Source organism: Escherichia sp. 93.1518 (assembly GCF_013368915.2).
In the GTDB taxonomy this organism is placed as follows: domain Bacteria; phylum Pseudomonadota; class Gammaproteobacteria; order Enterobacterales; family Enterobacteriaceae; genus Escherichia; species Escherichia ruysiae.
Window position 1 is genome coordinate 56053 of the sequence record NZ_JABWMT020000014.1, and the last position, 54990, is coordinate 111042.

Here is a 54990-nt window from a genome sequence, read left to right on the forward strand (position 1 = left end):
ATTCCAGAGGAGGGCGATGAGCAGTAATATTTAGCGCGCTAATAATTTTTCATGGTAATGCAAATGAGAAATATACGCATTCATATTTAACGTGTAAACCAAAGAGAAAGTGTGTTTTCGGTTCATTCGCAGGCATAAAGGGGAATAATGGCGATGTATGCGGCAGTAAAACGGTTTTTGCTTAATAAATCGTGGGTTAAGGTTGAAAGAGCGGGTTTAACTCGACCATACTCTATACTCGCAGTGTGGCGCGGCGTAGCATGGCGCAACGCATGACTATTTGAAAAAGGAAAATGTCGTGGCAGAAGAAACTATTTTCAGCAAAATTATTCGTCGTGAGATCCCCTCCGATATCGTCTACCAGGATGATCTGGTAACGGCGTTTCGCGATATTTCGCCGCAAGCGCCAACGCATATTTTAATCATTCCTAATATCCTGATTCCTACCGTAAACGACGTCTCTGCCGAGCATGAGCAGGCGCTGGGACGCATGATCACTGTAGCGGCAAAAATTGCTGAGCAAGAAGGCATTGCCGAAGATGGCTATCGTCTGATCATGAACACCAACCGCCATGGCGGGCAAGAGGTGTACCACATCCATATGCACTTGCTGGGTGGCCGTCCTCTGGGCCCAATGCTGGCGCATAAAGGTCTGTAACGATGAGAAAAGGATGCTTTGGGCTGGTGTCTCTGGCGCTGTTATTGCTGGTGGGGTGTCGTTCACATCCGGAGATTCCGGTGAATGAAGAACAATCTCTGGTGATTGAGTCATCTCTTCTGGCTGCGGGCATCAGTGCAGAAAAGCCCGTTCTTTCAATGTCTGATATTCAGCCTTCTGCATCCTCGACGCTTTATAACGAAAGGCAAGAACCCGTTACCGTTCATTATCGTTTTTACTGGTATGACGCCAGAGGGCTGGAGATGCATCCTCTGGAAACGCCCCGCAGCGTTACCATTCCCGCACGTTCGGCGGTAACTCTGTACGGCAGCGCCAATTATCTGGGGGCGCACAAAGTCAGACTTTATCTATATTTGTAAGGGGTGAATCTTGATGACAAAAATGAGTCGCTACGCCTTAATCACCGCGCTGGCGATGTTTCTCGCCGGGTGTGTGGGGCAACGAGAACCTGCACCGGTAGAAGAGGTGAAACCTGCGCCGGAGCAACCTGCCGAGCCGCAACAGCCTGTACCAACCGTGCCATCGGTGCCGACGATCCCGCAGCAGCCAGGGCCAATTGAGCACGAAGATCAAACCGCACCGCCTGCGCCGCATATTCGTCATTATGACTGGAACGGTGCAATGCAGCCGATGGTCAGTAAAATGCTTGGGGCTGATGGTGTGACCGCAGGCAGCGTTCTGCTGGTTGATAGCGTTAACAACCGTACTAACGGCTCGCTGAATGCCGGAGAAGCGACCGAAACGCTACGTAATGCGCTGGCCAATAACGGTAAATTTACACTCGTTTCTGCCCAACAGCTTTCAATGGCCAAGCAGCAGTTAGGTTTGTCGCCGCAGGACAGTTTAGGCACTCGCAGTAAAGCGATTGGCATTGCCCGTAACGTCGGCGCTCATTATGTGCTGTACTCCAGTGCCTCTGGTAACGTCAACGCACCGACCCTGCAAATGCAACTCATGTTGGTGCAGACGGGTGAAATTATCTGGTCAGGTAAAGGTGCCGTTCAGCAACAATAATCCCATCACGCGCGACGAATTATTGTCGCGCTATTTCCCGCAGTACCATCCCGTCGCGACGTTTAATCATGGACTTAGCGGCGGGAGTTTTCTCATTGAACATCAGGATCTGCGTTTCGTTGTGCGTCAGACTCACGATCCTGATGCACCGCAGTCCGTGTTCCTGCGCCAGTATCGGGCGTTATCACGATTACCGGCATACCTTGCACCGAAGCCACATCTCTATCTCCGTGGCTGGATGGTGGTTGACTATTTGCCCGGCGAGGTAAAAACGCAATTGCCGGATACCGACGAACTGGCAGGCTTGCTGTATTATCTGCATCAACAACCGCGCTTTGGCTGGCGAATAACCCTGCTGCCGTTACTGGAAAGGTACTGGCAGCGAAGCGATCCTGCGCGACGGACAGCGGGTTGGCTGCGACTATTAAAACGTCTGCGCAAAATACGGGAACCACAGCCATTACGCTTAAGCCCATTGCATATGGATGTTCATGCCGGAAACTTAGTGCATAGTGCTTCTGGGTTAAAACTCATTGACTGGGAGTATGCTGGTGATGGCGATATCGCGCTGGAACTGGCGGCGGTGTGGGTGGAAAATACTGAGCAGCACCGGCAATTGGTCAATGACTATGCCGCGCGGGCGAAGATTAATCCGGCGCAATTATGGCGTCAGGTCAGGCGCTGGTTTCCCTGGTTGCTGATGCTCAAAGCAGGGTGGTTTGAGTACCGCTGGCAACAAAGCGGCGATCAACAATTTATCAGGCTTGCCGATGACACCTGGCGGCAGCTATCAATAAAACAATAAGGAGAGCAGTGTGGGTCCAGTAATGTTGGATGTTGAAGGTTACGAACTGGACGCGGAAGAGCGTGAAATACTGGCGCATCCGCTGGTGGGTGGGCTGATTCTCTTTACGCGTAACTATCATGATCCTGCCCAGTTACGCGAACTGGTGCGCCAAATTCGCACAGCTTCGCGCAATCATCTGGTGGTGGCGGTGGATCAGGAAGGTGGGCGCGTGCAGCGTTTTCGTGAAGGTTTTACCCGCTTGCCTGCGGCGCAATCATTCGCTGCGCTGTTGGGAATGGAAGAAGGCGGCAAACTGGCACAAGAGGCAGGCTGGTTGATGGCCAGTGAAATGATCGCCATGGATATTGATATCAGCTTTGCACCCGTGCTGGATGTAGGGCACATTAGCGCGGCGATTGGCGAGCGTTCTTACCATGCCGATCCCGAAAAAGCCCTCGCAATTGCCAGCCGGTTTATTGATGGTATGCATGAAGCCGGAATGAAAACCACCGGTAAACACTTTCCAGGCCACGGTGCAGTAACGGCTGACTCACACAAAGAGACGCCGTGCGACCCACGTCCGCAAGCGGAAATTCGCGCCAAAGATATGTCGGTATTCAGCACCTTAATCCGTGAAAATAAACTCGATGCCATTATGCCTGCACATGTGATCTACAGCGATGTTGATCCGCGTCCGGCGAGCGGTTCTCCCTACTGGCTGAAAACAGTTTTACGCCAGGAACTGGGGTTTGACGGCGTGATTTTCTCAGACGATTTATCGATGGAAGGTGCCGCGATTATGGGCAGTTATGCCGAACGTGGGCAGGCATCACTGGATGCGGGTTGCGATATGATCCTGGTCTGCAATAATCGTAAGGGAGCCGTCAGCGTGTTAGATAATCTGTCACCGATCAAGGCAGAGCGTGTTACACGTTTGTATCATAAAGGTTCATTTTCGCGACAGGAGCTGATGGACTCGACTCGCTGGAAAGAGATCAGCGCCCGTCTGAATCAGTTACATGAACGCTGGCAGGAAGAGAAAGCAGGTCACTAACCCTGGCTTATGTGAGGAAGCGATGATTATCTATTTACACGGTTTTGACTCTAACAGTCCGGGTAACCACGAGAAAGTTTTACAATTGCAGTTTATTGACCCGGATGTACGCTTGATAAGCTACAGCACTCTGCATCCGAAACACGATATGCAGCATCTGCTCAAAGAAGTAGACAAAATGCTGCAACTGAATGTTGACGAGCGCCCGCTAATTTGCGGTGTCGGGCTGGGCGGTTACTGGGCAGAACGGATTGGTTTTCTCTGCGATATCCGCCAGGTGATCTTCAACCCCAATTTGTTCCCTTACGAGAACATGGAAGGGAAGATTGATCGCCCGGAAGAGTACACCGATATCGCGACTAAATGTGTGACCAATTTCCGTGAGAAGAATCGCGATCGTTGTCTGGTGATTTTGTCGCGTAACGATGAGGCGCTTAACAGTCAGCGGACATCTGAAGAGTTGCATCATTATTACGAGATTGTCTGGGACGAAGAGCAGACGCACAAATTCAAAAATATCTCCCCGCATTTGCAGCGCATTAAGGCGTTCAAAACCCTCGGTTAAAAGCTATCGTCGGTCGCATCAGGTAACCTTGCTGGTATCTGATGCGCCCCGGATTCTGTAGGTTGGATGAAGCGTCCACGCCACAGCCGACAGCCGTGCACCAATGCCTGATGCGATGCTGCGCATTGTATCTGGCCTACCAAATGCCCTCCATATACGCCTCACTCTCCCGATCCAGCTTAAATAATAAACAATAATCTCTGTTTTTTGATCTCACCCGGTAAATCCGCCTATCTTTTCAGCAACAAAACTTGATTCATATCAATTTTGGTATGACCAATGCACCATTCATGTTATTCTCAATAGCGAAGAGCATTTTCATCACTGTAACCTGCTGTTAATTAAGGGCTATGCATATAACCATTAATTAACAATTGGTTAATAAATTTAAGGGGGTCACGTTGACTACGCCATTGAAAAAGATTGTGATTGTCGGCGGCGGTGCTGGTGGGCTGGAAATGGCGACACAGCTTGGACATAAGCTGGGACGTAAGAAAAAAGCCAAAATTACGCTGGTAGATCGCAATCACAGCCACCTGTGGAAACCGCTGCTGCACGAAGTAGCGACTGGCTCGCTCGATGAAGGCGTCGATGCACTGAGTTACCTGGCTCATGCGCGTAATCATGGTTTTCAGTTCCAGTTGGGTTCTGTGGTTGATATCGATAGAGAAGCGAAAACAATCACCATTGCTGAACTGCGCGACGAAAAAGGCGAACTGCTGGTGCCGGAACGCAAAATCGCTTATGACACGCTGGTGATGGCGCTGGGCAGCACCTCTAACGATTTCAATACGCCGGGTGTAAAAGAGAACTGTATTTTCCTCGATAACCCGCATCAGGCGCGTCGTTTCCATCAGGAGATGCTGAATCTGTTTCTGAAATACTCCGCCAACCTTGGCGCGAATGGCAAAGTGAATATTGCGATTGTTGGCGGCGGCGCGACTGGCGTAGAACTCTCCGCTGAATTGCACAACGCCGTCAAGCAACTGCACAGCTACGGTTACAAAGGCCTGACCAACGAAGCGTTGAACGTAACGCTGGTAGAAGCGGGCGAGCGTATTTTGCCTGCGCTGCCGCCACGTATCTCTGCTGCCGCTCACAATGAGTTGACGAAACTGGGCGTTCGCGTGCTGACGCAAACTATGGTCACCAGTGCTGATGAAGGTGGTCTGCACACTAAAGATGGCGAATATATTGAGGCTGATCTGATGGTGTGGGCAGCCGGGATCAAAGCGCCAGATTTCCTGAAGGATATTGGTGGGCTGGAGACCAACCGTATCAACCAGCTGGTGGTGGAACCGACGCTGCAAACCACACGCGATCCAGACATTTACGCTATTGGCGACTGTGCGTCATGCCCGCGTCCGGAAGGGGGTTTTGTCCCGCCGCGCGCTCAGGCCGCACACCAGATGGCTACCTGCGCAATGAACAATATTCTGGCGCAGATGAATGGCAAACCGCTGAAAAATTATCAGTATAAAGATCACGGTTCGCTGGTATCGCTGTCGAACTTCTCCACCGTCGGTAGCCTGATGGGTAACCTGACGCGCGGCTCAATGATGATTGAAGGGCGTATTGCGCGCTTTGTGTATATCTCGCTGTATCGGATGCATCAGATTGCGCTGCATGGCTACTTCAAAACTGGACTAATGATGTTGGTAGGTAGTATCAACCGCGTTATCCGTCCGCGTTTGAAACTGCATTAATCAACTTGTACTGGCGGATGCGGCGTAAACGCCTTATCCGCCCAGGATAAATGGTACGAGCGGCAGGCCTGATAAGACGCGTTAAGCGTCGCATCAGGCATTCCCTCAGACTCCTCCGAATCCTTAAGTATTTCCTGCTATTCCTGCGCTTTTCATCTTCTGTCTGATGGTTGTTTCACCCCTTCGATTGCATGATTGACATAACTGCAAAGAAGGAGGTGTTCCCGTGAATAAATCAATGTTGGCGGGTATCGGGATTGGTGTCGCGGCTGCGCTGGGCGTAGCGGCAGTGGCCAGCCTGAACGTGTTTGAACGTGGCCCGCAATACGCTCAGGTTGTTTCTGCAATCCCAATCAAGGAAACAGTTAAAACACCGCGCCAGGAGTGCCGCAATGTCACAGTGACCCATCGCCGGCCGGTGCAGGATGAAAATCGCATCGCGGGTTCAGTTCTGGGCGCTGTGGCTGGTGGGGTGATAGGGCATCAGTTTGGCGGTGGTCGCGGTAAGGATGTTGCTACAGTCGTCGGGGCGCTTGGTGGTGGATATGCTGGTAACCAGATCCAGGGCTCTCTCCAGGAACGTGATACTTACACCACCACCCAACAGCGTTGTAAAACGGTGTATGACAAGTCAGAAAAAATGCTCGGTTATGATGTGACCTATAAGATTGGCGATCAGCAGGGCAAAATCCGCATGGATCGCGATCCGGGTACACAAATCCAATTAGATAACAACGGGCAACTGATTCTGAATAACAAAGTATAACAAGGCTGTACTCTGCAATTTAGCCCCTCATTCGCTCAGGCTGAGGGGCTTTTTTTGCGTTTTATTTCACCAGTTCGGGCCATAAACGCAAAGTGGTTTGGGCAATCTGCATCAGTTTTTCCAGCGATGCGCCTTCGCGGGCGCTGATCGACATCCCCTGAATAATACAATTAAGGAATTCCGCCAGATGCGTCACGTCACAGTGGGTCGGGATTTCCCCGCGCGCCTGTCGTTGACATAAAAACTGCTGCAAAGTGCGCTCTTGCATCGCATGGCGTGATTTCAACGTATTGGCGATATCTCCTGAATCCGGGGAGAGCGTGGTGCAGTTGTTGATCATAAAGCAGCCAGCAGGGGTATCTTTGCTGGTAAAGCAGTTGGCGATGGCAGCGAAATAGTCAGTCAGCGCAGACACCACGCTTTTCTCTTCACAAAACAGTTGTGCTTCGTGCTTTGCGGCAAAACGGTCGATATAGCGATCCAGTACGGCGCGGAACAATCCCTCTTTATTGGTGAACTCCGCGTATAGCGTTGGCGCTTTGGCTCCGGTCGCTTCGACGAGATCGGCAAGAGAAGTTGCTTCATAACCGTGCTGCCAGAACAACTTCATGGCCTTATCAAGCGCGGCTTCCCTGTCGAACACTTTTGGGCGACCACGGCTTTTTTTTACACAATGTGTTGAGTCAGTTGCCATGATGCCGTTGTACCTTTTAGCTGTGAATGAATGGTTATTATAAAAATAATCACTTCTGTTCACCAGTCCAGAAGCCAGAAAAATAACTTCCATCTATTTAACTGAAATTTAAAGAATTTTAATTTAATTAATGAATGTTATAAAAAACATCTTGTATGTGATCCAGATCACATCTATCATTTAGTTATCGATCGTTAAGTAATTGCTTGCGACGCCATTCATCTGCATAAGGTCACTATTATGAAAAACGTGAAAACCCTCATCGCTGCTGCGATTTTAAGCTCCATATCATTTGCCAGCTTTGCGGCTGTTGAAGTTCAGGCAACACCGGAAGGTCAACAAAAAGTGGGTACTATCAGTGCTAACGCGGGGACAAATCTGGGATCGCTGGAAGAACAACTGGCACAAAAAGCGGATGAGATGGGTGCTAAATCTTTCCGTATTACTTCAGTAACCGGTCCGAATACCCTCCACGGAACGGCAGTAATTTATAAATAAGCATTAACCCTCATTAATGCCTGTTATTGCTGCTTTTTCCCCGCAACACCCTGTGCTGCGGGGATTTTTTTGCTCGCGATTTACAGCGTCTGTTGATTCACTTGATGACGGCGCACATCAACCGGCATTCCGGAACGCACGTCCATTACGCGCTGCATCACTTCGGCGTCAGTTTGCGCAGCATTTTTAAATGCCTGCATCGTACTGTTGAGCGTAATCGGCAACAATTGCGGATCGTCATCTATCTTCTCTGACAGCGGCTGATGCACTTCCACCAGACGTGCGCCGTTTGGTTCGGCGGAGACTTTAATCGGCGTGTTGATAATATTCACTTTGGTGCCGGGGCTGACCTGGCTGAAAAGTGTTTTGATATCGTCATCTCGCAAACGGATGCAGCCAGAACTTACCCGCATACCAATACCGAAATCGGCGTTTGTACCGTGAAGCAAATAGACACCGCCATAGGCCGCCAGACGAATCGCATGATGGCCCATCGGGTTATCCGGTCCTGCCGGAACGACTGGTGGAAGCTCAATCCCCTGGGCTTTATAACGGGCGCGGATGTTTGCAGTCGGCGTCCAGGTTGGGTTTGCACGTTTGTCTGAAACGGTGGTCACCATTGTCGGCGTCAGCGTATCACCCCCCAACTGACCAATGCCGATGGGGTACACGGTCACTGAATTTTTGCCCGGTGGGTAGTAATAGAGACGCAACTCCGCAATGTTGATCACAATGCCTTCACGCGGCGCGTCTGGCAGTAAAGTTTGCAATGGAATGGTTAACACACTGCCTGCGCGCGGTACATACGGATCAATACCGGGATTAGCCTGTAACAGAGCGAGGAAGCCGACGTTATATTTTTTCGCGATAGCTTCCAGCGAACCACCATCGTTTTCCACCACATGAAATTTGTTTTCGCCAACCAGACGACTACCCGCTGGCGGTAGCGGCCAGGTGTTGGCTTTTGCCGGTAGCGCCAGAGCCACGGCAGCGGCGAACGTAAAAAACGTTAGCCAGCGAGAAAAACGCGTTTTGATCATCACCAAAAATCCATAATAAATATAAGGTTATTGTAATAAAAAGATAAGTCTGAATTATGGATGGTGGCAGTGTCGGATAGTGCAGGGAAGTGCAAAGAATTTGTAAATGTTGGGGATGGGGGCGCAGAAACGCCCCCGATTTGCCATTATGCGATCGCGTTCTCTTCCAGTTCACGCATAAACTGGCGCACCCATTCGATACGTTTTTTCCGTTCGCCCAAATCCTGAATAAACTTCAGGCGCGTCGGGCCATCGAGACGATAGTGCTGTGGTTGCTTTTGCAGCAAACCAATCAGCCAGGCAGGATTCACGTGATTCTTCTCGGCAAATTCGATCACGCCGCCTTTCTCATTCCCTTCCAGCTTCCTGATCCCCAGCTTCTGCGCTTGCTGGCGCAGACGGGCAATATCCAGCAGGGTTCGCGCCGGATCTGGCAGCAGACCGAAGCGATCGATAAGTTCGACTTTGATCTCTTCCAGTTCGCTTTCCGTTTTGGCGCTGGCAATACGTTTATAGAACGACAGACGGGTATTTACATCAGGAATGAAGTCATCCGGCAACAGCGACGGCATCCGCAGTTCGACTTCCGTTTGCTGGCTGGTGAGATCTTCCAGCGACGGCTCGCGTCCGGCTTTCAGTGCATCGACGGCGTTTTCCAGCAACTCCATATACAGCGAGAAACCGATAGTTTCCATCGAACCACTTTGTTCTTCGCCGAGCAGTTCACCGGCGCCGCGAATCTCCAGATCGTGCGTTGCCAGCGCAAATCCCGCGCCAAGGTCTTCCAGAGACGCAATCGCTTCTAGACGTTTTTGCGCATCGGTAGTCATCGCTTTCGGATGCGGCGTCAGCAGCCATGCATATGCCTGGTGATGCGAACGTCCGACGCGGCCACGCAACTGGTGTAGTTGCGCCAGACCGAAGTGATCTGCTCGTTCAATAATAATGGTGTTGGCGGTAGGGATGTCGATCCCGGTTTCGATAATCGTGGTACAAACCAGCACGTTAAAACGCTGATGATGGAAATCATTCATCACCCGTTCCAGTTCGCGTTCGCGCATCTGCCCGTGACCGATGGCAATCCGCGCTTCTGGCACCAGTTCCGCCAGCCGTTCGGCGGCTTTCTGGATGTTTTCCACATCATTGTAGAGATAATAAACCTGTCCCCCGCGCAGAATTTCACGCAGGACAGCCTCTCTGACCACCAGACTGTCATACTCACGGACAAAGGTTTTAACTGCCAGACGACGGGCGGGTGGCGTGGCAATAATCGACAGATCGCGCATTCCGCTCATCGCCATGTTCAGCGTACGTGGGATCGGCGTTGCGGTAAGCGTCAGAATATCAACGTTCGCGCGCATCGCTTTAATGCGCTCTTTATGACGCACCCCGAAGCGGTGCTCTTCATCGACAATCAGCAGGCCTAAATCTTTAAACTTGACGTCACTTTGCAGCAGTTTGTGCGTACCGATCAGAATATCGATTTTCCCTTCCGCCACTTCCGTAAGGATTTGCGTCTGCTCTTTGGCGCTGCGGAAACGGGAGATCATTTCGATGCGTACCGGCCAGTTGGCGAAACGGTCGCGGAAATTGTCGTAATGCTGCTGTGCGAGAAGAGTCGTTGGCACCAGTACCGCCACCTGCTTGTGGTTCTCTACTGCCAGGAAAGCGGCGCGCATCGCCACTTCTGTTTTACCAAAGCCAACATCGCCGCACACCAGACGATCCATTGCCAGCGGCTGACACATGTCGCTAAGCACCGCATTAATCGCCTGCGCCTGATCCGGCGTGGTTTCGAACGGGAAGCTGTCGCAGAACAATTGGTATTGCTCGCGATCGTGTTTAAACGCGAAGCCCTCTTTGGCGGCGCGTTGCGCGTAGATATCCAGCAATTCCGCTGCCACATCACGCACTTTTTCCGCCGCTTTCTGCCGCGCCCGCGACCAGGCATCGCCGCCAAGTTTATGCAGCGGGGCATTTTCTTCCGCGCCACCGGCGTAACGGCTAATCAGATGCAGCGACGACACCGGGACATACAGTTTGGCGTCGTTGGCGTAAGTGAGCATCAGGTACTCGCCGGTAATGCCGCCAGCCTCCAGGGTGGTCATTCCGGCATAGCGCCCGACGCCGTGCTCCAGATGCACCACCGGCTGACCAATGTGCAGCTCCGCGAGGTTGCGGATCAGCGTGTCAGGGTTGATGGTGCGGCGTGAGTCCTGACGACGACGGGCAACGCGTTCACCGAGCAGATCGCTTTCGCAAATCAGCGCCAGATTACGTACCGTATCAACAAAACCATGTTCGGCAGCGCCAATCATCAGATAACGCCCACGGTCGCTGGCTTCATCGAGACGCATAATACGTTGTGGAGCTATTTTAATACGGGCGAGCAGTTCACCGAGTGCTTCACGGCGACCTTCACTTTCTACCGAGAACACCACCGGGCCGTCGAAAGATTCAAGAAATTTACGCAGCGCATCCAGCGGGGCTTTTTGCTGCGCCTGAACGGCAAGGTCTGGCAGTTTCTGAAAGCCTAAATTGGCATTCGCTGCTTTTGTCGGTAAATGTTCATTTTTTAGCTGTACACGCGGCCAGTTTTTCAGCTCTGAGAACAGTTCATCGACCCGCAGCCAGAGCGATTGTGGCGGCAGCAGTGGACGCATCGGATCGACGCCGCGATTCTCAAAACGCGCCAGCGTGTCAGCCTGGAAACGTTCGGCACTGTTTTCCAGATCGCCAGTATTCACCAGCAATGTATTGGCAGGGAAATAACTGAACAGTGGCGGCAACGGTTCGCTGAAGAATAGCGGTTGCCAGTACTCGATCCCGGCAGGCAATGTGCCTTTGCTCACTTGTTGATAAATATGTTCTGGATCGCGTTTTACTTCGAAAGAATCACGCCACTGACTGCGGAACAGTTCAATTGCCGCTTTATCGGTCGGAAATTCGTGTGCGGGCAGCAGGTTGATAGCTTCAACTTCCTCCAGCGTGCGTTGGCTATCGACATCAAATACTCGCAGGCTGTCGATTTCATCATCAAAGAAATCAAGACGATAAGGTAGCTCACTACCCATCGGGAAGAGATCCAGCAATGCGCCGCGCGTGGCGTATTCACCGTGCTCCATCACCTGATCAACATGGCGATAACCGGCGCTGTCCAGTTGGGTACGCAATGCATCTCGTGACAGGCGCTGACCTTTTTTCATCACCAGCGCATGACCGTGGAGAAAACTGTGCGGGCAAACGCGCTGCATAAGCGTATTCACCGGAACAATCAGTACGCCACGTTGCATCGTTGGTAACTGGTAAAGGGTGGAAAGACGCGAGGAGATAATATCCTGATGAGGCGAAAAACTGTCGTAAGGGAGGGTTTCCCAGTCCGCCAGATTCATCACCATCTGGTCGGTGAACTGGCTGATTTCATCATGCAAACGTAGAGCATTTTGCATATCTGGTGCAATGAGCACCACCGGTCCGGTGTGACGTTCGGCAATTTCCGCTACCAGCGTCGCGCAGGCAGCGCCGGTTAACTCGCCCAGCAGACGCTGTTCACCCGCTTTGACGGGCAGCGTATAACGATATTGTTCAGGCATAACGGTTGTCAGATTCTCGTTAGGATATGCCTCAACATATGGGGACATATCTCTGATAAGCAATGCTGTTCATTATCCGGAATCGACATGGTTTAGCAAATTGAATCGCCCCGGCTGGGGCGATGGCTTAGCGAGAATAACTGGTTGCAGGCAGAGAAGGCGGGGAGAACAACAGGTCGCTGAATGCGCGTTGTGAAAATTTTCGTACCAGCAAGCCAGCCAGTGTACAAATCAACAAACTGACAAAGGGATAAACCAGCAGGAGCGCCAGTTCGAGTTGCGGCGACCAGCGCGCCGCGTTCATTTGCGGAATCAGACTTAAGCTGAATATCTCTACCAGAATGCGATGGGTGGTGTAGATGGCAATGGTGTTGGAACCAATCACATTCAGCAGGCTGGAGGAGCGCATACCGAAACGCTGCTCGTACTGATAAAACAGCTTCATGATCACCACAATCGACACCAGCGACAACAGCAACGAAATATTAAACAACCAGGCACTGACCGCCAGAACGGCCAGCAGCGAAGACATCAGCAGATGGCGGCGCAACGGTACTTCTTTAACACAGGTCATTAATGTTGCGCCAAACCATGCGCCAAGGCTGTAATAAGGCAAATTGCGGATCACACTGTTCATTCCCCACCACGGCGTGGGAACGAAATTAACAGCCACACTCATCAGTACAAACAGGGCGAATAACGGCAGAGCCTGGCGATTAAAAATTTTACATATCACGAAATAGACAATTAAAGCGTACAGATACCACAAGCTGGTGCTGGCGGTGAGCATCCCGTGCAGGAATTCACCGGTGGAATCGGCATAAGCGGCATTGGAGGCATTGCTTAAATCGCGCTCAGGTGCCAGCCACTGATTCAGTGCGCTTAGCGCCAGCCACTGCACCACGCCCCAAAGCGCCAGCACCCAGAAGATGCTCCAGATGCGTTTATCGAGACAATTTCCCCACGGCACACTGTCGATATAGCGGCGAATCAAATAGCCGGAGATAAAGAAAAAAACCGGCATACGGAAGGGCGCAAGGTAAAGATTGAAATAGATCCAGCATTTACTCAGTACTTCCGATAACGGATGCTGAAAAGTGGTCAGATGCGGGTAAAAGGTGATTACCGAGTGATAAACCACCACCAGACAGATGCATAACCCTTTGATCTGGTTAATCCATAGTTCTTTTTGTTTCATCAGAACAACACGCTCTTTTATTTAACATGCTGTTGATCCTGCGGGGCGAATCGCGTGGTGTAATGCGTATCTGTCTGTATTTGGTTATTTTTCAGATAAAGATCAGGCCACAAGGCCGATGAGAAAATGAGACCCTTTAGCCGATTGATTTACTGATGCTTTTCAGATTAGCCCTGATGATCACTTACAGTTCAGGCGTTTACCCATCCTGCTTTCGCTTATATACTCGTGTCTTTGCTAACAGCAACCAGACGGATTTCATGTACCAACCTGTCGCTCTATTTATTGGCCTGCGTTACATGCGTGGGCGTGCAGCGGATCGCTTCGGTCGTTTCGTCTCCTGGCTTTCTACCATTGGCATTACCCTCGGTGTGATGGCACTGGTCACGGTATTGTCAGTGATGAACGGCTTTGAGCGCGAACTGCAAAACAACATCCTTGGCCTGATGCCACAGGCGATCCTCTCTTCGGAGCAGGGCTCTCTTAACCCGCAGAAACTCCCGGAAACGGCAGTCAAACTGGACGGCGTAAATCGCGTCGCGCCTATCACTACTGGTGATGTGGTGCTGCAAAGCGCACGCAGCGTGGCGGTAGGCGTCATGCTGGGTATCGATCCGGCGCAAAAAGATCCGCTAACCCCGTATCTGGTCAATGTGAAACAAGCCGACCTCGCGCCAGGGAAATATAATGTCATCCTCGGTGAACAGCTTGCTTCACAGTTGGGCGTTAATCGCGGTGATCAAATCCGCGTGATGGTGCCTTCTGCCAGCCAGTTCACGCCGATGGGGCGTATTCCAAGTCAGCGCCTGTTCAATGTGATTGGTACTTTTGCCGCTAACAGTGAAGTCGACGGCTATGAAATGCTGGTGAATATTGAGGATGCCTCGCGTCTGATGCGTTATCCGGCAGGCAATATCACTGGCTGGCGTCTGTGGCTGGATGAGCCGCTGAAAGTGGACTCGTTAAGCCAGCAAAAACTGCCAGAAGGCAGTAAATGGCAGGACTGGCGCGACCGTAAAGGTGAGCTGTTCCAGGCCGTGCGCATGGAAAAAAATATGATGGGCTTGCTGCTGAGCCTGATTGTCGCCGTTGCGGCGTTTAACATTATTACCTCGCTGGGGCTGATGGTGATGGAGAAACAGGGCGAAGTGGCAATCCTGCAAACGCAAGGTCTAACTCCGCGACAAATCATGATGGTCTTTATGGTACAGGGTGCCAGCGCCGGAATTATTGGTGCGATCCTGGGCGCGGCGCTTGGTGCGCTGCTTGCCAGCCAGTTGAATAATCTGATGCCGATAATCGGCGTCCTGCTTGATGGCGCGGCGCTGCCGGTCGCTATCGAACCTTTACAGGTCATTATTATTGCGCTGGTGGCGATGGCTATCGCGCTGCTTTCTACGCTTTACCCTTCCTGGCGCGCTGCCGCCACTCAACCCGCTGAGGCTTTACGTTATGAATAAGATCCTGTTGCAATGCGACAACCTGTGCAAACGCTATCAGGAAGGCAGTGTGCAAACCGACGTGCTGCACAATGTCAGTTTCAGCGTGGGCGAAGGCGAAATGATGGCTATCGTCGGTAGCTCTGGTTCTGGCAAAAGCACCTTGCTGCACTTGCTGGGTGGGCTGGATACGCCAACTTCCGGCGATGTGATTTTTAACGGTCAGCCGATGAGCAAACTATCGTCGGCGGCGAAAGCAGAACTGCGTAACCAGAAGCTGGGCTTTATTTATCAGTTTCACCACCTGCTGCCGGATTTTACCGCGCTGGAAAACGTGGCTATGCCGCTGCTGATTGGCAAGAAAAAGCCCGCTGAAATCAACAGTCGAGCGTTGGAAATGTTAAAAGCGGTGGGGCTGGAGCATCGCGCGAATCACCGTCCATCCGAACTTTCTGGCGGCGAACGTCAGCGTGTGGCGATTGCCCGTGCGCTGGTTAATAACCCGCGTCTGGTACTGGCGGATGAACCTACCGGTAACCTTGACGCACGTAACGCCGACAGCATCTTCCAGTTGCTTGGGGAGTTGAATCGCTTGCAGGGCACCGCTTTCCTGGTGGTTACTCACGACCTGCAACTGGCGAAACGTATGAGCCGCCAACTGGAAATGCGTGATGGTCGTCTGACGGCGGAACTGAGCCTGATGGGGGCGGAGTAATGGCGATGCCTTTATCGTTATTAATTGGTCTGCGTTTTAGTCGCGGACGGCGGCGTGGCGGCATGGTGTCGCTGATCTCCGTCATTTCTACCATTGGCATTGCACTTGGCGTGGCGGTATTGATCGTCGGCTTAAGCGCGATGAACGGCTTTGAGCGTGAACTGAATAACCGCATTCTGGCGGTAGTACCGCATGGCGAAATTGAAGCGGTGGATCAGCCGTGGACTAACTGGCAGGAAGCACTGAATAACGTGCAAAAAGTGCCAGGTATTGCCGCCGCTGCGCCGTATATCAACTTCACGGGGCTGGTGGAAAGCGGTGCGAATCTGCGCGCGCTTCAGGTAAAAGGGGTTGATCCGCAACAGGAACAGCGCCTAAGTGCGCTGCCCTCGTTTGTCCAGGGCGATGCCTGGAACAATTTTAAAGCCGGTGAGCAGCAGATTATTATCGGCAAAGGCGTAGCGGATGCGTTAAAAGTGAAGCAGGGCGATTGGGTGTCGATCATGATCCCAAATTCGAATCCTGAGCATAAACTGATGCAACCAAAACGAGTGCGCTTGCAAATTGCCGGAATTTTGCAGCTGAGCGGTCAACTCGATCACAGTTTTGCCATGATCCCGCTGGCGGATGCCCAACAATATCTTGATATGGGTTCCAGTGTGTCAGGTATTGCCCTTAAAATGACGGATGTTTTTAACGCCAACAAACTGGTGCGTGACGCGGGCGAAGTGACCAATAGCTATGTTTATATCAAGAGCTGGATCGGCACTTACGGCTATATGTATCGTGATATCCAGATGATCCGCGCCATTATGTATCTGGCGATGGTACTGGTGATTGGTGTGGCCTGTTTTAACATCGTCTCCACTTTAGTGATGGCGGTAAAAGACAAGAGTGGCGATATCGCAGTATTAAGAACGCTGGGCGCGAAAGACGGTTTAATTCGCGCCATTTTTGTCTGGTATGGATTGCTGGCTGGGTTGTTCGGCAGCTTGTGTGGTGTGATTATCGGCGTGGTAGTTTCGCTGCAACTCACTCCGATTATCGAGTGGATTGAAGATCTGATCGGCCATCAGTTCCTCTCCAGTGACATTTATTTTATTGACTTCCTGCCATCGGAATTGCACTGGCTGGACGTCTTCTACGTACTGGTCACAGCATTGTTGCTGAGTCTTTTGGCAAGTTGGTATCCGGCGCGGCGCGCCAGTAATATTGACCCTGCGCGAGTCCTTAGCGGCCAGTAAAGGCAGTACATTAAAACAAGGAGCGGCAATGTATTACGGGTTTGATATTGGTGGAACAAAAATTGCGCTAGGTGTGTTTGATAGCAGTCGGCAGTTGCAGTGGGAAAAGCGGGTGCCGACGCCGCGTGACAGCTATGACGCATTTTTGGATGCAGTGTGCGAGCTGGTAGCCGAAGCTGACCAGCGTTTTGGCTGTAAAGGTTCTGTCGGCATCGGTATTCCGGGAATGCCAGAAACAGAAGATGGCACGCTGTATGCTGCCAATGTCCCCGCCGCCAGTGGTAAACCGCTGCGTGCCGACCTGAGCGCACGTCTTGAGCGCGATGTGCGACTGAATAATGACGCTAACTGTTTTGCCCTTTCTGAAGCCTGGGATGATGAATTTACCCAATATCCGCTGGTGATGGGGTTAATTCTCGGCACCGGCGTTGGCGGTGGACTGGTATTCAACGGTAAGGCGGTGACGGGTAAGAGCTACATTACCGGCGAGTTTGGTCATATGCGTCTGCCGGTCGATGCGTTAACCATGATGGGGCTGGATTTCCCATTACGCCGCTGTGGCTGTGGTCAGCATGGCTGCATTGAAAATTATCTGTCTGGTCGCGGTTTTGCGTGGCTGTATCAACACTATTATCATCAACCGTTGCAGGCTCCCGAAATTATTGCGCTTTATGATCAAGGCGATGAGCAGGCAAGGGCGCACGTTGAGCGTTATCTGGATCTATTAGCGGTTTGTCTGGGAAACATCCTGACCATTATTGACCCTGATCTGGTGGTCATTGGCGGTGGGTTATCCAATTTCCCGGCAATCACAACGCAACTGGCGGACAGGCTGCCTCGTCATCTCTTACCTGTAGCTCGTGTTCCACGTATTGAACGCGCGCGCCACGGTGATGCAGGCGGAATGCGTGGAGCTGCGTTCCTACATCTAACCGATTAAACAACAGAGGTTGCTATGCTGTCGCGTCGGGGTCATCGGTTAAGTCGTTTTCGTAAAAATAAACGCCGCCTGCATGAGCGTTTACGTCAGCGTATTTTTTTCAGAGATAAAGTGGTGTCGGAAGCAATGGAAAAACCAAGAGTACTCGTACTGACAGGGGCTGGTATTTCTGCGGAATCAGGTATTCGTACCTTTCGCGCCGCAGATGGCCTGTGGGAAGAGCATCGTGTTGAAGATGTTGCGACGCCAGAGGGCTTTGATCGCGACCCGGAACTGGTGCAAGCGTTTTATAATGCTCGTCGCCGACAGTTACAGCAGCCAGAAATACAGCCTAACGCCGCGCATCTTGCGCTGGCTAAACTGCAAGACGCCCTCGGCGATCGCTTTTTACTGGTGACGCAGAATATCGATAACCTGCATGAACGCGCAGGCAATACCAATGTGATTCATATGCATGGAGAATTGCTGAAAGTACGTTGTTCACAAAGTGGGCAGGTTCTCGACTGGACTGGCGATGTTACGCCAGAAGATAAATGTCATTGTTGCCAGTTCCCGACTCCGCTGCGCCCGCACGTGGTGTGGTTTGGTGAAATGCCGCTCGGCATGGATGAAATTTATATGGCACTGGCGATGGCGGATATTTTCATTGCCATTGGCACATCCGGGCATGTTTATCCGGCGGCTGGGTTTGTTCATGAAGCAAAATTGCATGGCGCGCACACCGTGGAACTCAATCTTGAGCCGAGCCAGGTTGGTAACGAATTTGCCGAGAAATATTACGGTCCGGCAAGCCAGGTAGTGCCAGAGTTTGTTGAGAAGTTGCTGAAGGGCTTATAAAGCAGGCAGCATTGCCTGATGCGCTACGCTTATCAGGCCTACGATGGGGCGCAATTAATTGAATTTGCGGGTTTTGTAGGCCGGATAAGGCGTTCGCGCCGCATCCGGCATAATACACGCGCACTTTACCGGCCTCTTTTAACTTTTACTCGTCCATAACAGTGCTGCAAAAAACGTACAGACTCCAATCAGCCCCGCCCAGAGCGGCGATATTTTAACAATCGCAAAGCTATTATCGATATACAGGCATAAAGCCTGATAGCCCATATTGGCGACAGTCATAGCCACTGCAAATTTTAAGGCATAATAAAAGCGCGACGTGTAGTTAAAAATTGCAGCAAAGATGATGAATGCAACTGCCCAGGCAAAAAGACCTAATGTCGAGGTGCTGCCTGGCGGATCATTCTCATGCTTTTGTTCGGGATGCGGATAATATGTCAGTGGTGGCGTCGGTTGTTTTAATATCTGTGCTTGCAAAATATCCAGGGCATTATTGATTCCCTGATACCAGAGGTCCGCATGTAAATAAGCCAGCGTGTGATTTTCTACCAGAAGGCCAAGATGTTTATCGTCCATGCTGCTTTCAACCTGGCCGTTGGTTATCACAATTAACCGTGGCTCGCGGGTAGTAAAGATTAACAGAACACTCCCTTTTACATCAGTCAATGAAGATGACGCATACGCCAGCATCGCTTTGCCATTTTGCCTGAGACTGGCTTCATTAATGCCAGGAACAACCACGATAAATGGCGCGATCCCGGTTTGTTGGTGGAAGTGTTCTGCTTTACGCGCGATCTCTTCAGCATCTGGTACAGTACCTGTAACATCCGTAAAAAGTGTCTTCATTATTGGAATTAAGGGCTTACTGGTTACCGTCAGAGGCAGAAATATCAGTAAACTGAGCAGTATCATGAATTTTTTCATGGGCGGGACTTCCGTTTCCTGCGTGATTTTTTAGAGGAGGGGACCATGATTATCAGACCGATACCACCGAAAATAATGCCTGCTATGCTAACAAAGCCCCATTCAAAAAAATTAACCCAGGGATTGTTTATTTCGGCTTCTTCTGGATGCCCTGGCGGATAATAGACATTGACTCTGTCACCTTCGCTATCTTCATAAAAATCACTACCAATACTCGAATTAAAAATTAGCGTGTAATCTGGTGTAGGGCGAAAGGCAACCACTGGATACCAGGAACCATTATCACCGACGTCGTTTGAATGATTGTTGTACCAGACGACATCAACAATGACCCCTTCGGTATGCATCGCATTTTTGGTATAGGTGAACTGGTTGTAAAATATAACAACAGAAATAACGAGCAGTACCAAACCAATACCGACGAAAGAGCGGGATAAAACGTTACTGTCCTGACTCATTAGCCACATCCTTGCTAAATAAAAAACGGGCGGTAATACCACCACCCGTTTGCTGAATTAACGTCCTGCTTTCAGCTTCTGATAATACTCTTCATAAATGCTGCTGGCTGCGCCAACGTCATTCTGCCATTCACCATTTTTAATGGTTTCAGCATCCGGGTAGAGCGTTTTATCGTTCGCCACTTCCGGGCTTAACAGCTTACGCGCCGCAAGGTTTGGCGTTGGATAACCGATAGTTTCGGCAACCTGTTTTGCCACATCCGGGCGCAGCAGGAAGTTGATCAATTTCAGCGCGCCTTCTTTATTTTTGGCATTTGCCGGGATCGCCAGGCTGTCCATCCAGAAAATGCCGCCTTCTTTCGGCCACACCACATCAATTGGCGTACCCGCCTGGCGCGCAACGAAAGCAGAACCGTTCCAGATCATGCCGAGGTTAACTTCGCCTTCCATGTACGGGTTAGCCGGGTTATCGGAGTTAAACGCTGCCACGTTTGGCATCAGTTTTTTCAGCTCGTTATACGCAGCTTCAATCTCTTTCGGGTCGGTAGTGTTACCGGAGTAGCCCAGCTTACGCAGCGCCATCTGGAATACTTCACGGGCATCATCGGTCAGCAGCAGGCTGCCTTTGTACTCAGGCTTCCACAGATCGGCCCAGCTGGTAACAGACTTCGGATCCACCGCATCACCGTTAACGCCAATCGCCGTCGCACCCCAGATATACGGAATGGAGTAGTCGTTATTCGGGTCAAACGGCTTGTTGAGCATGTCTGGATCGAGGTTGCTGAAGTTGCTTAACTTCGACTTGTCGATCTTCTGGATCATCCCTTCTTTACGCATTTTATCGACGTAATAGGTTGAAGGAACCACCAGGTCATAGGCACCGTCTTTGTACGTTTTCAGTTTTGCGTACATGGTTTCATTTGACTCGTAAGTCGAATAGATAACCTTAATACCGGTTTCTTTGGTGAACTGTTCAAGCAGTCCTGGAGGCACGTACTCGGTCCAGTTGTAGAAATACAGCGTGTTGTTGTCATCGGCGTGAGCGGCGCTCATGCCCAGTGCCAGAGCACCCGCCGCGAGCAGGTGGCGTGACCATTTTTTCATTTAACGTCCCCTGTGTTACCTTTCGTTTTATCACGAGCAATAAGCTGGCTGGCAATAACCATCACCAGCGACAGCACCAGTAATATGGTTGCCAGCGCGTTAACTTCTGGCGATACGCCGACTTTGACCATCGAATAAATTTTTAACGGCAGAATTTCATAGCTCGGTCCGGTGACAAACGACGAAACTACCACATCGTCCATCGACAGGGTAAAGCTTAGCACCCAGCCCGCCGCCACAGCCGGCATTGCCAGTGGCAAAATGATTTTCCGTAGAATGGTAAATTCGCTGGCGCCGAGATCTTTCGCCGCTTCCAGCATCCGCACATCAAAACCTTTCAGGCGCGAATACACTGTCACCACCACAAATGGCAGGCAGAAGGTGATATGCGAGAACAATAGCGACCAGAAGCCAAGCTGAATACCCAACAGCATAAACAGCACCAGCAGAGAAATCGCCATCACGATATCTGGCGACATCATCACCACAAACAGCATTCCGCTAACGAACGGCTTACCGCGAAAGCGATAACGGTACAGCGCAACCGCCGTCAGTGAACCGATAAGCGTAGCAAACGTCGCCGAGAATACCGCCATCGTCAGTGAATGTTGCGCCGCCTGTAACAAGCTGTCGTTGTTCATCAGCAGGCTATACCATTTGGTGGTAAAACCCTGCCAGTTAATGCCAAAGCGCGAGCTGTTAAAGGAGTTCACAATCAAAATAATGATTGGGATATACAGGTACGCGTAGATAGCGGTCATAAAACCGCCGCGAAGCAGTCGACCGATCATTCGAGTTCCACCTTCTTATTCAGCAAACGAGAAGCGCGCCAGTAAACCAGCAACATCAGGCCCATTACGATAGTTAGCGTAATGCTGGTGGCGGCACCAAACGGCCAGTCACGAATATTGAGGAACTGTACCTTGATGACGTTACCGATCAGTAGGTTTTTCGCACCGCCCATCAGGTCGGATACATAGAACAAGCCCATGGCTGGCAGCATCACCAGCAGACATCCGGCAATAATTCCTGGCATCGTCAGCGGAATAATAATACGGATAAAAGTCTGCAGTTTGCTGGCACCGAGATCGCGTGCCGCTTCCAGTAAAGGTTTATCCAGTTTTTCAATACTGGAATAGAGTGGCATCACCATAAACGGTAGCAGAATGTAAACCAGACCGATAATCACCGCGCTGGGGGTGAACATGATGCGAATTGGGGTATCAATAACGCCCAGCCACAGCAGGAACTCGTTGAGATAGCCTTTGGTGCTGAGGAAAATTTTTAGCCCATAGATTCGAATCAGCGAGTTTGTCCAGAACGGAACAATCAGCAGAAACAGCAGCAGCGGTCGCACTTTATGCGGCAGTTTTGCCAGAAACCAGGCAAACGGGTAGCCCAGCACCAGGCAGGCGAGAGTGGCGATCAGCGCCATATTCAGCGAGTGCACGAGCACTTCAAAATAGAGCGGATCGAGCAGACGTGTGTAATTATCCAGCGTAAAGACCATTTTGACGAAACTGGCGTCGTCGCGGGTCAAAAAGCTGGTGCCAATGATCATCAGGTTGGGCAGAAAGACAAACAACACAAGCCAACCGACGATAGTGACAATCACTACATTCTGGAACTTACTTGTGTTCTTCATCAGCCAGTACGACCTCCCAGCTTTCTACCCAATTAATGGCCATTTTCTGGTCGAGAGAGTGGTCAAAGTCAGGATCGTCTTCATTAAAGAATTCGCTAACCATCACCATCTTGCCATTTTCCAGTTCGACAACTGACTCCAGCGTCATGCCTTTGTAGTTGCGTTCGCGAACGTAACCAATCAGCCCTTCGACGTGGTTGTCGTCGTTGATTTCGTCAACGCGTAAGTCTTCCGGGCGTAGCAGAACATGCAGTTTTTGCCCCGGCTCAACGGCGAAGTTAACGTAAATATTACACTCGCGGCCTTCAACGTTGGCGCGTACGCGTTGCTCGTCGAGACGTTCGATCACCGTGGCGTTAAACATATTGATTTCGCCAATGAACCCGGCAACGAACAGGTTTTTTGGCTCTTCGTAGATTTCACGTGGTGTGCCGTCTTGTTCAATGCGACCATCGCGCATCACCACAATCCGGTCAGACATAGTGAGTGCCTCTTCCTGGTCGTGGGTAACGAAGACGAAAGTAATGCCAAGTTTTCGCTGTAACGCTTTTAACTCGTTCTGCATCTGTTTGCGCAGTTTGTAATCCAGCGCGGAAAGCGATTCATCAAGCAACAACAGACGAGGCTTGTTAACCACCGCGCGGGCAATGGCCACGCGTTGCTGCTGACCGCCAGAGAGTTGATGCGGTTTGCGTTGAGCGAAGGTTTCCAGTTGTACCATCCGCAGGGCTTCCATCACGCGAGGCGTAATTTCAGCAGCGGGGGTTTTTTGCATACGCAAGCCAAAGGCCACATTTTCGAATACGGTCATGTGGGGGAATAACGCGTAGCTTTGGAAAACGGTGTTCACATAGCGGTTTTCCGCCGGAACGTGGGTGATGTCCTCGTTATCCAGCATGATGCGCCCGGAATCAACAGTTTCCAGACCCGCAATCAGGCGAAGAACGGTTGTTTTACCGCAGCCAGAAGGGCCAAGCAGCGTGAGGAACTCGCCATTGTTGATAGTCAGATCAAGCTGGGGAATGACTTCTTTACCATCAAAGCATTTGCGAATTCCCGCCAATTGCACCAGCGGTGAAAGCGAACTCGGTTGTTTATTCAATTTTTTACTCTGTCCCATGTAAACGCAACGGATGGCTTACCGATGCGGGGTTTGTGGTTAACCACCTTGGTGACTCTTAATGAGGGCGGTAATTCTACGGCAAACCATCGGAATCGCCAATCCTTGTTGTGAATTACTGGCTTAGCTTTATATTGATTAAGGTAATGTTGATAAATATTCCCGCTTGCAGGGGTAAAAGTGACCTGACGCAATATTTGTCTTTTCTTGCTTCTTAATAATGTTGTCACGAAAAGTGAGGGTGACTACATGGATAAACTACTTGAGCGTTTTTTGAACTACGTGTCTCTGGATACCCAATCAAAAGCGGGAGTGAGACAGGTTCCCAGCACGGAAGGTCAGTGGAAGTTATTGCATCTGTTGAAAGATCAGCTCGAAGAGATGGGGCTTATCAATGTGACCTTAAGTGAGAAAGGAACGCTAATGGCGACGTTACCGGCTAACGTTCCTGGCGATATCCCGGCGATTGGTTTTATTTCTCATGTGGATACCTCTCCGGATTGCAGTGGTAAAAATGTAAATCCGCAAATTGTTGAAAACTATCGTGGTGGCGACATCGCGTTGGGTATCGGCGATGAAGTTTTATCACCGGTTATGTTCCCGGTTCTGCATCAGCTTCTGGGTCAGACGCTGATTACCACCGATGGTAAAACCTTGTTAGGTGCCGATGACAAAGCAGGTATTGCAGAAATCATGACCGCGCTGGCGGTATTGCAACAGAAAAACATTCCGCATGGTGATATTCGCGTCGCTTTTACGCCAGATGAAGAAGTGGGGAAAGGGGCGAAACACTTTGATGTTGACGCCTTTGATGCCCGTTGGGCTTACACCGTCGATGGCGGTGGCGTAGGCGAACTTGAGTTTGAAAACTTCAACGCCGCATCGGTGAATATCAAAATTGTCGGTAACAACGTTCACCCAGGCTCGGCAAAAGGCGTGATGGTTAACGCGCTATCGCTGGCCGCACGTATTCATGCAGAAGTTCCGGCGGATGAAAGCCCGGAAACTACCGAAGGTTATGAAGGTTTTTATCACCTGACGAGCATGAAAGGCACCGTTGAGCGTGCCGATATGCACTACATCATTCGTGATTTCGACCGTAAACAGTTTGAAGCACGCAAACGTAAAATGATGGAAATTGCCAAGAAAGTGGGCAAAGGGCTGCACCCTGACTGCTACATTGAACTGGTGATTGAAGACAGTTACTACAACATGCGCGAGAAAATTGTGGATCATCCGCATATTCTCGATATCGCCCAGCAGGCGATGCGTGATTGTGATATTGAACCGGATCTGAAACCGATCCGTGGCGGCACCGACGGTGCGCAGTTGTCGTTTATGGGATTACCGTGCCCGAACCTGTTCACTGGTGGTTACAACTATCATGGTAAACATGAATTTGTGACCCTGGAAGGAATGGAAAAAGCGGTGCAGGTGATCGTGCGTATTGCCGAGTTAACGGCGCAACGGAAGTAAGCGAAAAGGGATGCGGCATGTGATGCCGCATCCGGCTTACATTCAAACTTACCCTTCGAAGAACCAATACCCGCTATTGACCAGCGCCGCGAGCATCGCGAGGAATGACGGATCTTCCAGCGCATCGCCAAAATTCTCGGCGGTCAGCACAATATTGCTGGCGAGCGCATCCAGCGCCGGACGGTGCGGAGAATCGATCTTTTCACCATTGGCGTATACATCATCACCAATGCGCAATACGCGCAGACCACCCAGACGAACCAGTACATCACCTTGTTTCAGCGCATCGTAGATTTCATCCGGTTGATAAGGCGGCTCTGGCGGCGCGATATCCAGTTCATGACGTGACTGGGAAATAAACTCGCCAAACCACTGTTTAAAGTGTTCCGGCTGGTTGATCAATTCGAGCATCATCTCACGCAGTTTATCCATCTCCTGCGGCAGAACATCAGCCGGATGGGCGCGAGGAGGGATATCCGGATCGCTGTAATAATTACCGCCCAGCTCACGTTGCAGCACATAATCGGCAAAACCGCTGATCAGCTCCCGCGTATTGGGCGCACGAAAACCGACAGAGTAGTTCATCGCATTTTCCAGCGCGTAGCCTTCGTGCGGGAATCCCGGTGGAATATAAAGAATATCGCCCGGCTCCAGTTCTTCGTCGATAATTGCTTCAAAAGGATCGACCTGTAACAGATCCGGGTGCGGACAATGCTGTTTCATTTGCAGCTTTTCGCCGACCCGCCAGCGACGACGACCGGTGCCCTGGATAATAAACACGTCGTACTGATCGAGATGTGGGCCGACGCCACCACCAGGTACGGAAAATGAGATCATCAGATCGTCAATGCGCCAGTCCGGTAATTCACGGAACGGACGCATCAGCGCGGCGGTTGGTTCATGCCAGTGGTTCACTGCCTGCACCAGCAATGACCAGTTGGTTTCGCCGAGATGATCGTAGCTTTCGAACGGGCCGTGGCTGACCTGCCATGTGCCATCCTGGTGACTGACCAGTCGACTGTCGACTTCACTTTCCATCGCCAGACCCGCCAACTCGTCTGGAGAGATCGGATCAATAAAATTATTAAAGCCGCGTTTTAACACTACCGGACGTTTCTGCCAGTGGCGTTCAAGAAAATCGGGCCAGTTAAGGGTAAGTTGGTATTCCATGTTAAGCGTCCATAGGCGGGTATCTGCAACCGATTATAACGGATGCTTAACGTAATGCGTGAAGAAAGGGCATATTTATTCACTCTTTGGCGAAGGATGCTGGCGACCAAAAATCACTTCCATTCGTGCACCGCCGAGCATACTCTCTCCGGCGATGATTTTTCCGTCGTATTGCTCGGTAATTTCACGTGCGACAGCCAGACCAACACCTTGTCCGGGACGCAAGGTATCAACCCGTTGACCACGGTCGAAGACCACTTCACGCTTGCTTTTCGGGATACCGGGGCCATCATCCTCGACCACAATATAGAGATGATCATCGGTTTGTCTGGCTGAAATTTCGACAAACTCAAGACAGTATTTACAGGCGTTATCCAGTACGTTGCCCATCACTTCGACAAAATCGTTCTGCTCACCCACAAAGCTGATTTCTGGCGAGATATCGAGGGAAATATTAACCCCTTTACGCTGATAAACTTTGTTCAGTGCTGAGGTGAGATTGTCCAGCAGTGGGGCGACAGGATGCAACTCGCGGCTAAGTAATGTACCACCGCGCATACTGGCGCGATGCAGGTAGTAGCCAATTTGCTGCGAGATGCGGCTGATTTGTTCCAGCATTACCGGCTCTGCTTCGCTGACGCTCATCTTCTCACTACGCATAGAACGTAGCGTACTTTGCAGCACCGCCAGCGGTGTTTTCAGACTGTGCGTCAGGTCGGTGAGCGTGGTGCGGTATTTGTCGTAACGTTCACGCTCACTTTTTAACAGTCGGTTCAGGTTACGTACCAGGCTGGTAAGTTCCCTCGTGGTGGTGGGGTTGAGCAGTTCCCGGTTGTGCTCCTCCAGTTCGCGGACTTCTTTTGCCAGGGCTTCGATAGGGCGTAAACTCCACCATGCGGCGACCCATAACAGAGGGATCACTAACAGCAGGTTGGCTGAGAGCACATAGACAAACCAGCTCCACACCATATAGGAACTTTTAAGCTCTACAGGGATGGTATCAACCACCACAATGGTTAACTTCGGCATCTGCGACGTTGCCGGGTAGATGTTTACCGCCACCGAGTGAGTCATCTCAGCGTCGTCGTCATCTTCCCGTACCTCCTGCAACTGTTGCTGTATAGAATGATCTTCACTCAGCAAGATGCTGGTATCGTTAACATCCGCTTCTATTTCATGGAAGCCATTAGATTTCAGCCAGTCAGGCTGGATCATTTTCATCAGCCAGGGAACGTCACGTTGCGCCCATAAAAGCTGCCCGTTCTCATCATAGATCAGTGTCATAGTAGGGCTTTGCTTGTCGATATTTTCTGGCAATTCGACATGCAATTTGTTGTTTTCCCACTTCGCGAGGGTATAGAACAGGTTGCTCTCTCCACGTAACAGCCGAAACGTGGTTTTATCGAAACTGACGCTATAACCGATCAGCGCGACCATCCCGTAGGCAAGCGAAAGCACCAGCACTACCGCTGCCGTTGCCAACAGAAAACGTACCCGTAGCGAGAGTGGGGAAAAAAGGCGCAGTAATTTTTTCATCAGCGCAATTCGAACAGATAGCCCTGGCCGCGAACGGTGGTAATCACTTCTTGCGGATATTGCGCCTGAATTTTCTTACGCAGTCGGCCCATTAATACATCAATGGTATGGCTTTCCCGCAGTTCGGCATCCGGGTAGAGCTGTAACATCAGCGAATCTTTGCTGACCACTTTGCCGTTATTACGGATTAGCGTTTCCATAATGGTGTATTCAAACGCGGTCAGTTTGATCACTTCGTCGTTAATGGATAATTCACGGCGGGAGAGATCAACCTGAAACGGTGGCAGTGAAATAACCTGCGAAGCCAGACCGCTATTACGCCGCATCAACGCCTGCATACGCGCCATCACCTCTTCAATATGAAACGGTTTGGTCACGTAATCATCAGCACCGGCACTTAAAACTTCGACTTTGTCCTGCCAGCTTTCACGGGCGGTTAATACCAGAATCGGTAGTGAAACATCATTGCTACGCCAGCGGCGGATCAGCGACAGGCCATCTTCATCAGGTAAGCCAAGATCGACAATGGCAATATCCGGTAAATGTTCATTGAGATAATAATCTGCTTCTTTGGCATCTTCTGCGTCATCGACCTGATGACCAGCGTCCTGAATCTGAACTTTAAGATGGTGACGTAACAACGCATTGTCTTCGACAACCAGTACGCGCATTTTTATTCTCCCTGTCTTAATTATTAAAATAGTGTAACGCGATTATGTGTTTATGGGAGTAAACATTAATTAAACCAGCGGGTAGGGGAGGTAATACAGGAAAAGATTAGCTTAAGAAGCAGGCCGGACAGCATCGCCATCCGGCCTTGACAGGGGATTATTTCAGCTCATCAACCATCGTGATGGCACGACCAATATAATTAGCCGGCGTCATCGCTTTCAGGCGCGCCTTCTCTTCTTCTGGCAGCGCCAGACCGTCGATAAACTGCTTCATGCCTTCGGCGTCAACACGCTTACCGCGAGTCAGCTCTTTCAGCTTCTCATACGGTTTTTCAATGCCATAGCGACGCATGACTGTCTGGATCGGCTCAGCCAGCACTTCCCAGTTGTGATCCAGTTCATCCAGCAGATGGTCACGGTTCACTTCCAGTTTGCTCACGCCTTTGAGGGTAGACTGGTAAGCAATCAGTGCATAACCAATACCCACACCGAGGTTACGCAGCACGGTAGAGTCAGTCAGGTCGCGCTGCCAGCGGGAAACCGGCAGTTTGCTTGCCAGGTGCTGCAATACCGCGTTGGAAAGCCCCAGGTTACCTTCGGAGTTTTCGAAGTCGATCGGGTTAACCTTGTGCGGCATGGTGGAAGAACCAATCTCACCAGCGATAGTTTTCTGTTTGAAGTGGTTAAGAGCGATATAACCCCAGACGTCACGGTCAAAGTCGATCAGGATGGTATTAAAGCGCGCAACGCAATCAAACAGTTCGGCAATGTAGTCGTGCGGTTCAATCTGCGTGGTGTACGGGTTCCACTGAATACCCAGCGAGGTGACGAACTCTTCGCTGAACTGATGCCAGTCAACTTCCGGGTAAGCGGCGATGTGGGCGTTATAGTTACCGACCGCACCGTTGATTTTGCCGAGGATCTCCACCTGGTTAAGCTGGCGGTACTGGCGTTCCATACGGTAGGCAACGTTTGCCATCTCTTTACCGATGGTTGACGGCGTGGCTGGCTGACCGTGGGTACGGGACAGCAGCGGGATATCGCGATACTGAACGGCGAGATCTTTAATGCCATCAATCAGTTGACGCCAGTATGGCAGGATCACTTCATCACGCGCGGTTTTCAGCATTAATGCGTGGGAGAGATTATTGATATCTTCCGAAGTACAGGCAAAGTGGATGAATTCAGAAACCGCGTGCAGTTCCGGGATCTCCGCCACTTTTTCTTTCAGGAAATACTCAACCGCTTTAACGTCGTGGTTAGTGGTACGCTCGATGGTTTTGATGCGTGCAGCATCTTCTTCGCTGAAATCGGCGACAATTGCATCAAGGTAACCGATTGCGTCGGCAGCAAAAGCAGGAACTTCCTTGATCGCTGCGTGCGCGGCCAGTTTTTGCAGCCAACGTACTTCAACTTGTACACGGAATTTCAGCAAACCGTATTCGCTGAAAATCCCGCGCAGCGCGCTGACTTTATCGCCGTAGCGTCCATCGACAGGGGAAACGGCGGTCAGTGAGGATAATTCCATAGATCACAACTCCGGGGTTAAATGAGCAAGAATTTGTTTTGCCTGAGTGGTCAGGCGATTACGAGAAAACATCAGTTGCAGACGTCCACCGCCGACCTGGTGCCAGAGCACAGCGGCGCGAATGCCTGCCAGCAGGGTTGCGCGAACTTTCGCCTGCACCTGCGGGCTTTGCAATACAGCAGGGGATCCGGTGACCTGAATGCGCGGGCCTAGCGGGCTGATAACATCAACATAGATGGCAGCCATCGCGCTCATCAGCGTTTCGGACTGTAAATCGAAGTGTTCCAGCTGGCGTTGCAGGCCGTTAATCCGGTTACCCAGAGTGTCGAGCGCACCTTTGGCAGATGAAAGTTTACGCTCAAGCACCATCAGGCTAAGGGTGTAGCGGGTTAACTCAGCGTTCAAGCCCTGACGGCTGCTGGCATTGAGCACGCCGAGCAGGGTTTCCAGCCCGACGCGCAGGTTGGCTTCGCTACCGCCAAAAACCGCCAGCGTGGAGCTGGGGTTCATATCAATAATACTGTTGAGTGAAACGTGTAGCGCATCGGCATCACAATGCCCCTGGTGAGCGAGTTGTTGCACCAGGCGAGCCGACTGACAAATACCGGCCAGGGCGAGGGTGATGTCATAGTAATTCTTTGCCACGTTCACTGCTTCCTTGTTTTAAGTAAAGAAAATAATCAGACCGGCAGCGGCAGACGCTGCTCAATAATACCGCCACCGAGGCACACTTCACCGTTGTAGAAGACGGCAGACTGACCCGGCGTAACAGCGGCAACCGGCTCATCGAAAATCACTTCAATGCGATCGTCGTCCAGCGCCTTGACGGTGCACGGGATGTCGGTCTGGCGATAGCGGGTTTTTACTGTGCAACGCATAGTACCGGTGAACGGCTCGCGATCGACCCAGTGCAGCTGCTGGGCAATCAGACCGACAGACATCAGACGCGGGTGTTCATGGCCCTGCGCAACAATCAGAATGTTGTTTTCGACGTCTTTATCGACCACATACCACGGTTCTTCGGTGCCGTCTTTGGTGCCACCGATACCCAGACCTTTACGCTGACCGAGGGTGTGATACATCAGCCCCTGGTGCTCACCAATTTCATCGCCATCGACGGTAATGATTTTGCCTGGTTGCGCCGGGAGATAACGGCCCAGGAACTCGCGGAATTTACGCTCGCCAATGAAGCAAATGCCGGTAGAGTCTTTTTTCTTCGCGGTGACCAGACCGAGATCTTCAGCAATCTTACGCACCTGCGGTTTTTCCAGTTCGCCGACCGGGAACAGGCTTTGCGCAGTCTGCTCATGGCTGAGCGTATAAAGGAAGTAGCTCTGGTCTTTATTGCTGTCCAGACCACGCAGCAGGCGGCTCTTGCCATCGACATCGGCCCGACGAACGTAATGACCGGTAGCGATATAATCGGCACCTAAATCTTCGGCGGCAAATTCGAGGAAGGCTTTAAATTTGATCTCTTTGTTGCACAGAATATCCGGATTCGGCGTGCGACCGGCTTTATATTCGGCAAGGAACAGTTCGAAGACGTTGTCCCAGTACTCGGCAGCAAAGTTAACGGTGTGCAGTTCAATGCCGAGCTTGTCGCAGACAGCCTGGGCATCAGCCAGATCCGCTGCCGCTGTGCAATATTCCTCACCGTCGTCTTCTTCCCAGTTCTTCATAAACAGGCCTTCGACCTGATATCCCTGTTGTTGCAACAGCCAGGCAGAAACGGAGGAATCGACACCGCCGGACATGCCGACGATTACTTTTTTTGCGGTTTCAGACATTGGATTACTCACGACATTGAACTTCAAGGCGGCGTATTCTATCACGCAGCCTTTTAGATGACACCCTTTGTAAAAGGCCAGTTAAAATCGCCAATCATCTCCAGCGGATAGCGTTGCCCGCTTTGATAACAACGAATACTTTCCGCCACCAGCGGCGAGCGCAGATTTGACGCCTGTAAAATTTCTTCGGCGCTGACCCAACGGCAGTAGTCGATATCGCTGTCATGAGGCTGGGTTGGGCATATTTGCTCAAGCTCAATGGCAAACAGGAAACGCAAAAACGGCGTTTTATCTGGCGCAATCCACTGATGCATACGAATAAAGTGTTGCGGTTGCGCGCTGATGCCGGTTTCTTCCCACAGCTCACGGGCGGCGGCTTCCACTAAGGTTTCATCTGCTTCCAGATGCCCGGCGGGTTGGTTCCATAACGCTTTACCATTAATCGTCTCTTCAACGACTAAAAATTTACCTTCTGCGTGCACCACGCAGGCAACGGTAACGTGCGGTTTAAACATTTTGCGTCCTTAATCTGTCGCTTCTCGCCATTCGCCGTTGGCAAGATTATCCAAAGAGTAATCACCCATTGCATAGCGAATCAGTCGCAGCGTGGGGAAACCAACATGGGCGGTCATGCGGCGCACCTGGCGATTACGTCCTTCATATAAGGTGATCTTCAGCCAGCTGGTGGGAATACTTTTGCGTTCACGAATTGGCGGATTACGCGGCCATAACCACTCCGGCTCTTCAACCAGGTCCACACCTGCGGGCAGGGTAGGGCCATCATTTAAGGTTATGCCATTGCGCAAGGCTTCAAGTGCGTCTTGTGTGGGAATGCCTTCCACCTGCACATAATAGATTTTTCCGGTACGTTTTCCCGGCTGGGTTAAACGCGCCTGTAACGCGCCATTATTGGTCAGTACCAGTAACCCTTCGCTATCGCGGTCAAGACGACCTGCCGCATAAACGCCCTGAACCGGGATGAATTCTTTTAATGTTTTACGCCCGGCTTCATCGGTGAACTGCGGAAGAACATCATAGGGTTTATTGAACAGGATCACGCGCGTGGGCTGGTTTTCAGGTTTACGCCTGGTAGAACGTTGCGAGCTGAATCGCTTAACCTGGTGATTTCTAAAAGAAGTTTTTTGCATGGTATTTTCAGAGATTATGAATTGCCGCATTATAGCCTAATAACGCGCATCTTTCATGACGGCAAACAATAGGGTAGTATTGACAAGCCAATTACAAATCATTAACAAAAAATTGCTCTAAAGCATCCGTATCGCAGGACGCAAACGCATATGCAACGTGGTGGCAGACGAGCAAACCAGTAGCGCTCGAAGGAGAGGTGAATGGAAAGTAAAGTAGTTGTTCCGGCACAAGGCAAGAAGATCACCCTGCAAAACGGCAAACTCAACGTTCCTGAAAATCCGATTATCCCTTACATTGAAGGTGATGGAATCGGTGTAGATGTAACCCCAGCCATGCTGAAAGTGGTCGACGCTGCAGTCGAGAAAGCCTATAAAGGCGAGCGTAAAATCTCCTGGATGGAAATTTACACCGGTGAAAAATCCACACAGGTTTATGGTCAGGATGTCTGGCTGCCTGCTGAAACCCTTGATCTGATTCGTGAATATCGCGTTGCCATTAAAGGCCCGCTGACCACTCCGGTTGGTGGCGGTATTCGTTCTCTGAACGTTGCCCTGCGCCAGGAACTGGATCTCTACATCTGCCTGCGTCCGGTACGTTACTATCAGGGCACCCCAAGCCCGGTTAAACACCCTGAACTGACCGATATGGTTATCTTCCGTGAAAACTCGGAAGACATTTATGCGGGTATCGAATGGAAAGCTGACTCTGCCGACGCCGAGAAAGTGATCAAATTCCTGCGTGAAGAGATGGGCGTGAAGAAAATTCGCTTCCCGGAACATTGCGGTATCGGTATTAAGCCATGTTCGGAAGAAGGCACCAAACGTCTGGTTCGTGCAGCGATCGAATACGCAATTGCTAACGACCGTGACTCTGTGACCCTGGTGCACAAAGGCAACATCATGAAGTTCACCGAAGGTGCGTTTAAAGACTGGGGCTACCAGCTGGCGCGTGAAGAGTTTGGCGGTGAACTGATCGACGGCGGCCCGTGGCTGAAAGTTAAAAACCCGAACACCGGCAAAGAGATCGTCATTAAAGACGTGATTGCTGATGCATTCCTGCAACAGATCCTGCTGCGTCCGGCTGAATACGACGTTATCGCCTGTATGAACCTGAACGGTGATTACATTTCTGACGCTCTGGCAGCACAGGTTGGTGGTATTGGTATCGCACCTGGCGCAAACATCGGTGACGAATGCGCACTGTTTGAAGCCACCCACGGTACTGCGCCGAAATACGCCGGTCAGGACAAAGTTAACCCAGGCTCTATCATCCTCTCCGCTGAGATGATGCTGCGCCATATGGGTTGGACTGAAGCGGCTGACCTGATTGTTAAAGGTATGGAAGGCGCAATCAATGCCAAGACCGTAACCTATGACTTCGAACGTCTGATGGAAGGCGCTAAACTGCTGAAATGTTCAGAGTTTGGTGACGCGATCATCAAGAATATGTAATCACTACATGTGTTAAATATTGAAACGGGCGTATAACACGCCCGTTGTTTTATGATGATTTAAAATCTTCCCCAAAACTTTCCCCAAAACCCTTCCCCAAAACTGGCTATTTTCTATGCTGTTTTGATATCTACGATAATCCAGTCTTTACCACGATCATCATTGTATCGGTCGGTCATTTTTCTGGATTTATGACCTAACAACTTTTGCGTATCCAGACCCTGTTCCCGATATAACCGTTCTGACAGAGATCGCTGCTCATGAAATGTGGGCGCAGTTCCTTGCTCCCATTTTATGCCACATTTTTCCCTGGCCTTTTTAAAAGCCGTTGTAAGAGTATTTGCAGACACCTGGTCTCCTCTGTTTGCTTGAGAGGTAGTGTGACGGTAATGGACCAGATATTTACTAACAACAGCATCCCTGCACTGAGATATAACTTCACGAAGGGTAATATTCAGAGCATCGCATTTCAGGTTAAGCGGAATAGCAAGTTTTGAACCGGTTTTTTCCTGAGTAATGTGCAACATGTCGTCCCAGATATCAGAGAATTTCAAATTGCAGATATCGCCTAAACGTTGTCCAGTGACAAGAGCAAGTAGCATCCCGCATTTTAAATAGGGCTGCCGTCTGCTTACGCTGTCAAATATTGCCTGCCATTCGGGCAGTGATAATCTTTGGCGGTTTACTCGATTTCGCGGTTGTTTTGTTGCCTGCGCTGGGTTAAATCCTGGCGGAACATGTCCGGCGTGTTGTGCTTCTTTGAAGACGTCGATCAACACCATTCTCACGACTTGCGCCATCCTGTTATGACCTTCAGCCTTTACAGCATCAATTATTTCGGCAATATCAAGTGCGGTAATATCCTTGAGGTGTTGCATTCCACAATGCTCACGGAAAAGACGAATGGGTTTGCCTTTTTGCCGATAGGAGTTGGGTCTTAGTTCATTATGTTGCAGCCTGTCCTCCTGGATAGAAATATATTTATCAAGCCATTCTGTCACCGTAATGTCTGAGCGCCTGCCTTTCATTCTTTCCAGACGCTCATTGACGCTTAATATTTGTCGGGTACGTTGTTCAGCAATAATGGTATTTGCTTCAGTAGCAACTTGTTTTGCTTCATTCTCATCAGTTCCTAAGCTATGAAAACGACCGGATAGTGGATGTTTGTATTGCCAATATACCTTTCCGGTTCGCTTATCTAATTTGCAATATAAATTGGGTATAGAGATTTTGTGAGATCGGGGTCTAGCAGCCATCAGCGATTATCCGTTGGAGTTTTGGGTTTGCGTTTATTGGGAGTTGCGGTTCTGCAAGCGTTCCTACAAAACGGGAATTTCGGTCAATCATCCAGTAGCGACCAACTTTTATAGCGGGTGGGGCCATCATTTTCCCTTGCGCGTATTTTTTCAGAACTCGCTCACTTGGTGCTAAGTCCCCAAATTCTTCTTTAGCCCAGTCCTGTAAAGTGATTAGTCGAGACATTTGTCCTCCTCTTAGCTGCTGAGGGAGTTTGTGACCGATATATCTGACATGATATTAAGCTCATGGCAGGTACATCTCTTGACTGGTCATAGAGATAAATTTAATGCTGAGAAATGCAGTATTGAATTTATCAATTTTTCTATTTCCTGCGTATGGCACGTAACTTCTTAATGTGTTCTGCCGTTTCGATCTCTTCTGCTATCCGATCTGCATCAGCTTTATTCACAGGTTCAAAGTCATGATTAAAGCGGAACATGCTGGCGATACATGTTCTGCCTTTTCGGATGTAGTGAACTTTGTTGTGGGTAGAACGCAGGATTCTGCAGGGAGTGCCGTGGTGGTCGACGTACCAGGTGTTAGGAAAAATGATTCTGAACATTTTTACACCTCAGTTGGACGATGTTGAAATTTACTGCTTTGAGGCCATCACAGTCCCCATTGTTTGTTCTTAAGTTCGATCTCCTCCTGGCAACTTGCACAAGTCCGACAACCCTGAACAGCCAGGCGTCTTCGCTCATCTATCGGATCGCCACATTCACAACAATGAGTTGCGGATACAGTCTGGTAGTTCAGACGACGCATTTTTATTGCTGTATTGCGCTGTAATTCTTCGATTTCTGATGCTGAATCAATGATGTCTGCCATCTTTCATTAATCCCTGAATTGTTGGTTAATACGCTTGAGGGTGAATGCGAACAATAAAAAAGGAGCCTGTAGCTCCCTGATGATTTTGCTTTTCATGTTCACCGTTCCTTAAAGACGCCGTTTAACATGCCGATCGCCAGGCTTAAATGAGTCGGTGTGAATCCCATCAGCGTTACCGTTTCGCGGTGCTTCTTCAGTACGCTACGGCAAATGTCATCGACGTTTTTATCCGGAAACTGCTGTCTGGCTTTTTTGATTTCAGAATTAGCCTGACGGGCAATACTGCGAAGGGCGTTTTCTTGCTGAGGTGTCATTGAACAAGTCCCATGTCGGCAAGCATAAGCACACAGAATATGAAGCCCGCTGCCAGAAAAATGCATTCAGTGGTTGTCATACCTGGTCTCTCTCATCTGCTTCTGCTTTCGCCACCATCATTTCCAGCTTTTGTGAAAGGGATGTGGCTAACGTATGAAACTCTTCGTCTGTTTCTGCTGGTATTGGCACAAACCTGACTCCAATTTGAGCAAGGCTATGTGCCATCTCAATGCTCGTTCTTAACTCAACAGGAGATGCTTTGTGCATACAGCCCCTCGTTTATTATTTATCTCCTCAGCCAGCCGCTGGGCTTTCAGTGGATTTTGGATAACAGAAAGGCCGGGAAATACCCAGCCTCGCTTTGTAACGGAGTAGACGAAAGTGATCGCACCTCCCCGGATATTATCGTGAGGATGCTTCATCGCCATTGCTCCCCAAATACAAAACCAATTTCAGCCAGTGCCTCGTCCATTTTTTCGATGAACTCCGGCACCATCTCGTCAAAACTCGCCATGTAATTTTCATCCCGCTCAACCACGACATAATGCAGGCCTTCACGCTTCATTCGTGGGTCATAGTTTGCAAAGTACCAGGCATCTTTTCGCGTCACCCACATGCTGTACTGCACCTGGGCCATGTAAGCCGACTTTATGGCCTCGAAACCACCGAGCCGGAATTTCATGAAATCCCGGGAGGTAAACGGGCATTTCAGTTCAAGGCCGTTGCCGTCACTGCATAAACCATCGGGAGAGCAGGCGGTGCGCATACTTTCGTCGCGATAGATGATCGGGGATTCAGTAACATTCACGCCGGAAGTGAACTCAAAGAGGGCTCTGGCGTCGTTCTCGTACTGTTTTCCCCAGGCCAGCGCCTTAGCGTTAACTTCCGGAGCCACACCGGTGCAAACCTCGGCAAGCAGGGTGTGGAAGTAGGACATTTTCATGTCAGGCCATTTCTTTCCGGAGCGGGGTTTTGCTATCACATTGTGAACTTCTGAAGCGGTGATGACGCCGAGCCGTAATTTGTGCCACGCATCATCCCCCTGTTCGACAGCTCTCACGTCGATCCCGGTACGCTGCAGGATAATGTCCGGTGTCATGCAGCCACCTTCTGTTCAGAGGCTTTCTGTTTCAGGAATCCAAGAGCTTTCATTGCTTCGGCCTGTGTCAGTTCTGACGATGCGCGAATGTCGCGGCGAAATATCTGGGAACAGAGCGGCAATAAGTCGTCATCCCATGTTTTGTCCAGGGCAATCAGCATAGTGTTAATCTCCTGCATGGTTTCATCGTTAACCGGAGTGATGTCGCGTTCCGGCTGACGTTCTGCAGTGTATGCGGTATTTTCGACAATGCGCTCGGCTTCATCCTTGTCATAGATACCAGCAAATCCGAAGGCCAGACGGGCACACTGAATCATGGCTTTATGCCGTAACATCCGTTTGGGATGCGACTGCCACGGCCCCGTGATTTCTCTGCCTTCGCGGGTTTTGAATGGTTCGCGGCGGCATTCATCCATCCACTCGGTAACGCAGATCGGATGATTACGGTCCTTGCGGTAAATCCGGCATGTACATGATTCATTGTCCTGCTCAAAGTCCATGCCATCAAACTGCTGGTTTTCATTGATGATACGGGACCAGCCATCAACGCCCACCACCGGAACGATGCCGTTCTGCTTGTCAGGGAAGGCGTAAATTTCTTTCGTCCACGGATTAAGGCCGTACTGGTTGGCGACGATCAACAATGCGATGAACTGCGCATCGCTGGCATCACCTTTAAATGCCGTCTGGCGAAGAGTGGTGATCAGTTCCTGTGGGTCGACAGAATCCATGCCGACACGTTCAGCCAGCTTCCCAGCCAGCGTTGCGAGTGCTGTACTCATCCGTTTTATACCTCTGAATCAATATCAACCTGGTGGTGAGCAATGGTTTCAACCATGTACCTGATGTGTTCTGCCATGCGCTCCTGAAACTCAACATCGTCATCAAACGCACGGGTAATGGCTTTTTTGCTGGCCCCGTGGCGTTGCAAATGATCGATGCATAGCGATTCAAACAGGTGCTGGGGCAGGCTTTTTTCCATGTCGTCTGCCAGTTCTGCCTCTTTCTCTTCACGGGCGAGCTGCTGGTAGTGACGCGCCCAGCTCTGAGCCTCAAGACGATCCTGAATGTAATAAGCGTTCATGGCTGAACTCCTGAAAATGGCTGTGAAAATATCGCCCGCGAAATGCCAGGCTGATTAGGAAAACAGGAAAGGGGGGTTAGTGATTCAGGCCGTTACCGCGTCCGTCGAGAAAAACTTCCACGAGCAAATCACGGGTATAAGTGCGCTCGATGCCGCGATGCAGATAAAGCCGTCCGCGTAAATTAGCTGATGCAGTCCAGGTACCATCTTTGTGTTTGACCAGCATTCCTGGCATGACCGCGCCGCGATTAACGGTCTGTGTTCCGTAATGTTGATGAACCATAAAAACTCCTGCCCGTAAGCTGGGCTGCTGAACATATAGACACTTCTGCGCGTATTCAGGCGGTGGATGGCCGCCGGTTGTCATAACTAAGCCGCCTCGTTGAAGCGACTGAGGTATGAAATGTTGAGTTAATTTCAGCTGGTCACACCGACGTTCACGCGTCCGTTTCACCCCTCGCACTCCCCGAAGCCTGCCGAAATTCAAACTGCGGATCTAAGCGGTCATCGCAACGGTGAATCAGGTAGTTGCCGTATCGTTGTGTTGTTGCGATGAACTTATTTAAAACTATAGTTGTTTTATCGTCAACAACAAAAGTTGTTTTATTGGTTGTTTTAGATATAACTGATTGTATTTAGGATGGATTTATTTTGTGACTTGAATCGCATAGCGATAACTGAAGCGAGGTTATGGTGGTTTTTTTAACGGTGTGTGTGATGAGGGGAGGGCAAAAGAAAACCCGGCACGGTGACCGGGATTCTTACGCCGTTAGGTAAAGATATTATTGCGGTGGCTTAATATTACTACCTAGAGCAAAGATAGGAATTAGTTCTTTACTGAATGAGCACAATGCCCAGTTGATAATTTTTAATTGGTACTACCCATGCTTCCTATATGTCTGCGGCATGCTCCCAATAACCTTACCGAAGATGAACACCCGGTTCATCTCGTCTTTCTCGATCGGGTCCCACGGTGAGTAGCTTTTGTTATCAGAGATGACCAGCAGCTTATCCTTCATCATTTGCAGGCGCTTTACATGGGCTGTGTCGTCGTACAGAAACGCATAGATACCATCACCGTCGAAAGATTTAACTGTGATATCAACGAACAGCAGATCACCTGGTTCGATCGTTCCTGACATGCTGTCACCACGCACGTTAATGATGCGGATATTTTCCGCCTTCCTACCATCGAACATGTGACGAGCATCGTCAAACGAGTACTCAACCGAGCGTAGAACTTCTACAAACTCACGGTTGATGACTCCCGGCCCAGCACTGACTTCTATATCAAGAACGTCAATCTTGAAGTATTTGGAATGGCTGACAGTTGATTGTATTGGTTGCACTGTACTGTCTGACATATTTCCAACGCCAGAAGATAACCATTCTGCGCGCACACCCAAAGCGTTCGCGATCTCCACGATTTTAGTTGTTTGATTAGCTTTCCCTGTTTCGATTTTCTGAATAGCAGCCTGGCTAACCCCGACCAAATCCCCAAGCGCCTTTTGTGTAAGGCCTCGCGCTAATCTGGCTTCTTTAAGTCTTTCTGAGAGTGTTGTTTTCATAGTCCAAATGTACAACCAAGGTTTTATTCTATCAAACGAAAATGGTTGTTGACTAAAAACAACCATAGTTTTAATCTTGATTCAAATTAACCACGGAGGTTGTTATGAACCCAGCTATCAAAACAGCGATCAATATCGTTGGTTCACAAAAGAAACTGGGCGCTGCTTGCGAAGTTTCACAGCAGGCCGTCTATAAGTGGCTTCACAACAAAGCAAAGGTATCCCCTGAACATGTCGGCAGCATTGTTACGGCTACTGGTGGAGTAGTGAAGGCATACCAGATTCGCCCGGATCTTCCGAAGTTGTTTCCACACACCGAAAAGAACGCAGCTTAAATTTCCATTTCACGCTCTTTAACAATAAGCAATCAACTTAACAGTCAATTCAAACTAAAGGAGTCAATTATGCAACCACTTCCATACCAACAGACTAGCGGATTTAGCCCGACTGCGGTGATAAATCGTTCTCAAACAAAACAGGTGCCAGGCCACGAAAAAATCCGTGATGCCGTCCGCGCCTGGTCGGCTGTAGATAATCAGGATGTCGTTGCCACACTCATTGTGAATGAGTATCGGGAGCAGGGCGGCGGCACCATCGATTTCCCTGATGATGTCAGCCGTGCACGCCAGAAGCTGTTCCGCTTCCTCGATAACAAATTCGATTCTGAAAAATACCGAAATAACGTGCGTGAACTGACCCCGGCAATTCTGGCGGTACTACCGCTGGAATATCGCGGTTACCTGGTTGAGCAGGATAGCTTCATGGCTAGGTTGGCTGAAATGGAAAAGGAACTCAGTGAGGCAAAACAGGCTGTCATTCTCAACGCACCACGCCACCAGAAACTGAAGGAAATTAGTGAAGGTATTGTGTCGATGTTTCGTGTGGACCCAGATCTGGCTGGTCCATTGATGGCGATGGTTACTACCATGCTGGGGGCGATATGACAGGTTCAGAAATGGCGAAAGCCGGTCTGCTGGAACAGAACCGACTTTCAGGTGCAAATCGTAACACACTCATTGCGGGAGGAATTATGGCAAACACTGCTGAGATATTCAATTTTCCAGTGCCGGATGCGGCACAAAAGGAGCCGCGCGTGGCAGATCTCGATGATGGTTATACGCGCATTGCAAATGAGTTGCTGGAAGCTGTGATGCTGGCCGGATTAACACAGCACCAGCTTCTGGTCTTCCTGGCTGTCATGCGCAAAACATATGGCTTTAATAAAAAACTGGATTGGGTTAGCAACGAGCAACTTTCCGAATTAACCGGGATATTGCCGCACAAGTGTTCTGCTGCAAAAAGTGTTCTGGTAAAGCGTGGGATTTTGATTCAGAGCGGGCGGAATACCGGCATTAATAATGTGGTCAGTGAATGGTCAACATTACCCGAATCAGGTAAGAAAAATAAAGTTTACCTGAAAGAGGTAAATTTACCTGAATCAGGTAAAAAAAGTTTACCCAAATCAGGTAAAGGCGTTTACCCGAATCAGGTAAACACAAAAGACAAACTAACAAAAGACAATATAAAACCTTTTTCGTCCGAGAATTCTGGCGAATCCTCTGACCAACCAGAAAACGATCTTCCTGTGGTGAAACCGGATGCTGCAATTCAGAGCGGCAGCAAGTGGGGGACAGCAGAAGACCTGACCGCCGCAGAGTGGATGTTTGACATGGTGAAGACCATCGCGCCATCAGCCAGAAAACCGAATTTTGCAGGGTGGGCTAACGATATCCGCCTGATGCGTGAACGTGACGGACGTAACCACCGCGACATGTGCGTGCTGTTCCGCTGGGCATGCCAGGACAACTTCTGGTCCGGTAACGTGCTAAGTCCGGCCAAACTCCGCGACAAGTGGACCCAGCTCGAAATCAACCGAAACAAGCAACAGGCTGGCGTGACAGCCGGCAAACCAAAACTCGACCTGACGAATACTGACTGGATTTACGGGGTGGAACTATGAAAAACATCGCCGCACAGATGGTTAACTTTGACTGTGAGCAGATGCGCCGGATCGCCAACAACATGCCGGAACAGTACGACGAAAAGCCACAGGTACAGCAGGTAGCGCAGATCATCAACGGTGTGTTCAGCCAGTTACTGGCAACTTTCCCGGCGAGCCTGGCTAACCGTGACCAGAATGAACTGAACGAAATCCGCCGCCAGTGGGTTCTGGCTTTCCGGGAAAACGGGATCACCACAATGGAACAGGTTAACGCTGGAATGCGCGTAGCCCGTCGGCAGAATCGACCATTCCTGCCATCACCCGGGCAGTTTGTCGCCTGGTGCCGGGAAGAAGCATTTGTTAACGCCGGGCTGCCAAACGTCAGCGAGCTGGTTGATATGGTTTACGAGTATTGCCGGAAGCGTGGCCTGTATCCGGATGCAGAGTCTTATCCGTGGAAATCGAACGCGCATTACTGGCTGGTTACCAACTTGTACCAGAACATGCGGGCCAATGCGCTGACTGACGCGGAATTACGGCGCAAGGCTGCCGATGAACTGACCTGTATGACAGCGCGAATTAACCGTGGTGAGACGATACCTGAACCAGTAAAACAACTTCCTGTTATGGGCGGTAGACCTCTAAATCGTGCACAGGCTCTGGCGAAGATCGCAGAAATTAAAGCTAAGTTCGGACTGAAAGGAGCAAGTGTATGACGGGCAAAGAGGCAATTATTCATTACCTGGGGACGCATAAGAGCTTCTGTGATCCTACCCACGTAATATGGACACAGGCCTAAGCGAGGTTCTGGTTTTCAAATTGTTCCGGACTGAGGCCGCCACACCAACTGTGCCGCCGCCACCGATTGTAATCACATTCGATATAATTAAACACCGTTGCCCGCATTATTTCCCGGCTGATAAAGTGTTCTCCATGGATACATTCCACTTTCAGCGAATGAAAGAAGCTTTCCACGCAGGCATTATCGTAGCAGCAACCTTTTGCGCTCATACTTCCACGCAGATTATGCCGCTTCAGTTGCGCCTGATAATCTGCTGAACAGTACTGGCCTCCACGGTCCGTGTGAACGATAACGTTCCGGGGCCTCTTACGCCGCCACAGCGCCATCTGCAGGGCATCGCAGGCCAGTTGCGCCGTCATGCGTGGCGACATTGACCAGCCAATAACGGCACGTGACCACAGGTCAATGACCACTGCCAGATACAGCCAGCCTTCATCTGTACGTAAGTACGTGATGTCTCCTGCCCACTTCTGGTTCGGGCCACTGGCGTAAAAATCCTGCTCCAACAGATTTTCTGACACAGGCAGGCCGTGTGCGCGGTAGCTGACCGGGCTGAACTTCCGGGAGGCCTTTGCCCTCAGTCCCTGACGGCGCAGGCTTGCCGCCACGGTTTTTACGTTAAAGGGGTAACCCTGAGCACGCAGTTCATCCGTCAGGCGTGGGGCACCGTAACGCTGTTTTGACCGGGTAAAAGCCGCGAGGACAACGCTGTCGCAGTGTTGGCGGAACTGCTGACGCGTGCTTATCCTTGTCCGCCGCTGACACCACGTATACCAGCCGCTGCGGGCCACCCGGAGCACGCGGCACATTGCTTTGATGCTGAACTCAGCCTGATGTTTTTCAATAAAGACATACTTCATTTCAGGCGCTTCGCGAAGTATGTCGCGGCCTTTTGGAGGATAGCCAGCTCTTCATCCCGTTCTGCCAGCTGGCGTTTGAGACGTGCAATCTCGGTAGACATCTCCAGTTCACGTTCAGAAGACGTCTGCTGATTTTGCTGTTTACTGCGCCAGTTGTAGAGCTGTGATTCATACAGGCTGAGTTCACGGGCTGCGGCAGTAACACCGATGCGTTCAGCAAGCTTCAGGGCTTCACTGCGAAATTCAGGCGAATGCTGTTTACGGGGTTTTTTACTGGTTGATACTGTTTTTGTCATGTGAGTCACCTCTGACTGAGAGTTTACTCACTTAGCCGCGTGTCCACTATTGCTGGGCAAGATCACTGTGCACAGGACGTTGCCGCGGTAACAGGCGAAACCGTAACCAGCATAAATCAGGCTGCGGCTAAAATGGCGCGGGCAGGAATCCTGGTCGTTGATGGTAAGGTCTAGCGAACGGTGTATTACCGGTTCGCTACCAGAGAAGAACGGGAAGGAAAGGTGAGCACGAATCTGATTTTTAAGGAGTGTCGCCAGAGTGCCGCGATGAAACGGGTATTGAGAGTATATAAAAGAACATCAATGGGTACACAATGATGAAACAGGTGAGTTGAGTTCAAACTGTAGTACAATTCTCTCCAGTTTGAACAGGAAAGAATATGCTATGAACCCTTATATTTATCTTGGTGGTGCAATACTTGCAGAGGTCATTGGTACAACCTTAATGAAGTTTTCAGAAGGTTTTACACGGTTATGGCCATCTGTTGGTACAATTATTTGTTATTGTGCATCATTCTGGTTATTAGCTCAGACGCTGGCTTATATTCCTACAGGGATTGCTTATGCTATCTGGTCAGGAGTCGGTATTGTCCTGATTAGCTTACTGTCATGGGGACTTTTCGGCCAACGGCTGGACCTGCCAGCCATTATAGGCATGATGTTGATTTGTGCCGGTGTGTTGGTTATTAATTTATTGTCACGAAGCACACCACATTAAAATAATTTGTTTCTAAACGACTAAAATATGGAGGCTCTTATATTTATATGAGCCTCGTTTTATGCTTTTTGTTAATGTCTTTATTTTTTATGTATTCTTTTGTGCTTTCAAGATTATGGCGTAAGAAAATTGCAATACGATTATTGTTGTATATTCAAGATAATGTGACCTTAATTGTCTTTTTAAATAAAAATTAAACAAAAATTATATCCCACCACTAAGGTTTATAAAAGCATACGTTAGCAGGTGTCACCATGAAAAAAGCCATAGCATATATGCGATTTTCATCACCAGGTCAGATGTCTGGTGACTCATTAAACCGACAGAGAAGACTTATTGCTGAATGGTTAAAGGTAAATAGTGATTATTATCTTGATACCATAACATATGAAGATTTAGGATTAAGTGCATTCAAAGGAAAGCATGCACAATCAGGAGCTTTTTCGGAATTTTTAGATGCTATAGAGCATGGTTATATATTGCCAGGAACTACATTGTTAGTTGAAAGTCTGGACAGACTTTCAAGAGAAAAAGTCGGTGAAGCGATTGAACGTCTGAAATTGATTTTGAATCACGGTATTGATGTTATAACTCTTTGCGACAATACAGTCTATAATATTGACTCTTTGAATGAGCCATATTCATTAATAAAAGCCATACTTATAGCACAAAGGGCAAATGAAGAAAGCGAGATAAAGTCAAGTCGGGTTAAATTATCATGGAAGAAAAAACGGCAGGATGCACTGGAATCAGGTACGATTATGACGGCGTCTTGTCCGAGATGGCTCTCCTTAGATGACAAAAGAACGGCTTTTGTTCCAGACCCCGACAGGGTGAAAACTATTGAGCTAATTTTTAAACTCAGGATGGAAAGGCGCTCATTGAATGCAATAGCCAAGTATTTAAATGATCATGCTGTAAAGAATTTCTCAGGAAAAGAAAGTGCATGGGGACCTTCTGTAATTGAAAAATTATTAGCGAATAAAGCTCTGATAGGTATATGCGTACCTTCATATCGTGCAAGAGGGAAAGGGATAAGTGAAATCGCTGGCTATTATCCCAGAGTCATATCAGATGATTTGTTTTACGCTGTACAGGAAATTCGGTTGGCACCTTTTGGTATTAGCAATAGTAGCAAGAATCCTATGCTAATAAATCTACTTCGAACAGTTATGAAGTGTGAGGCTTGTGGTAATACCATGATTGTTCATGCGGTATCTGGAAGTTTGCATGGCTATTATGTTTGTCCGATGAGAAGATTACATCGATGTGACAGGCCATCAATAAAAAGAGATTTGGTTGATTATAATATCATTAATGAATTGCTTTTTAATTGTAGCAAAATTCAACCAGTTGAAAACAAGAAAGATGCTAATGAAACTTTAGAGTTAAAAATTATTGAGCTTCAGATGAAAATTAATAATTTAATCGTTGCATTGTCTGTCGCGCCTGAAGTTACCGCTATAGCAGAGAAAATAAGACTATTAGATAAGGAATTACGAAGGGCTTCGGTATCATTGAAAACTTTGAAGAGTAAAGGTGTAAATTCATTCAGTGATTTTTATGCTATTGACTTAACCAGTAAAAATGGACGAGAGTTATGCCGTACACTTGCCTATAAAACATTCGAAAAAATCATAATTAATACGGATAATAAAACCTGTGATATCTATTTTATGAATGGCATTGTTTTTAAACACTATCCTTTAATGAAAGTAATATCCGCCCAGCAGGCGATAAGTGCTCTCAAATATATGGTTGATGGTGAGATTTATTTCTAAATAATGATCTCGGATTTTAAGTTATGCTATGGTGATAAAGTGCAAGACAGAATTAATTATCTTTGACGAAACTTAATGGGTAATTACTTTGTTTGTTCCCACAAGCGAGTTTTGTACGGCTGTATTGGGGTAGTAAATGAGCTATACAATCTTAATCATTTGTTAGGTGAGAACTCTTGGTCGCAGATTCAAATACTGAAAATACGTGACAAATTATTATGAGCAAAATGGTGTATGTCACGTATTTTGAATGGTAGGTTAAAAAATAACACCGACTTTCGTAGGTATTACTAATAATAAAGCAGAGTTTTTAGATAGTATCAATGTGCTTTGTGTATATTGTGGCAAATAATTGGGTTGGGGGTACAATTGTGATTGCTTTTGCATAAACATTGCGCCTTTATGCATAATGAGATAAAGGAATATCAAATAAAATAACGATAGGTCATAACAAAGAGGTTTTTATGAAAACACTTATCGTTTCAACTGTATTGGCATTCATAACATTTTCTGCGCAGGCTGCAGCATTTCAGGTCACTAGTAATGAAATAAAAACAGGAGAGCAACTTACAACGTCTCATGTCTTTTCTGGATTTGGGTGTGAAGGTGGTAATACATCGCCCTCATTAACCTGGTCTGGTGTTCCTGAAGGTACCAAAAGCTTTGCCGTAACTGTATATGATCCAGATGCACCTACAGGCAGTGGTTGGTGGCATTGGACTGTTGTTAATATTCCAGCAACAATAACATATTTGCCCGTTGATGCAGGGAGACGTGATGGAACAAAACTGCCGACTGGTGCTGTTCAAGGCCGAAATGATTTTGGCTATGCTGGGTTTGGTGGCGCATGTCCTCCTAAAGGAGATAAACCACATCATTACCAGTTTAAAGTATGGGCTCTAAAAACTGAAAAGATTCCTGTAGATTCTAACTCCAGCGGAGCGTTAGTTGGTTATATGCTTAATGCTAATAAAATCGCAACCGCTGAGATAACACCAGTTTATGAGATAAAGTAGGGTGAGAGTATGCTGGCAAGAGGTAAGACTAACTTAAAGATCGAAGAAATACGGATGCATAAACATCATGAGATTCATAGGGTTAAGCCTCTTATGCCAGCTTTGTGTCGTATCCGTCAGGGAAAGAAAGTTATCAATTGGGAGACGCATACTTTAACTGTTGATAATAATCAAATAATATTATTTCCTTGTGGTTATGAATTTTATATTGAGAATTATCCTGAAGCAGGGCTTTATCTTGCAGAAATGCTTTACTTACCCATTGATTTAATTGAGAGTTTCCAAAAACTTTATACGGTAACTGATCAAATACGTAACAAAACAAGTTTCTTTTTACCTCAGAATCCTGAGTTAATATATTGTTGGGAGCAACTAAAAACATCTGTTTCCCGAGGCTTCTCAACTAAAATTCAGGAGCACTTAGCAATGGGCGTTCTACTTTCGTTAGGAGTGAATCATGTTAATCATTTACTTTTATCATATAGTAAACAATCATTGATAAGTCGTTGTTATAACCTGCTGCTATCCGAACCCGGCACAAAATGGACAGCAAACAAGGTTGCTCGATATCTCTACATTTCTGTTTCTACATTACATCGCCGTCTAGCAAGCGAGGGGGTAAGTTTCCAAAGTATACTGGACGATGTGAGGTTAAATAATGCGTTGTCTGCTATACAAACGACGGTAAAACCTATAAGCGAGATTGCCAGAGAAAATGGTTATAAGTGTCCTTCTCGTTTTACTGAAAGATTTCATAATCGTTTTAATATAACACCAAGAGAGATAAGAAAAGCTTCCAGAGAGTAAAAGTGTTTTAAGAAGGAGCAATTCTATCGATTTTGATTTTGGGAAATCAACACGGCATAATTATGTCACCGGAGCCTGAACAACTCCGGTGACTTCTGCGCTAAACGGGGACGTTTATGCGCACATACAATCCAAACTCTCTTCTCCCTTCACAGATGCAGAAATGCACCTGCAATTCTTTGCATCTAGCGTTTGACCTCTGCGGAGGTGAAGCGTGAACCTCTCACAAGACGGCATCAAATTACATCGCGGCAACTTCACCGCTATCGGTCGGCAGATCCAGCCTTATCTGGAGGAGGGCAAATGCTTTCGCATGGTGCTTAAACCGTGGCGTGAGAAACGCAGTCTTTCCCAGAATGCACTCAGCCACATGTGGTACAGCGAAATCAGTGAATACCTCATCAGCAGGGGTAAAACGTTCGCCACTCCAGCTTGGGTAAAAGATGCTCTCAAACACACATATCTCGGTTATGAAACCAAAGACCTGGTTGATGTCGTAACCGGTGATATCACCACTATCCAGTCGTTACGCCATACCTCCGATCTTGATACCGGAGAGATGTATGTCTTCCTGTGTAAGGTTGAAGCCTGGGCGGTGAATATTGGCTGCCACCTGACTATTCCGCAGAGCTGCGAGTTCCAGCTGCTCCGCGACAAGCAGGAGGCGTAATGGCTACACCGCTTATTCGTGTCATGAACGGACACATCTACAGAGTATCAAATCGTCGTAAGCGTAAGCCTGAGCTGAAGCCATCCGAAATACCAACACTGCTCGGATATACCGCTAGCCTGGTTGATAAAAAATGGTTGCGACTGGCAGCAAGGAGGAATCATGGCTGATTTGAGAAAAGCAGCGCGTGGTCGGGAATGCCAGGTAAGAATCCCTGGCGTATGTAATGGCAATTCTGAAACGTCTGTACTGGCACATATCCGGCTGGCTGGATTGTGCGGTACCGGTATCAAACCGCCAGACCTGATTGCCACCATTGCATGTTCTGCCTGCCACGACGAAATCGACCGCCGCACACATTTTGTCGATGCTGCATATGCAAAAGAATGCGCGCTGGAAGGTATGGCGAGAACACAGGTTATCTGGCTGAAAGAGGGGGTTATTAAGGCGTGAATACCTACAGTATCACATTACCCTGGCCTCCGAGCAATAATCGCTATTACCGCCATAATCGCGGGCGCACGCACGTCAGTGCAGAGGGGCAGGCATACCGCGATAACGTCGCCCGAATCATTAAAAACGCAATGCTGGATATCGGCCTGGCTATGCCTGTGAAAATCCGCATTGAGTGCCACATGCCGGATCGCCGTAGCCGTGACCTGGATAATCTGCAAAAAGCCGCTTTTGACGCACTCACTAAAGCAGGTTTCTGGCTGGATGATGCTCAGGTCGTTGATTACCGCGTTGTGAAGATGCCTGTTACCAAAGGTGGGAGGCTGGAACTGACCATCACCGAAATGGGGAATGAATGATGTTTGAGTTTAATATGGCAGAACTTCTTCGCCACCGCTGGGGGCGTCTGCGCTTATATCGTTTCCCCGGCTCTGTTTTGACCGATTACCGAATACTGAAGAATTACGCCAAAACACTGACAGGAGCAGGAGTATGAAGTCAGAGATAACAATCAACTAATACTGTTTTGTTGATTTTTGCTTGTAATTGGCGTTCTGGTCTGAGTTTTGTGGAGTAAGTTGATGCGTGATATTCAGATGGTTCTTGAGCGTTGGGGAGCGTGGGCGGCTAATAATCATGAAGATGTGACCTGGTCGTCCATTGCCGCCGGTTTTAAGGGATTAATTCCTTCAAAAGTAAAATCTCGCCCGCAATGTTGTGACGATGACGCGATGATCATTTGCGGGTGCATGGCCCGTCTGAAAAAGAACAACAGCGATTTGCATGATTTATTGGTGGACTATTATGTCGGCGGCATGACTTTTATGGCGCTTGCACGTAAGCATGGGCGATCTGATTGTTGGGTTGGCAGGATGCTCCAGAAAGCTGAGGGCGTAGTGGAGGGTATGCTGATGGTGTTGGATCTCCGATTGGAGATGGATGCTGATTGTTCGAAATAATTAAAGGAAAAGTTGCTGTCTGATTCTCATTAGTCTAACATTTTAAATGTTGGAATCGCAACGTAGTTATTATCATATAACAGCTTGTTTCCTGATTTAGCCAGCCTCCCCAAAGGCTGGTTTTTTTCTAATAAGTATTATTTCGGGTAGGGATTTTATTGTTTAACCCATAATAATTCATTGACATTGAATCCCAACTTTTGAGCGGTTCGCACATAGTCTGCTTTTACTTTATCTGGAATAGTTGGGGTCCTTGCCAGAATCCATAGGTATTCTCTGTTCGGACCACTGACAAGAGCATACTTATACTCATCATCCAGTTTGATTACATTATAGCCACCATAGAAGGGGCCAAAAAACGAAACCTTCAACGCTGCAGTTTTAGTATCTCCAGTAAAGTATGCTTTACCTTCGCTCTCGCTCCATTTATTTTTCGTTGGATCGTATCCACGGTTAAGTACACGAATCCCTCCGTCGTTCCGTTTTCCATAAGTAGCGCTGACCTGTTCCAGACCACGTTCGAACCGGTTCTCGAGGCGAGCTATTTCATACCATTTTCCGAGGTAGCGGTTGGCGTCAAAATTTGTAATCGGCTGCACACCTTTAGGTGGTGTCGGGGCCTTACATGCTATAAGAGTGAAAGAGAGTGCAATGCCAGTCAACACAGGCCATAACTTCATAATAAATCCTGTACTTTTGATAGTTGAGAGTAAGTATGAAAGATAGATGATTACGACCGATCACTTAAAGAACTTTCATACTATATTAGGAATAGTCCATAACAGAAAAATTGTCAGTGATGACGCCAGAAAGGCAATTTATTCCGTGCACTACACAGTTTATGTGTTAATGAATTAGTCAAGGGGGAGAATATGATAAAAAAACCTGTGATTGGAATCAGCGGTTGTTTGGCCGGTTCTGCTGTTCGTTTTGATGGTGGTCACAAAAGAGCTGACTTTTTAATGGACAAATTAGTGGAATGGGTAACATTCAGACCAGTATGTCCGGAAATGGCTATAGGGCTGCCAGTTCCGCGTCCTGCTCTACGTCTTGTGCGCTCGACGCAAGGAAATATACGGATGTGTTTCAGCCACGACCAGAATGAGGATGTGACAGAGAGAATGACAGAGTTTAGTCGTTCTTATATGGACAAATTAAAGGATGTATCGGGGTTTGTGGTTTGTGCTAAATCTCCCAGCTGTGGCATGGAGCGCGTGCGTGTCTATGATGAAAATGGTAATCGAGGTCGTAAAGATGGAGTGGGACTATTTACGAGCACTTTGATGGAAAAGTTTTCCTGGCTACCGGTTGAAGAGGATGGGCGATTACATGATCCAGTGCTTCGTGAGAATTTTGTTGAAAGAGTTTTTGCTTTGCATGAGCTCAATCACCTTTACAAGGAGAAATTATCAAGAAGAGAGTTATTAGCTTTTCATAGTCGTTATAAGCTTCAGTTGTTGGCGCATAGTCAGGCAGGCTATAAAGATATGGGACCATTTGTGGCTGCAATACACGAGTGGGCGGACCTTGAATCATACTTTGAGGTGTATCGTGATAAGCTGATGGCGATTCTCAGAAAACCTGCATCACGTAAAAATCACACGAATGTGCTGATGCATATACAGGGGTATTTTAGTAACTACTTAAGTACACGCCAGCGTAAAGAGTTGAGCGAGGTTATACTTAACTATCGTTCTGGCACATTACCTCTTCTTGCGCCGTTGACTCTGCTGAAGCATTATCTGGGTGAGTATCCTAATGATTACTTGCTTACACAGAATTACTTCGATCCCTATCCGGACGAACTGGCTCTAAGACTGATGGTAAATTAATTGTATGCGATATCATCCAAAAGGATGAGTTCCTGCATGCAGGATATTTACAATCGTAAAAACTACACTATGATACCCAGAGTGTCAGTTTGTATAAAAACTCTGTTTACGCTGAAGAAACCATTGAGATGCAACTTAAATTTGGTAAACATGCCAGTCAAAATATATGATATTATGATTCCACGCAGCTATATATAATATAACAGATTGGTTTAATAATTTGTCTTTGTGAGTTAAATACATAATTTTATACTTGTGATGCAATGAGATTTTCCTTATTGTTGAACTGGCGAATATTGATTTTCCACCTATACTTACCTGGTGTAACCCCAATGATATCAGGTGGATAATATGCCATACATATGTTCTATCATTTTGGTGTTGAACTCGTTTGATGTCCGAATTGGTAAAGAAGATATTTTGTTTAAAAAAGGAAGTGCTGTTCTCATTGATTACAATTTAAAAGATTTTTTTTCATCAAATATAGATCATGTAATGATCGTAGATGTTGAAGAGAAAACAGTTAATGATTTCTTTAAAAGCAACACACTCTCACCTTTTTCTGTAAGAAGGTTTTATCCGGCATACTTGATGGTGGAATGTGAAGATTTTTCATTGTTAAAGAACTTGATTGCATGCTTGAATTGTGATGGCAGAACTGTGGATTTTGTTAGAAATCAAATATCACTTGCATGTCTTGCTATCTTATCTTCAGAGAAAATAGTGCAAAGTTTTTTATTTGGATGTCTTAATAGTTTAGGAAGTAAAGTTAAGGCTATTATTCACACGGATATATCTGCAACATGGAGACTTTGTGATATATCTTCAAGACTGTATCTGAGTGAAAGTCTGTTAAAAAGAAAATTAAAGCACGAAGGCTTATCATTTAGTAAATTAATTCTTGAAGAGCGAATGGTGATGGCGGAAAGGTTATTAAGCTACAATTTATATTCTGTTGGAAAAGTTGCTGAGATATGCGGTTATGAAAACACGTCATATTTTGTAAGTGTTTTCAGAAGATATTTTGGTGTTCCTCCCCATCAATATTCATCAAGATTTTTTTTAGAAAAAGACATGATGTAACGTGATGCGTTTTAATGATTTTGTAATTTTCGTATTTGATAATTGTATGATGCTTTTAGCTACGCCAGAATAATCGCTGGCGTTTTTCTTTTTGAATAGATGTTCAAGCCTTACGCTAATGTAACTTCTATACCTTTCCTCTTCGTTCCGAACCGTGTACACCATCCGTTATTCGCGGAGGTGAGGCTATGAAATCCATGGACAAGTTAACAACGGGCATTGCCTACGGCACCTCTGCAGGCAGTGCTGGCTACTGGTTTTTACAGTGGCTTGATCAGGTCAGTCCGTCACAGTGGGCGGCGATTGGAGTGCTTGGAAGCCTTGTGTTGGGTTTTCTCACTTATCTGACAAACCTTTATTTCAAGATTAAAGAAGATAAGCGTAAGGCTGCGAGAGGTGAATAATGTCGCCATCATTACGCAAGGCTGTAGCAGCTGCTATTGGTGGCGGGGCTGTTGCCATAGCGTCTGTGCTCATCACTGGTCCGAGTGGTAACGATGGTCTGGAAGGTGTCAGCTACATACCATATAAAGATATCGTTGGCGTATGGACTGTATGTTACGGGCACACCGGAAAAGACATTATGCTCGGTAAAACGTATACCGAAGCAGAATGCAAAACCCTCCTGAATAAAGACCTTGCCACGGTCGCCAGACAAATTAACCCGTACATCAAAGTCGATATACCGGAAACAACGCGCGGTGCTCTTTACTCGTTCGTTTACAACGTGGGTGCTGGAAATTTCAGAACATCGACGCTTCTTCGCAAAATAAACCAGGGCGATATCAAA

Annotated in this window: 68 protein-coding genes and 1 pseudogene (1 of these 69 only partly in view); 37 read left to right on the forward strand and 32 right to left on the reverse strand. The window is 48.6% G+C overall.

Going from position 1 to position 54990, the window contains the following annotated elements:
• The first annotated feature begins 298 nt into the window (after positions 1–298).
• The 8 genes from hinT (at position 299) to HEN21_RS12505 (ending at position 6571) form a co-directional block, all read left to right on the forward strand.
• On the forward strand, positions 299–658 hold the full coding sequence (gene hinT / locus HEN21_RS12470) for a purine nucleoside phosphoramidase (protein ID WP_000807125.1): 360 nt from the start codon (positions 299–301) through the stop codon (positions 656–658).
• A 2-nt stretch (positions 659–660) separates the two neighbouring features.
• Positions 661–1038, forward strand: coding sequence for a YcfL family protein (locus HEN21_RS12475; RefSeq protein ID WP_001225286.1), 378 nt, complete (start codon positions 661–663; stop codon positions 1036–1038).
• A 13-nt stretch (positions 1039–1051) separates the two neighbouring features.
• The gene (gene lpoB, locus HEN21_RS12480) at positions 1052–1693 is read left to right on the forward strand and encodes a penicillin-binding protein activator LpoB (RefSeq protein WP_000164442.1); all 642 of its coding nucleotides are present in this window, start codon (positions 1052–1054) and stop codon (positions 1691–1693) included.
• Positions 1674–2498, forward strand: coding sequence for a thiamine kinase (gene thiK / locus HEN21_RS12485; RefSeq protein WP_105287126.1), 825 nt, complete (start codon positions 1674–1676; stop codon positions 2496–2498). The genes lpoB and thiK overlap by 20 nt, the downstream gene beginning before the upstream one ends.
• A 10-nt stretch (positions 2499–2508) precedes the next feature.
• Entirely contained in the window at positions 2509–3534 is a 1026-nt protein-coding gene (gene nagZ / locus HEN21_RS12490) for a beta-N-acetylhexosaminidase (protein ID WP_000529325.1), read from the forward strand.
• A 22-nt stretch (positions 3535–3556) separates the two neighbouring features.
• Positions 3557–4099: an alpha/beta hydrolase YcfP gene (ycfP, locus tag HEN21_RS12495; protein ID WP_000587922.1), complete on the forward strand. Its 543-nt coding sequence runs from the start codon at positions 3557–3559 to the stop codon at positions 4097–4099.
• Between the two features lie 401 nt (positions 4100–4500).
• Positions 4501–5805 carry an NADH-quinone dehydrogenase gene (gene ndh, locus HEN21_RS12500; RefSeq protein ID WP_105284888.1) on the forward strand — a complete coding sequence of 435 codons (1305 nt, stop codon included), beginning with the start codon at positions 4501–4503 and terminating at the stop codon, positions 5803–5805.
• 226 nt (positions 5806–6031) lie between these two features.
• A complete protein-coding gene (locus tag HEN21_RS12505; protein ID WP_010350841.1) occupies positions 6032–6571 on the forward strand; it encodes a glycine zipper 2TM domain-containing protein in 540 nt (179 codons plus the stop codon).
• 61 nt (positions 6572–6632) lie between these two features.
• On the opposite strand, the gene comR is transcribed toward HEN21_RS12505, so the two are convergent.
• Positions 6633–7265 carry a TetR family copper-responsive transcriptional repressor ComR gene (gene comR, locus HEN21_RS12510; RefSeq protein ID WP_105284887.1) on the reverse strand — a complete coding sequence of 211 codons (633 nt, stop codon included), beginning with the start codon at positions 7263–7265 and terminating at the stop codon, positions 6633–6635.
• Positions 7266–7505: 240 nt separating this feature from the next.
• On the opposite strand from comR, the gene bhsA reads away from it, so the two are divergent.
• Entirely contained in the window at positions 7506–7763 is a 258-nt protein-coding gene (gene bhsA, locus HEN21_RS12515) for a multiple stress resistance protein BhsA (RefSeq protein ID WP_000800144.1), read from the forward strand.
• Positions 7764–7843: 80 nt separating this feature from the next.
• On the opposite strand, the gene ldtC is transcribed toward bhsA, so the two are convergent.
• From ldtC to HEN21_RS12530, 3 genes are all read right to left on the reverse strand, one after another.
• Positions 7844–8806: a L,D-transpeptidase LdtC gene (gene ldtC / locus HEN21_RS12520; protein ID WP_010350845.1), complete on the reverse strand. Its 963-nt coding sequence runs from the start codon at positions 8804–8806 to the stop codon at positions 7844–7846.
• A gap of 143 nt (positions 8807–8949) precedes the next feature.
• Positions 8950–12396, reverse strand: a complete 3447-nt coding sequence (gene mfd, locus HEN21_RS12525) for a transcription-repair coupling factor (RefSeq protein ID WP_024195118.1) — start codon at positions 12394–12396, stop codon at positions 8950–8952.
• Between the two features lie 127 nt (positions 12397–12523).
• Positions 12524–13594 carry an acyltransferase family protein gene (locus HEN21_RS12530; RefSeq protein ID WP_000810303.1) on the reverse strand — a complete coding sequence of 357 codons (1071 nt, stop codon included), beginning with the start codon at positions 13592–13594 and terminating at the stop codon, positions 12524–12526.
• A 260-nt stretch (positions 13595–13854) separates the two neighbouring features.
• Between HEN21_RS12530 and lolC the strand changes: the two genes are divergently transcribed.
• Genes lolC through cobB form a run of 5 tightly spaced genes read left to right on the forward strand, consistent with a single transcriptional unit; the run spans position 13855 to position 18769 of the window.
• On the forward strand, positions 13855–15054 hold the full coding sequence (gene lolC / locus HEN21_RS12535; protein ID WP_176252533.1) for a lipoprotein-releasing ABC transporter permease subunit LolC: 1200 nt from the start codon (positions 13855–13857) through the stop codon (positions 15052–15054).
• On the forward strand, positions 15047–15748 hold the full coding sequence (gene lolD / locus HEN21_RS12540) for a lipoprotein-releasing ABC transporter ATP-binding protein LolD (RefSeq protein ID WP_001033695.1): 702 nt from the start codon (positions 15047–15049) through the stop codon (positions 15746–15748). Before lolC ends, lolD begins: the two co-directional genes overlap by 8 nt.
• Positions 15748–16992: a lipoprotein-releasing ABC transporter permease subunit LolE gene (gene lolE, locus HEN21_RS12545; protein WP_001251372.1), complete on the forward strand. Its 1245-nt coding sequence runs from the start codon at positions 15748–15750 to the stop codon at positions 16990–16992. The genes lolD and lolE overlap by 1 nt, the downstream gene beginning before the upstream one ends.
• A gap of 28 nt (positions 16993–17020) precedes the next feature.
• Entirely contained in the window at positions 17021–17932 is a 912-nt protein-coding gene (nagK, locus tag HEN21_RS12550; protein WP_176252520.1) for an N-acetylglucosamine kinase, read from the forward strand.
• Between the two features lie 15 nt (positions 17933–17947).
• The gene (gene cobB, locus HEN21_RS12555; protein WP_105284881.1) at positions 17948–18769 is read left to right on the forward strand and encodes a Sir2 family NAD+-dependent deacetylase; all 822 of its coding nucleotides are present in this window, start codon (positions 17948–17950) and stop codon (positions 18767–18769) included.
• Between the two features lie 138 nt (positions 18770–18907).
• On the opposite strand, the gene HEN21_RS12560 is transcribed toward cobB, so the two are convergent.
• The 6 genes from HEN21_RS12560 to potA are packed head-to-tail and all read right to left on the reverse strand — an operon-like array spanning position 18908 to position 24020.
• Complete coding sequence (locus tag HEN21_RS12560) at positions 18908–19693, reverse strand: TPM domain-containing protein (protein ID WP_000714341.1); 786 nt, start codon at positions 19691–19693, stop codon at positions 18908–18910.
• Complete coding sequence (locus tag HEN21_RS12565) at positions 19690–20151, reverse strand: DUF3592 domain-containing protein (protein WP_176252519.1); 462 nt, start codon at positions 20149–20151, stop codon at positions 19690–19692. The genes HEN21_RS12560 and HEN21_RS12565 overlap by 4 nt, the downstream gene beginning before the upstream one ends.
• Positions 20152–20208: 57 nt before the next feature.
• Positions 20209–21255 (reverse strand): spermidine/putrescine ABC transporter substrate-binding protein PotD, encoded by a 1047-nt coding sequence (gene potD / locus HEN21_RS12570; RefSeq protein ID WP_000759309.1) that lies wholly within the window; start codon positions 21253–21255, stop codon positions 20209–20211.
• Positions 21252–22046: a spermidine/putrescine ABC transporter permease PotC gene (gene potC / locus HEN21_RS12575; protein WP_000580316.1), complete on the reverse strand. Its 795-nt coding sequence runs from the start codon at positions 22044–22046 to the stop codon at positions 21252–21254. The genes potD and potC overlap by 4 nt, the downstream gene beginning before the upstream one ends.
• A complete protein-coding gene (potB, locus tag HEN21_RS12580; RefSeq protein WP_000799415.1) occupies positions 22043–22900 on the reverse strand; it encodes a spermidine/putrescine ABC transporter permease PotB in 858 nt (285 codons plus the stop codon). Before potB ends, potC begins: the two co-directional genes overlap by 4 nt.
• Positions 22884–24020: a spermidine/putrescine ABC transporter ATP-binding protein PotA gene (potA, locus tag HEN21_RS12585; RefSeq protein ID WP_000531593.1), complete on the reverse strand. Its 1137-nt coding sequence runs from the start codon at positions 24018–24020 to the stop codon at positions 22884–22886. Before potA ends, potB begins: the two co-directional genes overlap by 17 nt.
• A gap of 249 nt (positions 24021–24269) precedes the next feature.
• Here potA and pepT point away from each other — a divergent pair, with 249 nt between their 5' ends.
• Positions 24270–25496, forward strand: a complete 1227-nt coding sequence (gene pepT, locus HEN21_RS12590; protein WP_000359429.1) for a peptidase T — start codon at positions 24270–24272, stop codon at positions 25494–25496.
• A gap of 48 nt (positions 25497–25544) precedes the next feature.
• Here pepT and roxA read toward each other — a convergent pair whose 3' ends face one another.
• The 8 genes from roxA to rluE form a co-directional block, all read right to left on the reverse strand.
• Positions 25545–26666, reverse strand: coding sequence for a [50S ribosomal protein L16]-arginine 3-hydroxylase (roxA, locus tag HEN21_RS12595; RefSeq protein WP_176252518.1), 1122 nt, complete (start codon positions 26664–26666; stop codon positions 25545–25547).
• 75 nt (positions 26667–26741) lie between these two features.
• Positions 26742–28202, reverse strand: a complete 1461-nt coding sequence (gene phoQ / locus HEN21_RS12600) for a two-component system sensor histidine kinase PhoQ (RefSeq protein ID WP_000735427.1) — start codon at positions 28200–28202, stop codon at positions 26742–26744.
• Positions 28202–28873, reverse strand: coding sequence for a two-component system response regulator PhoP (gene phoP, locus HEN21_RS12605; protein ID WP_001265481.1), 672 nt, complete (start codon positions 28871–28873; stop codon positions 28202–28204). The genes phoQ and phoP overlap by 1 nt, the downstream gene beginning before the upstream one ends.
• Before the next feature lie 157 nt (positions 28874–29030).
• Positions 29031–30401, reverse strand: coding sequence for an adenylosuccinate lyase (purB, locus tag HEN21_RS12610; RefSeq protein WP_096253371.1), 1371 nt, complete (start codon positions 30399–30401; stop codon positions 29031–29033).
• 3 nt (positions 30402–30404) lie between these two features.
• Entirely contained in the window at positions 30405–31046 is a 642-nt protein-coding gene (hflD, locus tag HEN21_RS12615) for a high frequency lysogenization protein HflD (RefSeq protein ID WP_001297479.1), read from the reverse strand.
• 35 nt (positions 31047–31081) lie between these two features.
• Complete coding sequence (gene mnmA / locus HEN21_RS12620; protein ID WP_176252517.1) at positions 31082–32188, reverse strand: tRNA 2-thiouridine(34) synthase MnmA; 1107 nt, start codon at positions 32186–32188, stop codon at positions 31082–31084.
• Positions 32189–32241: 53 nt separating this feature from the next.
• The gene (gene nudJ / locus HEN21_RS12625) at positions 32242–32703 is read right to left on the reverse strand and encodes a phosphatase NudJ (RefSeq protein ID WP_016158089.1); all 462 of its coding nucleotides are present in this window, start codon (positions 32701–32703) and stop codon (positions 32242–32244) included.
• Between the two features lie 9 nt (positions 32704–32712).
• Positions 32713–33366, reverse strand: coding sequence for a 23S rRNA pseudouridine(2457) synthase RluE (gene rluE, locus HEN21_RS12630; protein ID WP_176252516.1), 654 nt, complete (start codon positions 33364–33366; stop codon positions 32713–32715).
• Between the two features lie 171 nt (positions 33367–33537).
• Between rluE and icd the strand changes: the two genes are divergently transcribed.
• Positions 33538–34788, forward strand: a complete 1251-nt coding sequence (gene icd, locus HEN21_RS12635; protein ID WP_000444487.1) for an NADP-dependent isocitrate dehydrogenase — start codon at positions 33538–33540, stop codon at positions 34786–34788.
• Between the two features lie 113 nt (positions 34789–34901).
• On the opposite strand, the gene HEN21_RS12640 is transcribed toward icd, so the two are convergent.
• From HEN21_RS12640 to HEN21_RS12695, 12 genes are all read right to left on the reverse strand, one after another.
• Entirely contained in the window at positions 34902–36044 is a 1143-nt protein-coding gene (locus tag HEN21_RS12640) for a site-specific integrase (RefSeq protein WP_000741335.1), read from the reverse strand.
• Positions 36034–36270, reverse strand: coding sequence for an excisionase (locus HEN21_RS12645; protein ID WP_000088653.1), 237 nt, complete (start codon positions 36268–36270; stop codon positions 36034–36036). The genes HEN21_RS12640 and HEN21_RS12645 overlap by 11 nt, the downstream gene beginning before the upstream one ends.
• Before the next feature lie 139 nt (positions 36271–36409).
• Positions 36410–36649 carry a DUF4222 domain-containing protein gene (locus tag HEN21_RS12650; RefSeq protein ID WP_016248605.1) on the reverse strand — a complete coding sequence of 80 codons (240 nt, stop codon included), beginning with the start codon at positions 36647–36649 and terminating at the stop codon, positions 36410–36412.
• A gap of 47 nt (positions 36650–36696) precedes the next feature.
• Complete coding sequence (locus HEN21_RS12655) at positions 36697–36915, reverse strand: TraR/DksA family transcriptional regulator (protein WP_000763385.1); 219 nt, start codon at positions 36913–36915, stop codon at positions 36697–36699.
• Positions 36916–37013: 98 nt separating this feature from the next.
• Positions 37014–37229, reverse strand: a complete 216-nt coding sequence (locus HEN21_RS12660; RefSeq protein WP_000188870.1) for a hypothetical protein — start codon at positions 37227–37229, stop codon at positions 37014–37016.
• Positions 37230–37305: 76 nt separating this feature from the next.
• Entirely contained in the window at positions 37306–37497 is a 192-nt protein-coding gene (locus HEN21_RS12665) for a DUF1382 family protein (RefSeq protein ID WP_000548522.1), read from the reverse strand.
• Positions 37470–37652: a DUF1317 domain-containing protein gene (locus tag HEN21_RS12670; protein WP_016248606.1), complete on the reverse strand. Its 183-nt coding sequence runs from the start codon at positions 37650–37652 to the stop codon at positions 37470–37472. The genes HEN21_RS12665 and HEN21_RS12670 overlap by 28 nt, the downstream gene beginning before the upstream one ends.
• Positions 37649–38329, reverse strand: coding sequence for a lambda exonuclease family protein (locus tag HEN21_RS12675; protein WP_000186792.1), 681 nt, complete (start codon positions 38327–38329; stop codon positions 37649–37651). The genes HEN21_RS12670 and HEN21_RS12675 overlap by 4 nt, the downstream gene beginning before the upstream one ends.
• Positions 38326–39111: a phage recombination protein Bet gene (bet, locus tag HEN21_RS12680; RefSeq protein ID WP_001317715.1), complete on the reverse strand. Its 786-nt coding sequence runs from the start codon at positions 39109–39111 to the stop codon at positions 38326–38328. The genes HEN21_RS12675 and bet overlap by 4 nt, the downstream gene beginning before the upstream one ends.
• Positions 39112–39116: 5 nt before the next feature.
• On the reverse strand, positions 39117–39413 hold the full coding sequence (locus HEN21_RS12685) for a host-nuclease inhibitor Gam family protein (RefSeq protein ID WP_000995452.1): 297 nt from the start codon (positions 39411–39413) through the stop codon (positions 39117–39119).
• 76 nt (positions 39414–39489) lie between these two features.
• The gene (locus tag HEN21_RS12690) at positions 39490–39696 is read right to left on the reverse strand and encodes a phage encoded cell division inhibitor protein (RefSeq protein ID WP_000233576.1); all 207 of its coding nucleotides are present in this window, start codon (positions 39694–39696) and stop codon (positions 39490–39492) included.
• Between the two features lie 595 nt (positions 39697–40291).
• Positions 40292–40981 (reverse strand): S24 family peptidase, encoded by a 690-nt coding sequence (locus tag HEN21_RS12695; RefSeq protein ID WP_000858975.1) that lies wholly within the window; start codon positions 40979–40981, stop codon positions 40292–40294.
• Between the two features lie 104 nt (positions 40982–41085).
• On the opposite strand from HEN21_RS12695, the gene HEN21_RS12700 reads away from it, so the two are divergent.
• The 4 genes from HEN21_RS12700 (at position 41086) to HEN21_RS12715 (ending at position 43639) form a co-directional block, all read left to right on the forward strand.
• Positions 41086–41316 carry a transcriptional regulator gene (locus tag HEN21_RS12700; protein ID WP_001067458.1) on the forward strand — a complete coding sequence of 77 codons (231 nt, stop codon included), beginning with the start codon at positions 41086–41088 and terminating at the stop codon, positions 41314–41316.
• Between the two features lie 69 nt (positions 41317–41385).
• The gene (locus HEN21_RS12705; RefSeq protein ID WP_001182772.1) at positions 41386–41925 is read left to right on the forward strand and encodes a toxin YdaT domain-containing protein; all 540 of its coding nucleotides are present in this window, start codon (positions 41386–41388) and stop codon (positions 41923–41925) included.
• The gene (locus tag HEN21_RS12710; protein WP_176252515.1) at positions 41922–42941 is read left to right on the forward strand and encodes a replication protein; all 1020 of its coding nucleotides are present in this window, start codon (positions 41922–41924) and stop codon (positions 42939–42941) included. The genes HEN21_RS12705 and HEN21_RS12710 overlap by 4 nt, the downstream gene beginning before the upstream one ends.
• Positions 42938–43639 (forward strand): replication protein P, encoded by a 702-nt coding sequence (locus tag HEN21_RS12715; protein ID WP_062876764.1) that lies wholly within the window; start codon positions 42938–42940, stop codon positions 43637–43639. The genes HEN21_RS12710 and HEN21_RS12715 overlap by 4 nt, the downstream gene beginning before the upstream one ends.
• A 79-nt stretch (positions 43640–43718) precedes the next feature.
• Here HEN21_RS12715 and HEN21_RS12720 read toward each other — a convergent pair.
• Positions 43719–44881, reverse strand: a protein-coding gene (locus HEN21_RS12720; protein WP_085947598.1) for an IS3-like element IS3 family transposase whose coding sequence is annotated in 2 segments (ribosomal slippage) — positions 43719–44620 and positions 44620–44881 — 1164 coding nt in all. Because the reading frame shifts where the segments join, the coding sequence is not laid out codon by codon here.
• A 15-nt stretch (positions 44882–44896) separates the two neighbouring features.
• Here HEN21_RS12720 and HEN21_RS12725 point away from each other — a divergent pair.
• The 13 genes and pseudogenes from HEN21_RS12725 (at position 44897) to HEN21_RS12785 (ending at position 51285) form a co-directional block, all read left to right on the forward strand.
• Positions 44897–45199, forward strand: a pseudogene (locus HEN21_RS12725) (protein ren).
• A gap of 67 nt (positions 45200–45266) precedes the next feature.
• Positions 45267–45599 carry a multidrug efflux SMR transporter EmrE gene (gene emrE, locus HEN21_RS12730; RefSeq protein WP_001070451.1) on the forward strand — a complete coding sequence of 111 codons (333 nt, stop codon included), beginning with the start codon at positions 45267–45269 and terminating at the stop codon, positions 45597–45599.
• A gap of 47 nt (positions 45600–45646) precedes the next feature.
• Positions 45647–45796 (forward strand): protein YlcJ, encoded by a 150-nt coding sequence (gene ylcJ / locus HEN21_RS12735; RefSeq protein WP_001299444.1) that lies wholly within the window; start codon positions 45647–45649, stop codon positions 45794–45796.
• Positions 45797–45853: 57 nt separating this feature from the next.
• Positions 45854–47380, forward strand: coding sequence for a recombinase family protein (locus HEN21_RS12740; RefSeq protein ID WP_000709082.1), 1527 nt, complete (start codon positions 45854–45856; stop codon positions 47378–47380).
• A 464-nt stretch (positions 47381–47844) separates the two neighbouring features.
• Positions 47845–48396 (forward strand): Raf kinase inhibitor-like protein YbcL, encoded by a 552-nt coding sequence (ybcL, locus tag HEN21_RS12745; protein WP_001445652.1) that lies wholly within the window; start codon positions 47845–47847, stop codon positions 48394–48396.
• 9 nt (positions 48397–48405) lie between these two features.
• Positions 48406–49203 (forward strand): helix-turn-helix transcriptional regulator, encoded by a 798-nt coding sequence (locus tag HEN21_RS12750; protein WP_000881075.1) that lies wholly within the window; start codon positions 48406–48408, stop codon positions 49201–49203.
• A 116-nt stretch (positions 49204–49319) separates the two neighbouring features.
• A complete protein-coding gene (locus HEN21_RS12755) occupies positions 49320–49421 on the forward strand; it encodes a hypothetical protein (protein WP_001303586.1) in 102 nt (33 codons plus the stop codon).
• Positions 49418–49873 (forward strand): DNA base-flipping protein YbcN, encoded by a 456-nt coding sequence (gene ybcN, locus HEN21_RS12760; protein ID WP_001054342.1) that lies wholly within the window; start codon positions 49418–49420, stop codon positions 49871–49873. The genes HEN21_RS12755 and ybcN overlap by 4 nt, the downstream gene beginning before the upstream one ends.
• Entirely contained in the window at positions 49873–50043 is a 171-nt protein-coding gene (locus tag HEN21_RS12765; protein WP_000224916.1) for a NinE family protein, read from the forward strand. The genes ybcN and HEN21_RS12765 overlap by 1 nt, the downstream gene beginning before the upstream one ends.
• Positions 50036–50326, forward strand: coding sequence for a DUF1364 domain-containing protein (locus HEN21_RS12770; protein WP_000774488.1), 291 nt, complete (start codon positions 50036–50038; stop codon positions 50324–50326). The genes HEN21_RS12765 and HEN21_RS12770 overlap by 8 nt, the downstream gene beginning before the upstream one ends.
• Complete coding sequence (gene rusA, locus HEN21_RS12775) at positions 50323–50685, forward strand: crossover junction endodeoxyribonuclease RusA (protein ID WP_001099715.1); 363 nt, start codon at positions 50323–50325, stop codon at positions 50683–50685. Before HEN21_RS12770 ends, rusA begins: the two co-directional genes overlap by 4 nt.
• Positions 50682–50822, forward strand: coding sequence for a YlcG family protein (locus HEN21_RS12780; RefSeq protein WP_000971055.1), 141 nt, complete (start codon positions 50682–50684; stop codon positions 50820–50822). The genes rusA and HEN21_RS12780 overlap by 4 nt, the downstream gene beginning before the upstream one ends.
• Before the next feature lie 85 nt (positions 50823–50907).
• Complete coding sequence (locus HEN21_RS12785; protein WP_001204777.1) at positions 50908–51285, forward strand: antiterminator Q family protein; 378 nt, start codon at positions 50908–50910, stop codon at positions 51283–51285.
• A gap of 155 nt (positions 51286–51440) precedes the next feature.
• Here the strand turns inward: HEN21_RS12785 and HEN21_RS12790 are convergent, their stop codons facing one another.
• Positions 51441–51965, reverse strand: coding sequence for a lipocalin family protein (locus HEN21_RS12790; RefSeq protein ID WP_000780581.1), 525 nt, complete (start codon positions 51963–51965; stop codon positions 51441–51443).
• Positions 51966–52157: 192 nt separating this feature from the next.
• Here HEN21_RS12790 and HEN21_RS12795 point away from each other — a divergent pair, with 192 nt between their 5' ends.
• The 4 genes from HEN21_RS12795 to rrrD all read left to right on the forward strand — a co-directional run.
• Positions 52158–53117 (forward strand): YbgA family protein, encoded by a 960-nt coding sequence (locus HEN21_RS12795; RefSeq protein WP_000592546.1) that lies wholly within the window; start codon positions 52158–52160, stop codon positions 53115–53117.
• Positions 53118–53468: 351 nt separating this feature from the next.
• Positions 53469–54200, forward strand: coding sequence for a helix-turn-helix domain-containing protein (locus HEN21_RS12800; protein ID WP_001146311.1), 732 nt, complete (start codon positions 53469–53471; stop codon positions 54198–54200).
• A 188-nt stretch (positions 54201–54388) separates the two neighbouring features.
• Positions 54389–54604 (forward strand): class II holin family protein, encoded by a 216-nt coding sequence (locus tag HEN21_RS12805; RefSeq protein ID WP_000839583.1) that lies wholly within the window; start codon positions 54389–54391, stop codon positions 54602–54604.
• Positions 54604–54990 carry the 5' portion of a lysozyme RrrD gene (rrrD, locus tag HEN21_RS12810; protein WP_000075171.1) on the forward strand. 111 nt of this gene lie beyond the right edge of the window, so the window shows 387 of its 498 coding nt (coding positions 1–387); the start codon lies at positions 54604–54606; its stop codon lies off the right edge, out of view. The genes HEN21_RS12805 and rrrD overlap by 1 nt, the downstream gene beginning before the upstream one ends.

Excerpts from the sequence above, each read along its gene's own strand:
- HEN21_RS12475 (WP_001225286.1), top strand. The coding sequence starts at position 661 with ATGAGAAAAGGATGCTTTGGGCTGGTGTCTCTGGCGCTGTTATTGCTG.
- lpoB (WP_000164442.1), top strand. The coding sequence starts at position 1,052 with ATGACAAAAATGAGTCGCTACGCCTTAATCACCGCGCTGGCGATGTTT.
- ycfP (WP_000587922.1), top strand. The coding sequence starts at position 3,557 with ATGATTATCTATTTACACGGTTTTGACTCTAACAGTCCGGGTAACCAC.
- comR (WP_105284887.1), bottom strand. The coding sequence starts at position 7,265 with ATGGCAACTGACTCAACACATTGTGTAAAAAAAAGCCGTGGTCGCCCA.
- bhsA (WP_000800144.1), top strand. The coding sequence starts at position 7,506 with ATGAAAAACGTGAAAACCCTCATCGCTGCTGCGATTTTAAGCTCCATA.
- mfd (WP_024195118.1), bottom strand. The coding sequence starts at position 12,396 with ATGCCTGAACAATATCGTTATACGCTGCCCGTCAAAGCGGGTGAACAG.
- HEN21_RS12530 (WP_000810303.1), bottom strand. The coding sequence starts at position 13,594 with ATGAAACAAAAAGAACTATGGATTAACCAGATCAAAGGGTTATGCATC.
- lolC (WP_176252533.1), top strand. The coding sequence starts at position 13,855 with ATGTACCAACCTGTCGCTCTATTTATTGGCCTGCGTTACATGCGTGGG.
- lolD (WP_001033695.1), top strand. The coding sequence starts at position 15,047 with ATGAATAAGATCCTGTTGCAATGCGACAACCTGTGCAAACGCTATCAG.
- lolE (WP_001251372.1), top strand. The coding sequence starts at position 15,748 with ATGGCGATGCCTTTATCGTTATTAATTGGTCTGCGTTTTAGTCGCGGA.
- nagK (WP_176252520.1), top strand. The coding sequence starts at position 17,021 with ATGTATTACGGGTTTGATATTGGTGGAACAAAAATTGCGCTAGGTGTG.
- cobB (WP_105284881.1), top strand. The coding sequence starts at position 17,948 with ATGCTGTCGCGTCGGGGTCATCGGTTAAGTCGTTTTCGTAAAAATAAA.
- HEN21_RS12560 (WP_000714341.1), bottom strand. The coding sequence starts at position 19,693 with ATGAAAAAATTCATGATACTGCTCAGTTTACTGATATTTCTGCCTCTG.
- HEN21_RS12565 (WP_176252519.1), bottom strand. The coding sequence starts at position 20,151 with ATGAGTCAGGACAGTAACGTTTTATCCCGCTCTTTCGTCGGTATTGGT.
- potD (WP_000759309.1), bottom strand. The coding sequence starts at position 21,255 with ATGAAAAAATGGTCACGCCACCTGCTCGCGGCGGGTGCTCTGGCACTG.
- potC (WP_000580316.1), bottom strand. The coding sequence starts at position 22,046 with ATGATCGGTCGACTGCTTCGCGGCGGTTTTATGACCGCTATCTACGCG.
- potB (WP_000799415.1), bottom strand. The coding sequence starts at position 22,900 with ATGAAGAACACAAGTAAGTTCCAGAATGTAGTGATTGTCACTATCGTC.
- potA (WP_000531593.1), bottom strand. The coding sequence starts at position 24,020 with ATGGGACAGAGTAAAAAATTGAATAAACAACCGAGTTCGCTTTCACCG.
- pepT (WP_000359429.1), top strand. The coding sequence starts at position 24,270 with ATGGATAAACTACTTGAGCGTTTTTTGAACTACGTGTCTCTGGATACC.
- roxA (WP_176252518.1), bottom strand. The coding sequence starts at position 26,666 with ATGGAATACCAACTTACCCTTAACTGGCCCGATTTTCTTGAACGCCAC.
- phoQ (WP_000735427.1), bottom strand. The coding sequence starts at position 28,202 with ATGAAAAAATTACTGCGCCTTTTTTCCCCACTCTCGCTACGGGTACGT.
- phoP (WP_001265481.1), bottom strand. The coding sequence starts at position 28,873 with ATGCGCGTACTGGTTGTCGAAGACAATGCGTTGTTACGTCACCATCTT.
- purB (WP_096253371.1), bottom strand. The coding sequence starts at position 30,401 with ATGGAATTATCCTCACTGACCGCCGTTTCCCCTGTCGATGGACGCTAC.
- mnmA (WP_176252517.1), bottom strand. The coding sequence starts at position 32,188 with ATGTCTGAAACCGCAAAAAAAGTAATCGTCGGCATGTCCGGCGGTGTC.
- nudJ (WP_016158089.1), bottom strand. The coding sequence starts at position 32,703 with ATGTTTAAACCGCACGTTACCGTTGCCTGCGTGGTGCACGCAGAAGGT.
- rluE (WP_176252516.1), bottom strand. The coding sequence starts at position 33,366 with ATGCGGCAATTCATAATCTCTGAAAATACCATGCAAAAAACTTCTTTT.
- icd (WP_000444487.1), top strand. The coding sequence starts at position 33,538 with ATGGAAAGTAAAGTAGTTGTTCCGGCACAAGGCAAGAAGATCACCCTG.
- HEN21_RS12640 (WP_000741335.1), bottom strand. The coding sequence starts at position 36,044 with ATGGCTGCTAGACCCCGATCTCACAAAATCTCTATACCCAATTTATAT.
- HEN21_RS12645 (WP_000088653.1), bottom strand. The coding sequence starts at position 36,270 with ATGTCTCGACTAATCACTTTACAGGACTGGGCTAAAGAAGAATTTGGG.
- HEN21_RS12650 (WP_016248605.1), bottom strand. The coding sequence starts at position 36,649 with ATGTTCAGAATCATTTTTCCTAACACCTGGTACGTCGACCACCACGGC.
- HEN21_RS12655 (WP_000763385.1), bottom strand. The coding sequence starts at position 36,915 with ATGGCAGACATCATTGATTCAGCATCAGAAATCGAAGAATTACAGCGC.
- HEN21_RS12660 (WP_000188870.1), bottom strand. The coding sequence starts at position 37,229 with ATGACACCTCAGCAAGAAAACGCCCTTCGCAGTATTGCCCGTCAGGCT.
- HEN21_RS12665 (WP_000548522.1), bottom strand. The coding sequence starts at position 37,497 with ATGCACAAAGCATCTCCTGTTGAGTTAAGAACGAGCATTGAGATGGCA.
- HEN21_RS12670 (WP_016248606.1), bottom strand. The coding sequence starts at position 37,652 with ATGAAGCATCCTCACGATAATATCCGGGGAGGTGCGATCACTTTCGTC.
- HEN21_RS12675 (WP_000186792.1), bottom strand. The coding sequence starts at position 38,329 with ATGACACCGGACATTATCCTGCAGCGTACCGGGATCGACGTGAGAGCT.
- bet (WP_001317715.1), bottom strand. The coding sequence starts at position 39,111 with ATGAGTACAGCACTCGCAACGCTGGCTGGGAAGCTGGCTGAACGTGTC.
- HEN21_RS12685 (WP_000995452.1), bottom strand. The coding sequence starts at position 39,413 with ATGAACGCTTATTACATTCAGGATCGTCTTGAGGCTCAGAGCTGGGCG.
- HEN21_RS12690 (WP_000233576.1), bottom strand. The coding sequence starts at position 39,696 with ATGGTTCATCAACATTACGGAACACAGACCGTTAATCGCGGCGCGGTC.
- HEN21_RS12695 (WP_000858975.1), bottom strand. The coding sequence starts at position 40,981 with ATGAAAACAACACTCTCAGAAAGACTTAAAGAAGCCAGATTAGCGCGA.
- HEN21_RS12700 (WP_001067458.1), top strand. The coding sequence starts at position 41,086 with ATGAACCCAGCTATCAAAACAGCGATCAATATCGTTGGTTCACAAAAG.
- HEN21_RS12705 (WP_001182772.1), top strand. The coding sequence starts at position 41,386 with ATGCAACCACTTCCATACCAACAGACTAGCGGATTTAGCCCGACTGCG.
- HEN21_RS12710 (WP_176252515.1), top strand. The coding sequence starts at position 41,922 with ATGACAGGTTCAGAAATGGCGAAAGCCGGTCTGCTGGAACAGAACCGA.
- HEN21_RS12715 (WP_062876764.1), top strand. The coding sequence starts at position 42,938 with ATGAAAAACATCGCCGCACAGATGGTTAACTTTGACTGTGAGCAGATG.
- emrE (WP_001070451.1), top strand. The coding sequence starts at position 45,267 with ATGAACCCTTATATTTATCTTGGTGGTGCAATACTTGCAGAGGTCATT.
- ylcJ (WP_001299444.1), top strand. The coding sequence starts at position 45,647 with ATGAGCCTCGTTTTATGCTTTTTGTTAATGTCTTTATTTTTTATGTAT.
- HEN21_RS12740 (WP_000709082.1), top strand. The coding sequence starts at position 45,854 with ATGAAAAAAGCCATAGCATATATGCGATTTTCATCACCAGGTCAGATG.
- ybcL (WP_001445652.1), top strand. The coding sequence starts at position 47,845 with ATGAAAACACTTATCGTTTCAACTGTATTGGCATTCATAACATTTTCT.
- HEN21_RS12750 (WP_000881075.1), top strand. The coding sequence starts at position 48,406 with ATGCTGGCAAGAGGTAAGACTAACTTAAAGATCGAAGAAATACGGATG.
- HEN21_RS12755 (WP_001303586.1), top strand. The coding sequence starts at position 49,320 with ATGCGCACATACAATCCAAACTCTCTTCTCCCTTCACAGATGCAGAAA.
- HEN21_RS12765 (WP_000224916.1), top strand. The coding sequence starts at position 49,873 with ATGGCTACACCGCTTATTCGTGTCATGAACGGACACATCTACAGAGTA.
- HEN21_RS12770 (WP_000774488.1), top strand. The coding sequence starts at position 50,036 with ATGGCTGATTTGAGAAAAGCAGCGCGTGGTCGGGAATGCCAGGTAAGA.
- HEN21_RS12780 (WP_000971055.1), top strand. The coding sequence starts at position 50,682 with ATGATGTTTGAGTTTAATATGGCAGAACTTCTTCGCCACCGCTGGGGG.
- HEN21_RS12785 (WP_001204777.1), top strand. The coding sequence starts at position 50,908 with ATGCGTGATATTCAGATGGTTCTTGAGCGTTGGGGAGCGTGGGCGGCT.
- HEN21_RS12790 (WP_000780581.1), bottom strand. The coding sequence starts at position 51,965 with ATGAAGTTATGGCCTGTGTTGACTGGCATTGCACTCTCTTTCACTCTT.
- HEN21_RS12795 (WP_000592546.1), top strand. The coding sequence starts at position 52,158 with ATGATAAAAAAACCTGTGATTGGAATCAGCGGTTGTTTGGCCGGTTCT.
- HEN21_RS12800 (WP_001146311.1), top strand. The coding sequence starts at position 53,469 with ATGCCATACATATGTTCTATCATTTTGGTGTTGAACTCGTTTGATGTC.
- HEN21_RS12805 (WP_000839583.1), top strand. The coding sequence starts at position 54,389 with ATGAAATCCATGGACAAGTTAACAACGGGCATTGCCTACGGCACCTCT.